Source organism: Microbacterium sp. LRZ72, assembly GCF_033792225.1.
GTDB lineage: Bacteria > Actinomycetota > Actinomycetes > Actinomycetales > Microbacteriaceae > Microbacterium.
On sequence record NZ_JANGEX010000005.1, the window covers coordinates 1 to 57,434 of the forward strand.

A 57,434-nucleotide genomic window follows, 5' to 3' on the forward strand; every position below is an offset into this window, starting at 1 on the left:
GAACTACATCGCCCGCTCGCTACTCGAAGCCGGAGGCTTCAGACCCGCACTACACCCTCGTTCGTGAAGAGCCCCATACGCGGGTGCCCGGCTCCGGGGCGGCCCGGGCACCCGCTCAGGTGATCAGGAGCCGATGGCCGGAGCCGACGTGCCACCCGTCTTCAACGCCGCGAGCCGCGCCTCGACCTCGGTGAGCTCGCCGATGTCCTCGAGGCTCTCGAACTGCGCGTCGACGCTCGACGCCGCCAGCTCGGCCTTGCCCTGCGCGAGGGCCTCCTGCCGGCGCACCTTGTCCTCGAACCGTCCGATCTCGCTGGTCGGGTCGAGCACGTCGATCGAGCGGACCGCGTCGTGCACCTTGGTCTGCGCCTCCGCGACCTTGGCACGCGCGAGCAGTTCGGAGCGCTTGGTCTTCAGCTGCTCGAGCTTCTGCTTCATGCCGTTCAGGCCGTCCTTGAGGCGATCGACGACCTCGGTCTGCGTCGCGATCTGCGGTTCGGCCGAACGTGCTTCGTTCTCTTCGCCGATCTGGCGCTGCAGGGCGATCTTGGCCAGGTTGTCGAACTTGTCGGCATCCGCGGTGTGCCCCGAAGTCCGCAGCTCGTCGGCCTTGCGACTGGCGGCGAGCGCCTTGTTGCCCCATTCGGTGGCGGCCTGCACGTCCTCCTGGTGATCACGCTCGAGCAGCCGCAGGTTGCCGATCGTCTCGGCGATCGCCGCCTCGGCGTCGGCGATGTTGTTGGTGTAGTCGCGCACGAGCTGGTCGAGCATCTTCTGCGGGTCTTCGGCCTGGTCGATCAACGCGTTGACGTTCGCCTTCACGAGTGTCGAGATGCGGCCGAAGATGGACTGCTTTGCCATCTGTTCTTCCTTCCGTTGGAGTGTTCAGGGTCGTGAGGGGCGAGGGGATGCCGCTTCAGAAGCGGCCGCCTCCGCGTCGTCCGCGTGAGGTGCGAAGGCCGCCGAAGCCGCCGCCGCCGCGACGCGAACGCGACGAGCCGCGCGCGCCGCCTCCCCCGCCGAAGAGGCCGCCGGGGATCGCCCCGCCGAAACCGCCGCGGCGCGATGCTCCGCCGAGCATGGAGGACAGGACGACACCGCCGATCAGGGCACCGAGCGCCGATCCGCCGGCGCCGCCGCCGTGATCGGCGGTGAAGCCGCGCAGGTCGTGCTGCGCCTGCTGCAGGGCCGCCGCCGCGAGTTCCGCCGCACGCTGCGCACCTGCCGTGGCGGCGGCGGGACCGGCGGCGCCGCTGCGGGCCGACGCCAGCACCGTATCGGCCTCGGCCAGGCGCGTGCGCGCGGTCGCTCCGACGGCGCCTCGGCGCGCGGCGATGAAGTTCGATGCCGCATCGATCTGCGCCTGCGCGCCCGCGAACGCGGCGTCGCGCGCGCGTTCGGTGCGCCGGGCTCGTTCGAGGGCATCCCGTGCATGGGCCAGGGCCTCGTCCAGCCGGGCATCCGCGGACCGCAGGACGTCGAGGGCGGCCAGGGGTCGGCGGGGCGGCTGCAGCAGCCGGCGGGCCTCGCCGATGCCGGCCTCGGCGTACGAGAGCGCGCCCGCCACGCGGCCGTCCGCGTCGGGCAGGACGCGCGCCGCCGCCGCGTCGGCGACGACCTCGGCGAGCAGTTCCGCTCCGCGCCGCTCGGCCGCGGAGAGGTCGTCGCCGCGTGCGGCGATCGCGGCTTCGAGACGGCCCGCCTGCGCGATCGCATCCTCGGCCGCCGTGATCTCGAGGGCGGCGTCGGCGGCGCGGCCCGACTCGACCGCCCGCGTCGCCTCGTCGAGCCGCTCCGCCGCCCAGTCGAGGCGATCGCGCGCCTGGGCCGGATTGTCGACGACGGGCGAGAGCTCCTCGGGCGCGAAGCGTCCCTGCAGCTCTGCGAGTGCGGCGGCGGCCGCATCCAGACCCGACTCACGGGCGGCGTGTGCACCGCGAGCCGCTTCGATCGCGGCAGGAGCCGTGCGCTCCAGTTCGCGCAGCTCGTCGAAGGCCGCGGTCTTCGCGTCGAGCGACGCGCTCGCGCGTTCGCAGAGTTCGAGGATGCGCGAGCGCCATGCCCGCACATCCGCCGCGGCGTCGGGTTCGTCGTCGTCGAGGCGCTGCTGCAGTGAGAACGCCTCCGCCAGATCTGTTCGCGCCCGCGCGAGCGTGGCCGCGAAATCGGCCGTCGCGGCGTCGCCGAACTGGGCGCGCGCAAAGTCCACCTCCTGCGCGCTCGTGCGCACGGCGTCGTCGGTGGCGATCAGCGCCGACGCCGTGCGCCGGGCGAGTTCCTCGTCGGTGACGGGGGCGTTCATGCCGACGGTCGGCGCCTTCGCCCCGGGCGGTGTCGTCCTGCCTCCGGCCTGCGCCGTCGCACCCCGCCGCGTGCGGCGCGCCAGCACGATCGCGACGATGACACCGGCGAGCACGAGCAGACCGAGGACCACGACGAGTGCGGTCGGGAACGAACCCGCCTCGTCGTCGGGGTCGACGGCAGCGGCGACGCCGTCGACCGCGGCGTTCACGGCGCCGACCCACTCACCGGCTGCGAGCGCAGGCTGGATGTCGTTCTGCTCTATCTCGCCCAGCCGGTCGAAGGGCACGGGTCCGGCGGCATCCCCCGAGACATAGAACTGCCTGGTCTGCACCGCCACCGCCAGCAGGTACTGGTGCGGTCCGAGACCGTTGAGCTCGGCCGTCGCGTTTGCCCACGCCTCGGGGCTCGCCGGGTCGGCGAAGGCGTCCACGAACACCACCCACAGGTCGATGCCCGTCCGCTCCTGCAGCCGCTGGAGGGCCGCCTGGGCATCTGCTTCCTCCGCGGCGGTCAGGACACCGGCCTCATCGACGACATAGCCGGCGCCGAGGGTGACCGGGGCCGCCGCGGACGCGGCCCACGCCGGAGCAAGCACCAGCAGCATCCCGAGCGCGAGCATCAGCGGGACGTTGGCCCGGAAGAGCCCGGGCCGTGTGCGTCCGCCCATCACGCCACCGCCCTCGAGGGTCCTCGGTATCCCCACGACGCCCCAGTCTATGCGGGCCGCGGCATGGGCGGAACGGGCTACGCCGCGTGCGTCCCCGCTCGGGTGTCGCACCGCCGCGCTGCCGTGTGATCGCCATAGGCTGGCGCGGTTCGGGAGGATGCATGGACGACAGATACGGCGCTGATGTGCTCGCGGCGGGCTGGCGCGAGCGACGCAGCACGCCCGTGCCGCGTGTGCCCGTCGAACTCGGAATGGTCGTCGAGCTGGCGGGCGACGACTGGTGCGGCGCCGTCACCGATGTGCGCTCCGGCACCGTGGAGCTCGAAGACCGACACGGCCGCCGGCGCCAGTTCCCGCTCGGGCCCGGATTCATGATCGACGGGGCGCTCGTGCAGCTCGACCCTCCGGCGCGCGAGAAGCCGGGCGCGCCGGGGCGCACGGCATCCGGCTCTTTCGCGGTCGCCGACGCCCCCGCCCGCACGGCGCGCGCCAGCAGGATCCTCGTCGAAGGCCGCCATGACGCCGAGCTCGTCGAGAAGGTCTGGGGGGACGATCTGCGCGTCGAGGGCGTCGTCGTGGAGTACCTCGAGGGGATCGACCACCTGCCCGCGCTGCTCGAGAGCGAACCGCCCACGGCGCGCCGCCGGTACGGCGTGCTCGTCGATCACCTCGTCCCCGGGTCCAAGGAGACGCGCGCGGCCGAGGCGCTCGCGCGGTCCCGCCACGGAGCGTACCTGCTCATCGTCGGCCACCCGTGGGTGGACGTCTGGCAGTGCGTCACGCCCCGAGCGCTCGGCATCACCGCGTGGCCGGACGTGCCCCGCGGCCAGGACTGGAAGACGGGGGTCTGCCGCGCGCTCGGGTGGCCGTCGGAGACCCCCGCCGACCGGGCGCGTGCGTGGCGCCGCGTGCTGGGCGCGGTGTCGTCGTATCGCGATCTCGAGCCCGCGCTCCTCGGTCGCGTCGAGGAGCTGATCGATTTCGTGACGGCCGAATGAGCCGGCGCCGCGGCGGCCGGTCGGTAGCCTGGGGAGGTGCCCGACTTCGACATCGACCAGCCCCGGCGTGGATTCCGCGATCGACCCCTGTCGTTCGTGCGCCGCAGCGGACGGATGTCGGAGGCGCAGGATCGCGCGTGGCGCGAGCTCTCGCCGCGCTATCTGCTCGACATCCCCCGCGACGAGGGGGCGACGTCGGTGCACCCCGACGCCCGGCTCGAGCCGGAGCGGGAGTTCGGTCGCCGGGCCCGGCTGATCGTCGAGATCGGGTCCGGCCAGGGTCACGCGATCGTGCACGCCGCGGCGCAGCATCCGCACGATGATTTCCTCGCGATCGAGGTCTTCCAGGCCGGTCTGGCACGCACGATGCTGGATGCCGATCGGGCAGGGGTGACCAACCTGCGGCTGATCGAGGCGAACGCTCCCGAAGTGCTCGCCTCGCTGCTTCCGGAAGGGGCAGCCGACGAGGTCTGGGTGTTCTTCCCTGACCCCTGGCACAAGCAGCGTCACACCAAGCGTCGCCTCGTCCAACCCGATTTCGCGCCGGTGCTCGCACGTGCCCTCGCCGACGGCGGGATGCTGCGGGTCGCCACGGACTGGCAGGCGTACGCGGTGCAGATGCGCGACGTGTGGGACGCGTCGCCCGAGCTCGATCGCGCTTTCGAGGGCGACTGGGCGCCGCGCTTCGAGGGGCGCACGATGACCGCGTTCGAACGCAAGGGGCTTCGCGTCGGCCGTCACATCCGCGACCTGCGTTACCGCCGGCGGGACCGGCCGTGACGGCGCACGGAACCCCCGTCGCCGCGACCCGGCCGCGGCTGCAGATCGGGCTGCTGCCCGCTGTCGTCGTCTGCCTCGCCGCACCGGCCTTCTTCGTCGCCCGCATCACGTGGCTCGGCTGGGTGCTGCTCGCCGTGGGGGTGGCGCTCGCCTGGGTGCTCGCCGGCCGGATGCCGGATCGCGCGGGCGCTGCGATCGAACAGGGGGACGCGCGGTCTTCTCGCGCCCCGAGCCTGTTCCGCGACCTCGCTCTGATCGCGGTGGGCATGCTCATCGTGAGCGTCATCCCGCTCAAGGCCGAGCTCGACAACGTCGCCATGGTGCGGTTCGGACTGGCGCTCGGCGGAGCCGTGGCGGTGCCGTACCTGCTTTCGCGCTTCGCCTTCGGCGATTACGCCATCCGATTCCCCTGGCGCGGCGGCGGCCGATGGTCGTGGTTCCAATGGTCGTGGCTCGTGCTCGTGCTCGTGCTCGGCTGGCTGATCCTGCCGTACTACTTCATCACGTCGGGCGTCTACGCGAACTGGCCCGTCGTCGACACGCCGTCGCTCATCGCGCGGCTGTTCGTCGGCGTCGGCGCGGTGGGGATCTGGGACGAGCTGTTCTTCATCTGCACCGTGTTCGCGTTGCTGCGGCGACATTTTCCGGACTGGCAGGCCAACCTGCTGCAGGCCGTCGTCTTCGTCTCGTTCCTCTGGGAGCTGGGGTACCAGGCCTGGGGGCCGGCGCTGACGATCCCGTTCGCCCTGCTGCAGGGATTCATCTTCATGCGCACCCGGTCGCTCGCGTACGTGGTGACCGTCCACCTTCTCTTCGACGCGGTGGTCTTCCTGGTGCTGGTCCACGCCCACAACCCCGGCGTGCTCGACGGGATCTTCCTCCTATGAGCCTGGCAGGTCGTCTTCGGGAGGGAGTCGCGGGGGGGGGGGGGGGCCCCCCCCCCCCCCCCCCCCCCCCCCCGGGGGGGGGGGGGGCGGCGGGGGCCCCCCCCCCCCGGGGGCGGGGGGGGGGCGGGGGGGCCCGCGGGGCGCCGGGGGGCGCCCCGCGACCGGTCAGTGGGAGAGGGTCTGGAAGAGGTCGAACGCCTCGTCCGGTGTGAGAGCGTCGTGGACGACGCCGCGCACGGCCGACAGCATCGCCTCGGGGTGCTCGGACTGGAACACGTTGCGCCCCATGTCGACTCCGGCGGCGCCCTCCTGGATGGCGCGGTACGCAACGCGCAGAGCTTCCTTCTCCTCGACCTTCTTGCCCCCTGCGATGACGATCGGCACCGGGCAGGCACTCGTGATGGTCTCGAAGCCCTCCTCCACGTAGTACGTCTTGACGAACGCCGCCCCCAGCTCCGCGCTGATGCGCGTTGCGAGACGGAAGTAGCGGGCGTCTCGCACCATGTCACGGCCCACGGCGGTCACCGCGAGTACGGGAATGCCCGCGGCCTGGCCCTGGTCGACGAGCGTCGTCATGTTCTTGATCGACTTGGTCTCGTTCTCGCCTCCGACGAAGACCTGGACGGCGAGGGCAGCGGCATCCAGACGCACCGCGTCGTCGATCGACACGGCGAGCTCCTCGTTCGAGAGCTCCTTCAGCACGCTGGGTCCGCCCGATGCCCGCAGCACAACGCCCTTGCCGTTGTCGGCGGGGATCGTCGTGCGCAGGGCGCCGCGTGTGCACATGAGCGCGTCCGCCTGCGGGACGAGCGGGAGGATCGAGCGATCGAGACGCTCGAGACCCGATGTCGGACCCTGGAAGTACCCGTGGTCGAACGCCAGCATGACGGTCTTGCCATCGGCGGGGCTGAACACGCGCGACATGCGGGCCCGCAGGCCCCAGTCCTGGCCGGACATCCCCTTCAGCTGCGAGCCGGTCTCTCGGGCGTCCGCTCCGGTGTAATCGGTGCCTTCGCGGATGTCGTCGAGGTCAGCCATGGATGGTCTCCTTCTGTGTCGATGGGGAAGGCGTCGCCGTCGGCGAGCCGGAGGAAAACGAGTGGCGGAGGCGTCGCAGCGTGTTGCGGCCGGTTCCGGTGGTCGCGGAGGCGACGACCACGACCAGCACGACAAGAACGCCCTTGAGCACGTTCTGTGCGCCGACGGACCACCCGACGAGGTTGAGTAGGCCCGAAAGCAACACGAAGAAGAGCGCTCCCGTCCAGACTCCGACGGGCACGGGACGCCCACCCGCGATGAGGGTGCCGCCGATCACGACGACGGCGATCGAATCGAGCATGTAAGAGGTGCCGAGCACGGTGCTGGGCGAGATGTACGCAGCGAGCAACCCGCCGACGAGGCCGGCGAAACCGGCGCTCAGCAGGTAGGCCGTGGCGGTGACAGCGGCGACGCGGATGCCTGCGCGCTCGGCGGCCCGCGAGCTCTGGCCCACCGCGATGATCGACAAGCCGAGATGGGTGCGGCGCAGCATGAACCAGATCGCCAGGGTGATGAGCGCGACCACCAGCGCGATCACCGGCACGCCGAGGAGCTTGGCGTTGACGAAAGCGCGCAGCGCAGGGTCGGCACCCCCACGCGCCTCACCGGCGAGCAGCAGCGTCGCGCTGGTGACGATCAAGCTCGTCGCAAGCGTGGCGATGATGGGCGGCACGCGAAGCAGCAGGATCGCCAGAACGCTGATTCCGCCGGCTGCGAGTCCCGCCCCGAAACCGGCAGCGAGACCGGCGACGGGGCCGGCTGCCGCCCCCACGGCGACCGAGACGTACGAGCTCATCGAGATCACGGTGCCGACCGAGACGTCGATGTTGCCCGGCCCGAGGGTGATGACCAGCATCTGTCCCAGCGCAACGAGAGCGAGGAACGGCGCGAGCGAGAACGCCTGCCCGAGGGGATCGAGCGGGGCCCCCGGGCGCACGATGATCGTGACGATCCAGACCACCGCGACTCCGAGGAGCGACCAGCCCCACGGGGGCCACGGAAGAGCGCGACGGGCAGAAGCGGAAGGTGAGGCAGAGGTGTTCATCGCGCGAGCTTCTCCGTGACGATGCGGCCGGCGAGGACCGCGAGGACGATGACGCCCTGTGCCGCGGACTGCCAGCTCGAAGGAAGGTTGATCAGGCTGAGCAGCACCGTGATGAGGCCCAGGGTCACCGCGCCGAGCGTGGTGCCGATCGGGAGCGCGCGGCCTCCCGAGAACGTTCCGCCGCCGAGGATCACCGCGGCGATGGTCATGAGCGTGAACTCCCCCGCCGAGTTGATGTCGCCCGACCAGGTCTGCGACGCCAGGAGCAGGCCGGCGAGCACCATCAGGACGGCGGCGATCGCGTAGGCGGCGATACGGGTGCCGAGCAACGACACGCCGGCCTTCTCGAGCGTCGCGGGCTGCGAGCCGAGTGCCCGCATCCGCGTGCCGATCAGGGCGCGCCGAGTGACGTACCAGCCGACGAGTGTCGCGAGGACGATGAAGACCAGTGGCGCCGGGAACCATGTCGGACGCCACTGCGACAGTGCCGACAACCACAGCGGCGTCTGACCGCCCGGGGTGGGAAGGATCTGCAGCCCGAGGCCCAGCCAGACGAACGACATCCCGAGCGTGACGATGATCGATGGCGCCGACCACTTCTGCACGGTGACGGCGATGAGCCCGTAGACGCAGACGATGCCGAGGATCATCGCGACGGCGAGCAGGGGCGTCTCCGCCAGCACGGTCGCTGCGATGACGGTGATCAGGCCGACGAGAAATCCGACGCTCAAATCGATGTCGCCGACGCTCATGATGACCATCTGTGCCTGCGCCGCGAGCACGAGCGGCACCGACGACATCAGCATCAGAGTCAGGCCCGGCACGCTCAGGATGCCGGGCTGGAGCGTCGCGGTGATCACGAAGATCACCACGAGGGCACCGAGTGCCAGCAGTGCGGGCGAGCCGTTGACCGCGCTGGAGCGCAATCGCTGGGGCGAGGTGGGAGTGGAGGCGGGGGCGGTGGTCGTCATCGGACCGGCTCCTCGGTTCGGGACTCGCCGAAAGAGTCGGCGATGATGCGGTCTTCGGTGATCTCGTCGCCCGACAGCTCGCTCACGATGCGTCCCGAGCGGAAGACATAGACGCGATCGCAGTGCGCCATCTCGCTGTTCTCCGTCGAATACCAGACGATCGAGCGCCCCCGTGAGGCTTCGACTCGCATGAGGGCGTACAGCTCGTTCTTGGTGCTGACATCGACACCGCGGAACGGGTCGTCCAGGAGCACCAGCGCGGCATCGGCGGCGAAACCGCGAGCGACGAGAACTTTCTGCTGGTTGCCACCCGAAAGCGACGTGATGGGGGCTCTGGCGCCGCCCTTGACCTTCAGGCGGTCGACCCATTCAGCTGCGAGCCTGCGCTTGGGGGCCGAGCGGATGACTCCGGCCACGGACAGACGCCGTGTTGCCGAGACTGTGAGGTTCTCAGCCACACTCCAGAGCGGAAAGATGCCGCTGGTCTGTCGGTCGCCGGGAACGTATGCCCGCCTCTTGGTGACCGTCGCCCCGCGGGCGTTCGCCCACAGCCGGCGCAGCAGGGCATCCTGGCCGTGTCCGGCCAGGCCTGCGAGCCCGACGATCTCGCCCGCTCCCACGACGAAGGGTCGCGACCCCGCCTCGGCCACGCGGGCGACGACCCCTTCCGACCGAGCGCCCTTGTCGCCGGCGTCGGACGTCACGCGACGGAACGTCGCCGTGTCGGCGCGCACCTCTCCGCCCATGGCGGCGAGGAGAGCGTCCTCATCGGTGGAAGCGGTGGCCACCACCTCGACGACGCGGCCGTCCTTCATGACAGCGATGCGGTCGGCGGCGGCGAGCACCTCCTGCATGCGATGCGAGATCAGCACCATGCTGATGCCCTGCTCGGTGAGCCGGCGTAGGTGTGTGTACAGCTGACGGGTCGCATCGACGCTCAGCGACTCGGTGGGCTCGTCGAGGATCAGCATCGACAGACGCGGGGTGCACAGTGCCCGCGCGATCTCGACCATCTGCCGTTGCGCCATCGACAGGTCGCTCGTGCGGCGTACGATGCTGATCCCATGGCCGGGAAAGACGGTGTCCAGGGCATCGGCGATGTCGCGCTCGGCGCGACGCCGCCACGTCCATCCGCGAGCCGCCCGGTCCGACAGCGCGATGTTCTCGGCGACCGTCAGGTCCGGGCAGAGCGCGAGTTCCTGATAGATCATCCGGACGCCCGCGTCCGCTGCGCTCTTCTGCGTCCACTCGCCGCCGGCATGCCAGGTGACGCGACCGTCATCCGGCCGCTCCCGCCCGGCGAGTACGCGCATCAGGGTGCTCTTGCCGGCACCGTTGTGGCCGACCAGTCCGAGGATCTCCCCTCGCCCGACCGCGAGGTCGATGTCGGCGAGGGCTGTCGTGCTGCCGTAGCGCTTGGTCACGCCGACGGCGGTGAGCACGGCGTCACTCACTTCAGCGGTGAGGGCGCCCGGGTTCTCCGGTGCAGCTGTCATGGGGTTCTCCTTCGAACTGGTCGGCCGGGTCGCTACTCGACGACCGGAGCCTGGACCTCTTCGCCGTTGAGCAGCGCTTCGATGGCCGCCTGAGTCGATTCGGCATCCCAGGCGTTCGCCGCGTACTCATCGGTGCTCAGTTCGGCAACCCAGGTGTCAAGGTTGTCCTGCGAGATCTGGACGAGAGGCAGAACGACCTCTTCGGGGACCTCTTCACCGCTCTCCTTCGCGATCGCGACGTGGAGCGCCGCGATGACCTGGCCCGGGTCGGTGAGCGTCGCGAACGAGCCGTTGTCGATACCGCTCTCCTGCCAGAACTCGAGGGATTTGCCGTCCGTGTCGAACACCACGACCGGGGCCTCCCGGTCCGCCGACTCGAAGGCCTGCACGATGCCCATGCCGCCGATGCAACCCGGCACCGCGTCGATCTCGGGCAGTGACCCGAGGATCGCGACGATCTCCTTCTGCGCCGTGGCGGAGTCGCAGTATCCGTTGACCTCGGCGCTGACCTCGACGTCGGGGTAGTCCTCGAGGATCTCGAGTTGACGCGCGTGGAAGGCCTCCTCCGGCTGAGAGCCGATGACACCGCGATTCAGGACGATGTTCCCCTCGCCTTCGATCGCCTCGAGGGCGGGCATGAGGGAGTCCTCGCCCCACTGGGCGTAGTCGTTGCGCACGACGGTGCCACAGCTGGTCTCCATGTCGGCGTCGAGGATGATGACGTTGATGTCTGCGGCGCACGCCTCTTCGATCACGGGCACGAGGGCCGAAGAGGAGGCCGGGATGACCATCAGCACGTCGGGGTTCTCGAGCATGAGGCTGCGGATCTGCGACGCCTGTTCGGTGGCGCTGTTCTCCCCCGGGGCGTTCACGACCGAGTAATCCGCGATGATCCCCTCGTCCTTGAGCGCTTCGGCCTCGGTCTCGAACTTGTCGATCAGGGTGAGCCGCCACCCGTTGACAAACCCGTTCGAGAGCGCGACGTTCAGCCCTTCCGGTTCGCCGCCGGCGTCGGCATCCCCGCCGCCCGAGCCGCCGGCACAGCCGACGAACATCGCCGTGGCCGCGGTGATCGCGAGTGCTGCGCCGAACGCGCGGCGCGTCTGTGAAAACTTCATCGTCCTGGTTCTCCTGTTTCGCTTCGTTGCGTGTGTCGGGCCGCCGCGGTGTCGTTCGTGCTGTGTCCTGCCGACCCATCTGAAACGCGGCAACTTGTCATGATGAGTATGACATGATGAGTTGGTGATGATCACAGTAGAGAGCACCGGCCGCACTGTCAAGCACGCCGTTGGTACGCTGTGACCGCCATGAGCCAGGCGAGGGAGGGGAGCGCGATGCCGGCGACGTCACCGCCCGCAGTGTTGGATCGGAACGCCGATACCCCCCTGTGGCAGCAGTTGGCACGCGTGCTGCGCGAAGACATCCAGAGTGGTCGCCTGGGCCCCGACCAGGCCCTGCCCTCGGAGTCCGAGCTCATCGACCGCTTCGGCGTCTCTCGCACGGTCGTACGGGAGGCGCTCGCCGAACTCGTTCGTGCCGGCCTGATCTACAAAGTGCGGGCACGCGGGTCCTTCGTCTCACCGCAGCGACCCGATCTGAAGTTCATCGGCTCGATGACCGGTTCCTCCGACGATCTCGCCGCCGCCGGACGATCGATGACGACGCGGGTGCTCTCCTTCGATGTCGGGATCGCCGACGCCGACGACGCGAGTGCGCTGCGGATAGAGATCGATGATCCCGTCGTCCGGTTGCGGCGCCTCCGGCACGTCGATGGCATCCCCTGGCTGCTGGTCGACACCACCCTGCCCGCGCACCGCTTTCCGACGCTCGTGCGAGCAAACCTGGTGAACCGGTCTCTGTACGAGCACCTGCGCCGCAACTTCGGCGTGCAGCCGAGCGGAGCCGACCGGTGGATCAGCGCCGTGGTGCCATCCGCCGAGGACGCCGAGCTGCTCGAGTTGGACCAGGGCCAGCCTGTCTTGGCGATCGAGTCGATCGCATGGGACGCCGACGGGGTGCCATTCGAGCGGTACCACGCGCTGCACCGCAGCGACGAGGTTCGATTCCACGTCGGCATCCGCTGAGGCGGGCGTCGGCAGCTGGACGGCCGGTGAACCGTCGCGCGGGCCGGGACTAGGGCGACAGCTCGGCCTCGAGCCGCGCGACATCCTCGGCGCGGCAGAGCTGCGTGCCGGGCATCATCGCGGTGGCGCTGCCGGCGGCGACGGCCGTCGTGAACGCCTCGTCGAGCGGCCTGCCCTCGGCCAGGCGCAGCACCAGGGCGGCGAGAAACGCATCGCCCGCCCCCACCGGGCTGGCGACCTTCACCTTCGGCGTCGGCAGCCGCAGGGAACGGTCAGCCGAGACGAGGAGGGCGCCCGCCGACCCCAGGGTGAGGGCGACCACCTGCGTGCGCCCCGCGCTGATCAGGTCGTGCGCGGCCGAGAGCTGCTCGTCGGGGCGCAGCTCGCGGTCCACGCCGACCAGTTCGGCGAGCTCGTCCCGGCTCGGCTTGATCAGGAAGACACCCTCGGCGAGCGCATCGCGCAGGGGGCGACCCGACGCATCCACCACGAGGCGCACGTCGTGCGCGGCGACCGCGCGAGCGATCATCGCGTAGAAGTCCGTGGGCGCACCGGGTGGCAGGCTGCCGCTCGCAACGAGATACCCGCCGTGCGGGAGCCGCTCGACGACGACCTCGAGACACGCGCGCCACTCATCCTCGCTCAGCGTCGGCCCCGGCAGCACGAAGCGGTACTGGTCGCCGGTCGCGGTCTCGTCGACGGTGAAGCTCTCGCGCGTCTCACCACTGATCTGAACCACGTGCCCGGCCACGCCGGCATCCGCGGCGAACCCCTGATACGCGGCCCCGATCGTTCCACCCAGCGGATAGACCGTGACGGGGCTGCCACCCAGATTCTGCATCGCACGGGAGACGTTCACCCCGCCGCCCCCGGGGTCGGAGCGTGCCGGCCCGCAGCGCATCTTGTGCTCGGGGCGCACCCGCTCGACCGAGCTCGAGATGTCGAGGGCGGGATTCATCGTCAGCGTGACGATCGGTGCGTGCATGCGTCGCTCCCTGGCAGCCGTCGTGCGCCGCGCGAGGCGGACACGGCGCTGTGCGATCGACGATAACCGACCTACCGCCCGCGCGCGCCGCCGCTTACTGTGAGAAGGGCAGCGGAGTACGAGCAGTGCTGCGAACACGAAGGGACCACTCACGTGAGCGAGAACACGGATGCCAGGCCGATCATCGTCGGAGTCGACGGGTCGCCGCCCTCGATCGATGCCCTGCGAAAGGCGGCGCAGCTCGCCGATGCGCTCGACGCGCCGATCGAGGCCATCACCGCCTGGCAGTTCCCGATGATGTACAACGCCTCGTTCGCGTTGGAATCCTGGTCTCCCGAGGAGGATGCGACGGCGACGCTCGCGGACGCGATCGACGCGGCCTTCCCGTCCGGGCCACCCGAACGCCTCACCCGCTCGATCGCCGCGGGTCCGGCCGCGGGCGCCCTGGTGGCCAGGAGCGACGGCGCCGAGATGCTCGTGCTCGGCAGCCGGGGCCGCGGCGGGTTCGCCGGCATGCTGCTCGGCTCCGTCAGCGCCGCGTGCGCGCAGCACGCCCGCTGCCCGGTGCTCATCATGCACGGCCCGGGCCAGCGGACGAGCAGCACCGTCACGGGGTGAGTCGACGTGCCGCCTGCACGCCCACCCCGCCCGCCCGAAGACCTCACCCACCATCCCGCCGCCGCAGCGGGCTCCCCCAACCGGCCCCACGGGCACCCCGCCGGCGAGGTTCTCGAGGGCCTCGACACCGCTCACGCCGGGCTCGAATGGCACGAGGCCGACCGGCGCCACGAGCACTTCGGACCCAACAGCCTTCCCGAGCCGACGCGCACGCACCCCGTCGTGCGGTTCCTCGCCAAGTTCAACAACGCCATCATCTATGTGCTCCTCGCCGCAGCCGTGATCAAGCTCATCTCGGGCGATTACATCGACGCGTCGGTGATCCTCGCGGTCGCCGTGATCAACGCCATCATCGGCTTCGTACAGGAGGGGCAGGCCGAGAAGGCGCTGCGCGGCATCCGGCGCATGCTCTCACCGCACGCGACGGTCAGACGCGGCGGCGACTGGCACGATACCGAGGCTGTGGCGCTCGTGCCCGGCGACATCATCCGCGTGCACGCGGGCGACCGCTCCCCCGCCGATGCGCGGCTGGTCGAGGCGCGCGACGTGCGGGCGGATGAGGCCCCGCTGACCGGCGAGGCCGTGCCCACCGCCAAGCACACCGACACCGTGGAGCACGATGCGCCGCTCGGCGATCGCCACAACATGCTGCACGCCGGGTCCGTCATCGTCGCGGGACGGGCGATCGCGGTCGTCACGGCAACGGGGGTGCGCACCGAGCTCGGGCGCATCCAGCAGCTGGTACGCGACGTGGAGCGCGCCGACACCCCGCTCATCCGCTCGATCAACCGGCTCGGGCGCCAGCTGACGGCATCCGTTCTCGTTCTGACGGTCGTGATGATCGGGCTCGGATTCGTTCTGCACGCCGACCCGCTCGAGACCCTGCTGTCGTCGGCCATCGCCTTCGCCGTGGCGGCCGTGCCCGAGGGCCTGCCGGCGGTCGTGACGATAACACTGGCACTCGGGGTGCGGCAGATGGCCGCGCAACGGGCGATCACCCGCCGCCTCGCGGCCGTCGAGACGCTGGGCTCGGTCACGGTGATCTGCACCGACAAGACCGGCACCCTGACCAAGAACGAGATGACCGTGCGGGCGGCGGCGACCGCGACGGCGCGGTACACGGTCACGGGCGAGGGATACGAGCCCCACGGGGCCGTGCGACGCGACGACGACGGACCGGCGCCGGGCGAGGCGGGGGAGCCGTCGGAGCCGTCGGAGGTGCGCGAGATCGCACGCATCCTGGCGCTGTGCAACGACGCTCAACTCGAGCACACCGCGACGGGCGAGTGGCGCGTCGTCGGCGACCCCACCGAGGGTGCGCTGGTCACCCTCGGTCGCAAGGCGGGCATCGACCTGACCGGTTTCACCCGGCGGGATGAGATCCCCTTCGATTCCGACGCCAAGTACATGGCCACCCTCGATCGATCGGCAGAGGGAGCGGCATCCGTCTCGGTCAAGGGCGCCCCCGACCGCCTGCTGACGCTGTGCACGCACCAGCTCAGCGCCGAAGGGGGCCACGAGCCGATCGACCGCGACCGGTGGCAGTCGCTCGTCGATGCGTATACGGCGCAGGGCATGCGGGTGCTCGCGGCCGCGCGTCGAGACATGCCCCCGGATGCCGCGAGCGTCGAGCCCGCGGATCTTCGCGACCTGGTGATGGTGGGCATCGTCGCCATCGCCGACCCGCCGAGGCCCGAGGCGACGGCCGCGATCCGGGAGTGTCGGGAGGCCGGGGTGCGGGTGAAGATGATCACCGGCGACCACGGCCTCACCGCGCGCGCGATCGCGAGCGAGATGGGGCTCGGAGGGACGAAGAGCGAGCCGGCCGGCACGGACGTGCTCACCGGCACGGACCTCGACGGGATCGACGACGAGCAGCTACGGGCGCGGGTGCCGCACGTCGACGTCTACGCGCGCACCAGCCCGGAGCACAAGCTGCGCATCGTCGGAGCGCTGCAGTCGCTCGGCGAGGTCGTGGCCATGACCGGCGACGGGGTGAACGACGCGCCGGCCCTGACCCGCGCCGACGTCGGGGTGGCGATGGGCATGAAGGGGACGGAGGCCGCGAAAGACGCCTCCGACGTCGTGCTCGCCGACGACAACTTCGCCACGATCGAGCGGGCCGTGCGCGAGGGCCGGCGCGTGTACGCCAACCTGCAGAAGGCGATCGTCTTCATCCTCGCGGCGACCCTCGGCCAGTCGCTCGTCGTCTTCACCGCGGTCGTGGCCGGTTTCGCCGACCCCCTGCAGCCCACGCAGATCCTCTGGGTCAACCTCGTCACCGCCGTCACCCTGTCGCTGGCCTTCGCCTACGAACCGGTCGAGCCGGGCACGATGCAGCGCCCTCCGCGCGCACCGGGCGAGTCGATCCTGTCGGGCAATCTCGTGGCCATCACCGGGATCGGCATCGTCGTGGCCGCCGCGACGACGACCGCGTTCTTCGCCGCGCTGGCCTCCGGTGCCGAGCTCGATGCCGCGCGCGCCGCAGCCGTCACAGTGCTGGTGGTCGTGCAGGCCACGACCCTGTTCAACGTGCGCCTGCTGCACCGGTCCGGCTTCACCCGGCAGGTCCTCACCGGCAATCGGATCATCTGGGTCTCGCTGGCCGCCCTCGCGGTGCTGCAGACGGCCTACACCTACCTGCCGCCCTTCCACGTGTGGTTCGGCTCGGCACCGCTCACCGCGGGGCAGTGGGCGGTCGCCCTGGCCTACGGGCTCGTCTGCTTCGTCGTCATCGAGGCGATCAAGGCGGCGGGGCGGATGCGGGGCGCGCGGCGGCGCAGTGCGGGTGCTTCCGTTCCCTGACTGAGCCGCCGGCGGGCGGATGCGGGGATGCGGGGCCGCGGCCGAGCACAACTGCGGCTGCGGGCGACGACGCGCCGCGGCATCCGTCACTTCGCCGGGGTGTCGGCCGGGCGCCCCGCAGTTGTGCACGCCCGCCCGTCCGGCTCGGGCCACAGCCCGCACCCGGTAGTTTTGACCCGTGGGAAACACGCGGCCACACAACCGAGGTTCGGGGGGACATCGATGAAGGGCATCATCCTGGCCGGGGGCTCCGGCACCCGGCTGCATCCGATCACCCTCGGGGTGTCGAAGCAGCTGGTGCCGGTGTACGACAAGCCGATGATCTACTACCCGCTGTCGACCCTGATGCTCGCCGGCATCCGCGACATCCTGGTGATCACCACCCCTCACGACGCGGCGCACTTCCGGCGACTGCTCGGGGACGGGTCGCAGTTCGGGGTGTCGATCACGTTCGCCGAGCAGCCCTCCCCCGACGGGCTCGCGCAGGCGTTCACGATCGGCGCGGACTTCATCGGCGACGACTCCGTCGCCCTCGTGCTGGGTGACAACCTGCTCTACGGGCCGGGCCTGGGCACCCAGCTCAAGCGCTACCGCGACGTCTCGGGCGGCGCGATCTTCGCCTACTGGGTCGCCGAGCCCTCCGCCTACGGCGTGGTCGAGTTCGACGGCGACGGCCGGGCGCTCACGCTCGAGGAGAAGCCGGCCGCTCCTCGCAGCAACTACGCCATCCCCGGGCTCTACTTCTACGACAACGACGTCGTCGAGATCGCCCGCGGTCTGAAGCCCAGCGCACGCGGCGAGTACGAGATCACGGATGTGAACCGCGCCTACCTCGACCGCGGCGACCTGCAGGTGCAGGTGCTGCCGCGCGGAACGGCATGGCTCGACACCGGGACGTTCGACCAGATGACCGACGCGAGCGACTACGTGCGCACCATCGAGCGCCGCACCGGCATGAAGATCGGCGCCCCCGAAGAGGTCGGCTGGCGGCAGGGGTTCCTCAGCGACGACCAGCTGCGCGAGCGCGCCGAGAAGCTCGTCAAGTCCGGCTACGGCGGCTACCTGCTCGAGATCCTGGAACGGGGCCTTCAATGACACGTCTTCTCGTGACCGGCGGCGCCGGCTTCATCGGCTCGAACTTCGTGCACCACGTCGTCGCCCACACCGACCACCACGTCACCGTGCTCGACAAGCTGACGTACGCCGGCAACCGCGCCTCGCTCGCGGGGGTACCCGAGAGCCGCGTCGCCTTCGTGCAGGGCGACATCGCCGACGCGGAGCTGGTCGACCGGCTGATGGGCGAGGCGGATGCCGTCGTGCACTACGCCGCGGAATCCCACAACGACAACTCGCTGCACGACCCGCGGCCGTTCCTCGACACCAACATCATCGGCACGTACACGCTGCTCGAGGCCGCGCGCCGCCACGGCACGCGGTTCCACCACATCTCGACCGACGAGGTCTACGGCGACCTCGAGCTCGACGACCCCCAGCGGTTCACCGAGGCGACCCCCTACAACCCCTCCTCCCCCTACTCGTCGACCAAGGCGGGCAGCGATCTTCTGGTGCGCGCCTGGGTGCGCTCGTTCGGGGTGCAGGCGACGATCTCGAACTGCTCGAACAACTACGGCCCCTTCCAGCACATCGAGAAGTTCATCCCCCGGCAGATCACGAACGTGCTGCGCGGCATCCGCCCCAAGCTCTACGGCGCGGGCGAGAACGTGCGCGATTGGATCCACGCCGACGACCACTCCTCTGCCGTGCTCACGATCCTCGACCGGGGCGAGATCGGCGAGACCTACCTGATCGGCGCCGACGGCGAGAAGAACAACAGGGACGTCGTCGAGCTGATCCTCACCCTCATGGGCGAGCCCGCCGACGCGTACGACCACGTCACCGACCGCGCCGGTCACGACATGCGATACGCGATCGACTCCACGCGGCTGCGCACCGAACTGGGCTGGGAGCCCCGATTCCGCGACTTCGAGGCGGGGCTGGCCGCCACCATCGAGTGGTACCGCGAGAACGAGGCGTGGTGGGCCGGCGCCAAAGACGCGACCGAGGCGTTCTACGCCGCGAAGGGGCAGTGATTTTGACGGAGTTCGGCAAGGACCTGCGCCGCACCGAGACCACCATCCCGGGCCTGACGCTCTGGGACCTTCCCGTGCACGGCGACGCGCGCGGCTGGTTCAAGGAGAACTGGCAGCGCCAGAAGATGGTGGATGCCGGGCTGCCCGACTTCGGGCCCGTGCAGAACAACGTGTCGTTCAACGACGCGGTCGGCACGACCCGCGGCATCCACGCCGAGCCGTGGGACAAGTGGGTCTCGGTCGCCACGGGACGCGTGTTCGGCGCGTGGGTGGACCTGCGCGAGGGACCCACGTTCGGCGCCGTGTTCACCGCCGAGATCGACCCGTCGCGCGCGATCTTCGTGCCCCGCGGCGTCGGCAACGCCTACCAGACGCTCGAGGCCGACACCGCCTACAGCTACCTCGTCAACGAGCACTGGTCGCCGGATGCCGCCTACACGTTCCTGAACCTCGCCGACGAGACGGCCGGCATCCCCTGGCCGATTCCGCTCGATGAGGTCGAGGTGTCGGCGAAGGACCGCGCGCACCCCCGGCTCGCGGATGTCGCCCCCGTGCCGCCGCGCAAGACGCTGGTGATCGGGGCGGACGGGCAGCTCGGGTCGGCCCTGCGGGCGCAGTTCGCGGATGCGGGCCACGTGGAGTTCGCCGACCGGACGACGTTCGACCTGACCGGCGACGCCGGTTCTGCGCGGCAGTGGAGTGAATACGACACGATCATCAACGCGGCCGCGCACACGGCGGTGGATGCCGCGGAGACCGCCGAAGGCCGCGAGCAGGCGTGGGCGGTCAACGCGACCGCCGTGGCCGGGCTTGCCCGGGTGGCCGCCGCGCACCGCCTGACGCTGGTGCACGTGTCGACCGACTACGTCTTCGACGGCACCCTCGACCGGCCCTACCGCGAGGACGACCCCGTGCGCCCGCTGGGCGTCTACGGCCAGTCGAAGGCGGCGGGCGAGCTGGCGGCATCCGTCGTGCCCGCTCACTACGTGCTGCGCACGTCGTGGGTGATCGGCGAGGGGAAGAACTTCGTGCGGACCATGGTGTCGCTGGCCGAACGCGGCGTCGACCCTCGCGTCGTCGACGACCAGGTCGGGCGGCTGACGTTCGCGGGCGAGCTGGCGCGGGCGATCACGCACCTCCTGCGGGAGCGGCCGGCGGCGGGGGTCTACCACGTCACGGGCGGCGGCGAGCCGATGTCGTGGGCGGATGTCGCTCGCGCCGTGTTCGCGGCGGGTGGCCACGACCCGGCCCGGGTGACGGGGGTGTCGACGGAGGAGTATTTCGCGGCGGCGACCGACCCGGTGGCGCCGCGCCCCCGCAACAGCGTGCTGGACCTGTCGAAGATCGAGTCGACCGGCTTCGTATGCCCCGATGCCGCGGCCGGGCTGCGAGAGTACCTCGCAGGCTGAGCCGTCGGGGTGGGGAGCCTCCTCCCGACCTTCCCGTCCGCACGCTCCCGGCGGCACCCGCGCACTGTGTGAAAGACCGGGCCGAGCACCGACACACGGCACCGTCGGCCCCGGCGCGCGGCGAGTCACCTCCAGCGCCGGTCTTTCGTCCGAGACCGCGGCCGGGGGTCGGCCGGCCCCGGCGGCCGAGTGCTCTCGCGCCACCGGATGTCGGCAGGCACGTCTCCGACCGCTGCTGGCGGGGCGGTACCCGCGATGCGAGCCTCCAGCAGCGCGAAGAGCTGCACGCCGAGGGCCGCGGGCTGCAGGTCGACGGCCGAGACCGGCGGCTGCGCCAGCTGCGCCCGGGTGCTGTCGGTCGTCGCGATGATCTGCACGTCCGCAGGGATCCGGCGACCCGTGGTCGCGATCGCTTCGAGCACGGCGGGCAACGCGGCCTCGACAGCCAGGTAGATCGTGTCGACGCCCTCGCGGCACGCTCTGCGCACGCGCTCGAGCGCATCGCGTGGGTCGAACGGCAGCGGCAGCACGGCGACGTCGGCCCTGACGTCTGCACGATCGGCGGCCCATTCCTCCACTGCGTCCGCCACGTCCGTCATATAGCTCTGCCCCGCGTCGGCGGTCACGAGCAGCACATCGCGCATGCCGCGCTCGTACAGGCCATCGAGCGCCGCGCGGGTGATCGCACGCTTGTCGTTGTCGACCACCCAGTCGGGCGGCTCGGCCCGCGAGATATCGCGGCCCAGCGTCACGTGCGGCACCCCTCGCTCCTCGAGCAGCCGCAGCAGCGGATCATCCGGGGCCGGGTCGATCACGGCGACGCCGTCGACCGGCAGCGTTCCCACGGCCCCGGCGACCGACGGCCCTGACAACAGCACGGGATATCGCCGCTCACCCAGTGCCGCGTCGCAGAAAGCGCGCTCGCACCGCACCAGAAAATCGAGATCGCTGACCCCCCACGATGTCGCATCCGGCACCTCGGCGACGAGCCCCACCAGCCCCGTGCGCGCGCCGCGCATGTGCAGCGCACTGATGTTCGCCCGGTAGGACAGGCGGTCGGATGCTTCGCGCACGCGTTCGCGCGTCGCCTCGCTGATGCGGCCGGCACCTCGCAGCGCCTGCGACACCGCGCTCATCGACAGCCCGGTATCCGCCGCGATGTCCTTCAGCGTCGAGCGGTCGCGCAGCGTCGGCTCATCCACACCGCGATCCTATGCCGCCAACCCCGGCCCTCCGGCATCCGCGACGGCCCTCAACCACACCCACGCTGAAACAGAGATGTAACGAAACATCGCCGCCCGCGAAACACGAATGGTGCAACCTTGCATCACCACCGGCGCTCGCGCCGAAGCTCCACGAAGATTGGCACCACATGACCGACGCCCCCGTCGTCGCGGTCCTCGGACCCTCCAACATCGCTCGCACGGCCGGCGCCGCCGGCATCGACCCCGCGCGGCTCGTCGCCGCCGCAGAGACGGTGGGTGCAGCACTCGCCCGGCGCGGGTGGGGCATGATCGTCGTGCCCGACCGCGGCATCGCGGTCGCAGCGATGGACGGCTACCTCACCGATGGCGGAACACGACTGATCGGCCTGTGTCCTGCGTCCGGGGTCTGCGAGCCCGCTGCCACCGCGTCGATCCAGGCGCAGCAGGATCGCTGCCACCACCTCGTCGACGACCTCACATGGTACGAACAGCACCATCGCATCGGCGTCCTGGCCGACGCGATGGTCACCATCGGACTCAGCTGCGGCACCATCGCCGAGCTGGCATGGACCAAGTGGAACCCCACTGCCCCTCCCGTCGCGTTCATCGCCGGCACGGCGAGCGGCCTGCCGGTCGAGCTCGCCGCCGAACTGCGCGTCGACGAGACCCCCCTCGAGGGGGTCGACGCGTGGCTGGATGCAGCCCTCCCGGCCGCCGTGCGCTCCACGATGCCGGCGGGGGTGTGACGTGGCCGACGTCTTCGCCGCACAGATCGGCTCACAGCGCGTCGACCTTCCGGTCGTCGAACTCGCGCCAGGCTTTCGCGCCGCGCTGCTCATGACCATCGACCTTCGCATCTCGGTGCTCGAGCGCGCCAGTACCGAGCTCGCCGCGCTGCTCGAATCCCGCAGCGTCGAGACCGTCGTCACGGCCGCAACCCTCGGCATCCCGATCGCGACCCCGCTGGCGAAGGCGCTCGGCCTCGACCGCTACATCGTGCTGCAGAAGAGCCGCAAGTGGCACCTGCGTGACAGTCCGTTCGCCGAGCTGACGTCATCGACCACCATGGATGCGCAGCGTCTCACGCTCGATGCCGACCGCATCCCTGAGGTCGCCGGCGCGCGGGTCGCATTCGTCGACGACGTCATCGCAACCGGCAGTTCGGCCCGCGCCGCCCTCGATCTGCTCACGGAGCACGGGGCCGAGATCGTCTCTGTCGCGGCCCTCATGACCGAGGGCGATGAATGGCGCGAGCGCCTCGGCCCCTACGCCGATCTGGTGCAATCGCTCGGACACCTGCCGTCAGGTGCCGAGCTGCCCGGTTGAAGCGCACCGCAACCGACCACCCATCCGCACCGCACCCGACACCCCGAGGAAGAGCGACATGACCGCACACCGCACCGCCACCGGCATCCTGGGCACCGCCCTGCTCGCCACCACCGTCCTGCTCTCTGGCTGCGCTACGGCCGACGCCGAACCGGGCGCCTCAGAGGACACAGAGGCCGCCTCGCTCGGCGACCTGACTCTGCAGCTGCCCTGGATCCTCAACTCTCAGTTCATCGGCGAGTACCTTGCGGTCGACGAGGGCTACTTCGCCGAGGCCGGGCTCGACAGCGTCAATCTGGTCCCCGGCCCGTCCTCGGCCGTCAGCGAGGTGCTGAGCGGCGCCGCCGACATCGGCATGGCCGACGCCATGACGATCGGCTCGATCATCGCGAACGAATCCGCGCCCGTGAAGATCATCGCCAGTACCTACCAGAAGAACCCCTACAGCGTGCTCTCGCTCGACACGGAGGACGCGATCCGCACGCCCGAGGACATGATCGGCAAGAAGATCGGCGTGCAGGACGTCAACACCGTGCTGTTCAACGCCCTTCTCAGCGCCAACGACATCGCGCCCGACGAGGTCGAGATCGTACCCGTGAGCTACGACCCGTCCCCGCTCATCCTGGGCGAGGTCGACGGTTACATGTCGTTCCTCACCAACGAGTCGATCCTGGTGCGCGCCGAGGGCCACGATGCCGTCGACATGGCCTTCGCCGACAACGGGCTGCCGTTCGTCGCCGACGCCATCATCGCCACCGACGAGATGATCGAGGCCGAACCCGAGAAGCTGAAGGCGTTCCTCGAGGGTGAGATCCGCGGCTACACCGAGGCGCTGCGCGACCCGCAGAAGGGCATCGACCTGATGATGGCCCAGACCGGCACCGACCTGGGGCTGGATGCTGCGAACGAGCTGCTCTGCGCCGAAGCGGCGAACGAGCTGTTGATCGTCACCGACGAGACGGCCGAGAACGGCCTGTTCACGACATCCGAGACGCTGCAGGAGCAGACCGTCGGCACGCTCGAGACCGCGGGGATGACGGTGGCCGCAGAAGACATGTTCGACATGAGCCTGCTCGCCGAGGTCTACGCCGAGCACCCCGAGCTCATCGACTACGCGGGCTGACCCGGCACGACCCGCCAAACCCTCGCGGCGGCGGCACTTTTCGGCGGCGGCGCCACGAACAAGCGCAGCCGACGCCGAAAAGTGCCGCCGCGGCGCACGTCACCCGAGCGCGACGATCAGCGACAGCACGGCGAGGAGCGCGACGATCGGCGTCATCGTGAAGCGCTCCTTGCGGCTGCGCGAGATCGCGTTCATGAGGATGCCGAGCGCGAAGTAGGCCGTGACGACCCAGGCGGCGACGACGATGACCGCATCGGGCACCGGGGCGGGCGCGGCTCCCGCCCGGGCGAGCATGATCCAGGCGATCAGCGCGTACAGCACGATCGAGACCGCGCTGCCGATGCGCTTGCCCCGGGGCAGCACCCGGTCGGCGCCGCCCCAGGCGAACTCTCCGAGCGGGGCGCCCGCGACGAGCGCGAGTTGGAACACGGCGAGCGCGCCGAGGATGACGCAGAGGACGACGACGGCGATCACGAGCCGAACAGTAGCAGGGGCCTGCCGCCGGCCGAGGGAATACCTCCCCCGGCCGGCCCGTTGGTCGTCCATGGAACAGCGTCGTCCCGAACATCGCCCCTCACCGACATCCGGGAGACACCATGACCGCCACCGCCTACCGTCGCACCGCGCCCACCGACGTCCCGATCCTCGACGTCCTCGCCGAGCGTTGGAGCACGCGCGTCTTCGACTCCGAGGCCGCGATCGACGAGCAGGCCCTGGCCAGCGCCCTCGAGGCGGCCCGGTGGTCGCCGTCGGCGAGCAACACGCAGCCATGGCGGTTCATCGTCGCACGTCGCGGCTCTGACGCATTCGAGGCCGTCCACCGTGCTCTCCGCGGCTTCAACAAGGAGTGGACCGGCGCTGCGTCGGCACTCATCGTCTCCGTCGCCGAGACGGTGGACGACCAGGGCCGGCCGCGCAATTCCGCCGTCTACGACGTCGGCCAGGCGGCGGCGCACTTCACCGTGCAGGCGCACGCCGAGGGACTGCACACGCACCAGATGGGCGGATTCGACGCCGCGATCATCTCCGAGGCCTTCACTCTCGACGCACGCTTCGTGCCCCTCACGGTCATGGCCGTCGGCACGCTCGGCGACATCGACGCCGTCTCGGACGAGCTGCGCGATCGCGAGCTCACCCCGCGAGCGCGCCGCCCCCTAGTGGACTCGCTCCTCGTCGACGCATAGCGGAGGGCCGCGAGGGCGCCCCGTTCCTGACGCTCATCCCCCGTGCACAACTGCGGGCGCCGCGGCCGACACGCCTCGGCATCCGCTCACCGCCCGGGGTGTCGGGCCCGCCGCCCGCAGTTGTGCGCGGAACACGGCACCGGCCGGGACGCGCAGCACCCTTTAGGCTCGTGACATGGCAGCGATCCCGGGCGACGAGAGCGACGCCCGGATGACCGCCGAACTGGGGCGTCGAATCAGTGCGCTCCGCAAGGACAAGGGGCTGACCCTCGTCGCTCTCGCGGCGCGTACCGATCTCTCGCAGCCATTCCTCAGTCAGATCGAACGCGGCCGAGCCCGCCCCAGCATGCCGTCGCTGCATCGACTGGCATCCGCCCTCGGCACGACGACACCCGCCCTTCTCTCGGGCGGTGTGCGCGGGAACGGATCGGCCGCCGAGGTCGACAGCGCCACGGTGAGTCTTGTGCGAGTGGACCAGGGGTCGATGGCGGCCCAGTCGAACGGACAGGTCAAGTCGCTCGTCGTCGGCGAGCGGTCCATGTACCCACTCGAATTCGTCACCAGCGTCACGGAGTTCGAGGACTACTACGAGCACCCCGGCGCCGAGTTCATCTACGTCATCTCCGGCCACCTCGAAGTCGACCTTGCCGACGACGGCATCCATCTCATCGGCGCCGGCGACACGCTCTACTTCGCCGGTGGAGTGCGCCACCGATGGCGCATCGTCGGCGTCTGGCCGGCGCGACTGCTCGTGACCCAGCTCGGCACGGACGACGCGAGCCAGAATATTGCCAGCGAGCATATGTAGGAGATCACGAGACTTTCACGGCACGGCAATTCAGGGGAAATACACCTGAAACATCTTCAGCGGATATTGATGTTGTCAATATTTAGTCTGGAGAGCAGATGCCCGGTGCCACACTCGACTTCCGCGACGTCGAGATGCGATTCCCCAATGGGACCGTCGCTCTCAATGACGTCAGCCTGTCGGTCCGGCCCGGCGAATTCGTGGCACTCCTCGGCCCGTCGGGCTGCGGCAAGTCCACCCTGCTGCGGCTGGCGTCCGGCCTCGACACCGCGACCGCTGGGCGCACCGAGACCGGAACCGATCGCATCGGCTATGTGTTCCAGGACGCGACCCTGCTCCCGTGGCTGAGCGTCGAGCGCAACGTCGCCCTGTTCGGCGAACTCGACCACCTGCCCCGCAAGGAGGTGTCGCGGCGCGTCGCCGACTGCCTCGCGCTGGTCGGTCTCACGCGCTTCGCGAAGCACCTCCCTCACCAGCTCTCGGGCGGCATGCGGATGCGGTGCTCTCTGGCCAGGTCGCTCGTCAACAACCCCGCGCTCTTCCTCTTCGACGAGCCGTTCGGAGCTCTTGATGAGTTCACCCGGGAGAAGCTGAACGACGACGTGAGAGGCCTGTGGCGGGACGAGCGTTTCACCGGCGTCTTCGTCACCCACTCCATCAGCGAGGCCGTCTACATGGCGACGCGCGTCGTGGTCATGGGGGCCGCGCCCGGGCGGATCATCGGCGAGTTCGATGTGCCGTTCGGCGACGACCGCGACGAGCACACGCGGTACTCGCCCGAGTTCGCCCAGATCTCGGGGCAGATCTCCGACCTGCTGAAGGCGGCGATGGCATGACCCGCACTCCGTGGAAGTCCATCCTGCTCCCCCTCGCGTTCGCCACCGGGGTGCTCGCGCTCTGGTACATCACGAGCGCCTTCCTGCTCTCGCCGTCGCGGCAGTTCATCCTGCCGATGCCCCACGAAGTGCTCGTCGTCGCTTTCCTCGACGTCGAGAACCTGGGCGACCTCCTCACCCAGCTGGGCACCTCCGCCGTCGTTGCGATGACGGGTCTCGCGATCGCGGCGGCGATCGGAATCGGCACCGCGATCCTGATGAGTCAGGCCAAGTGGGTCGAAACGACCCTCTACCCCTACGCGGTCGCGCTGCAGAGCGTCCCGATCCTCGCCCTGGTACCGCTGATCGCTTTCGCCCTCGGCTACGGCTTCGGTAGCCGCATCCTCGTCGTCATCCTCATCTCGCTGTTCCCGATCATCACGAACACCCTCTTCGGACTTCACTCCGCGAGCGCGCAGATGAGAGACCTGTTCCGCCTCAAGAGGGCGAGCAGGTGGACGATCCTCTGGCGTCTGCAGTTCCCCGCCGCACTCCCGGCCCTGTTCACGGGCCTGCGCATCTCGGCGGGAATGGCCGTCGTCGGAGCAATCGTCGCGGACTTCTTCTTCCGCCAGGGCAACTCCGGCATCGGCCTGGCCATCGACACCTACCGCAACCTGCTCGACGGCGAGATGCTCTACGGCGCCATCATCCTGGCGTCCGCCTTCGGCCTCACCGTCTTCTGGCTCTTCGGCCTGCTCTCGCGCCTCGTGATCGGCAAGTGGTACCAGCCCGACCATCGCTGATGCGCCCGCACTCCTCCCCCCCGCACCGCACCCTCATCCGCACCGCGCCCTGATCCGCACCGCATCCTGATCCGCACCGCGCACCACCTCGACACCCCTAGGAGAGACCACATGACCCGAACACGCCTTCTCATGTCCGCCGTCGGAGCCGGAGCGGCCCTCACGGTCGCCCTGGCCGGTTGCAGCACCCCCGAGACCACCGCCGAGGATGCCGAAGCCGCGGGTGGCGCGGGGGCTCTCGGAGCCTGCCCCGAAACCGTCGTGCTGCAGACGAACTGGTTCCCCGAGCCCGAGCACTCTGCCGCGTACGCCCTGATCGACCCGGACGAGGCGACGACCGATCCGGATGCCGGCATCTACTCCGGACCGGCGATCGCCGACCCGAGCATCAACATCGAGGTGAGATCCGGCGGGCCCTTCATCGGATTCCAGCAGTCCACGGCCCTGCTCTACTCCGACGACTCGATCATGCTGGCGATGATCGACACCGACGAATCGGTGAAGCTCTCGGCCGACCAGCCGACGACCGCGGTGTACACCCCGCTGCAGGTCAATCCGCAGATCTTGCTGTGGGATCCCGAGCGGTACTCCTTCGATGAGATCTCCGACATCGGCGAGAGCGATGCGACGGTGCTCTACTTCCAGGGCGCCACGTACATGGACTACCTCATCGCTCAGGGCGACGTGCAGGAGGACCAGGTCGATGGGTCCTTCGACGGGTCGGTCACCCGCCTCGTCGCCGACGAGCCGGTGGTCATGCAGGGCTACATCACTCAGGAGCCCTACCGGCTCATGGTGGACTACCCGGAGTATGGGCGCGAGGTGGACTCCTTCCTCATCGCCGACTCGGGCTACGACATCTACCCCGCCGCGTGGTCGGGCAAGCCCGAGGTCGTCGAGGCGCAGTCCGACTGCCTCGCGCAGCTGGTGCCCGCCATGCAGCAGGCGCAGATCGACTACATGAACGACCCCGAGCCGGTGAACCAGGCGATCTCTGACTACCTGGTCGAGATCGACCAGTTCTTCCAGGTGACGCCCGAGCTGGGGGCTGAGATCCACCGGGTGATGCAGGACGAGGGCATCGTCGCCGACGGGACCGACGGCGTGTTCGGCTCGTTCGACGCCGAGCGCATGGAGCGCATGACCGGCATCCTGTCGGACATCTACGCCGAGACCGGCGTCGAGATCGCCGACGACCTGACCGCCGACGACATCTACACCAACGAATTCCTCGACCCGAGCATCAGCTACGGCGGATGACTCCGCTGGTGGGTGGCGTCGAGCTCCGGCGCCACCCACCACACCCCACCGCCCCTGCACCGCGCCCTTCCCCGGCCTCGTGACCGAAAGCAGCATCCATGACCATCGCCTCCATCACCCCGTATCCCGTGCGGATGCAGACCGACTACGCCGACATGACGCTCTTCTTCGTGCGTGTCGAGACCACCGACGGCGTCGTCGGCTGGGGCGAGAGCTGCGACAGCTTCGGCATCTCGTATCCGACGGTGCTCGCCCGCATCGTTGACGACGTATGGGGGCCCGCCGCAACCGGCCGGCGATTCCCCGAAGCCCTCGACGCCCTCGACGCGAAGCGCCGGAGCGTGGCCCGAACGCTCGGGTTCAGCCATTCCGCCGCCCAGTCGCTGAGCGCCGTCGACATCGCCATCCGTGATGCCCAAGCGCGAAGCGCCGGTCAGTCTCTGTCCGCAGCCCTCGGGCGCGTGAGCGAGCGCTTGCGCGTCTATGCCGGCAACAGCCACTTCCTCGAATCCCGCGGTGCTGCCGGGCACATCGCGTTGCTCACGCCCCTGCTCGAGCGCGGCGTATCGACCGTGAAGATGCGCATCGGCCCCGACTGGCGTACGGCCATGCGCGTGCTCTCCGACCTGCGCACCGACCTGCCCGCGATCGACATCATGGTCGACGGCAGCGAGCTGTTCTCGGTCGCCGAATCCCTTGAGATGGCAGAGCGACTCGCGGACCTGCGCGTCAGCTGGTTCGAGGAGCCCGTGCCGGCGAGTCGGATCCCCGCGATATCCCGCATCGCGGTCGCGTCACGGGTGCCGCTGGCCTACGGCGAGCATCTCTTCAGCACCGAGCACATGCTCGACACGATGGATGCCGCCGCCATCTCGGTCGTGCAGCCCGATGCCTCGATCTGCGGCGGCATCGCCGAGGCCCAGCTGATGGCCCGTACCGCGCTGGGACGGGGCGCGCGCGTCGTGATGCACCTGCACGGCAGCCCCATCACGATCGCGGCGAACGCACTCGTCGCGGCGGGCACGCCTGGCGTGGACCTCATCGAGTACCCCTTCCATCTCTCCCCCATGCTCAAGCGCGTCGCCCCGGAGGCGGGCTTCGACGTCGCCTCGATCGAGGACGGGTGCATCTCCGTCCCGACGGGCCCGGGACTGGGCATCGAGGTCGACACCGATGTGATCGAGGCGGGCCGCCGAGCCTTCCTCGACTCCTGAGTACGGTGAGGCCGTGACCATGTCATCACCACAGCGCGTGCTCGTCACCGGATCCCGCGGAAAGGTCGGCAGCCACGTCGTCGGCGCCCTCGTCGAGGCGGGATTCGACGTACGGGCCACCGACATCGCCCGGCCCGTCTACGACGCGCACGAGTCGAACGCCGTGCCCTACGTGCAGGCAGATCTGACGGAGCCCGGCGACGCGTACGCCGTCGTGCACGACGTCGACGCGGTCGTGCACACCGCGGGCATTCCCGAGCCGACGAAGAACGTCGCCCACACGGTCTTCTCCACCAACGTCGCATCGACCTTCAACGTCATCGAGGCGATGATCGCCAGCGGCATCCCGCGCCTGATCAACATGTCCAGCGACTCGGTGTCGGGCATGACGTGGGCCCACCGCCCGTTCCTCGCGCGCTTCTGCCCGATCGACGAGTCCCATCCCGATCTGGCACACGATGCGTACGGCATGTCCAAGCGCGTGTCCGAGATCCTGTGCGACGGGTTCGTGGCGCGCACCGACGCGAGCGCGGTGTCGATCCGCCCGACCTGGGTGCTCACCCCCGACACCTACGCGGCCAACCTCCGCCCGTTCTTCGAGGATCCCGATCTTCCGAGCGCGGTGTTCTGGTCGTACATCGACGTGCGCGACCTCGCCGATCTCGCCGTCGCAAGCCTGACCCACCCCACGCCCGGCCACGAGGTCGTCTACGCGGCCGCCGCCGACAACATCGGTGGCCGTGACCTGCTCGCCGACGTGGAGCGCCTGCATCCGACCGTCGAACGCCGCCCGGTGTCGCGGGTGGATGCGAGCGGGATCGATTCGTCCAAGGCCGCCCGGCTCTTCGGCTGGGTGGCGTCGCGATCGTGGCGCGATGAGCTGGGCACCGACGGCACACCCTTGAAAGACGCGCGTTCATGACCGATTACATCCACGCGGGGGGACTGCGCATCGCCCGTCCCCTCTTCGATTTCATCTCCGACGAGGCGCTCGACGCGGGAACGTCCCCGGGCGAGTTCTGGGCCGGTGTCGCGAGCGCCATCCGCGACCTCGCGCCACGACGTGCGTCGCTGCTCGCCGAACGAGACAGACTCCAGCAGTCCCTCGACGCGTGGCACCGCGCCCACCGCGACGAGACGCACGGCGGCGATCTGCAGGAGTACCGCGCGCATCTGTCGGACATCGGCTATCTCGTGCCGCACGACGACGCGCCCGCGCCGCTCACAACCACCCACGTGGCCGCCGAGCTCAGCACGATGGCCGGCCCCCAGCTGGTCGTGCCCGTCACCAATCCGCGTTACGCACTCAACGCCGTGAACGCGCGGTGGGGGTCGCTCTACGACGCCCTGTACGGCACGGATGCGATCCTCCCGCCCGATCCGACCGCGACGGGCTACGACGTCGCGCGTGGCGACGAGGTCGTGGCGCACGTGCGGGAGCTGCTCGACGAGGTCGTGCCCCTGGCCGAGGGCAGCCACGCGCGTTCCCGCGCCTACGCGGTCGCCGACGGCGCCCTCCGGGTCACACTCGACGACGGTCGCACGACGACCCTGGCGGATGCGGGGCAGCTCCGCGGATTCCGCGGACGTCCCGAGCAGCCGAGTGCGGTCCTGCTCGTACGCCACGGCCTGCATCTCGAGCTGCGGTTCGACGCGGATGCCGCTGTGGGGTCCCGCGACACGGCCTCGCTCGATGACGTGCACGTCGAATCCGCGCTGAGCACGATCGTCGATTTCGAGGACTCCGTCGCCGTCGTCGATGCCGAGGACAAGGTCGCCGCCTATCGCGTCTGGCTGGGCCTGAACCGCGGTGACCTCACCCACACGTTCGAGAAGCAGGGCCGCGTCGTCGAGCGCGCGCTCGCCGACGACCGCCACTACGTCGACCCGGCCGGCGAGCCGCTCGCCGTACCGGGCCGCGCCCTCATGCTGGTGCGCAACGTCGGTCTGCACATGAGCACGGATGCGATCCTGGATGCCGACGGCGAGCCCGTCAGCGAGACGATCCTCGATGCGGTGGTCACGACACTCTGCGCCCGGCAGCGCCTGCTTTCGTCCGTCGACGACACCGAGCCCTCAGCCGCACTCACGATCGTGATGCCCAAGCTGCACGGTCCGGTCGAGGTGTCGTTCATCGTCGACCTCCTCGGCCGTGTCGAGCAGCTCCTCGGGCTTCCGACCGAGACCCTCAAGCTGGGCCTGATGGACGAGGAGCGGCGCACATCGGCCAACCTCGCCGCCTGCCTGTCGCAGGCGTCCTCCCGCCTGGCCTTCATCAACACCGGCTTCCTCGACCGCTCGGGCGACGAGATCCACACCTCGATGCAGGCGGGTCCGTTCCTGCCGAAAGGGCAGCTGCGAGACCAGAGCTGGATGCGGGCGTACGAGCGCCGCAACGTCACGATCGGCCTTGCCGCGGGCTTCGCCGGCCGCGCTCAGATCGGCAAGGGGATGTGGGCGATGCCGGACCGCATGTCGGCAATGCTCACGGAGAAGATCACCCATCCGCTCGCCGGCGCGAGCACCGCGTGGGTTCCCTCCCCCACGGCGGCCACGCTTCATGCCCTGCACTACCTGCGGGTGGATGTCTTCGACCGACAGAGGGCGCTGCAGCACGAGGGGGTCGATCCCCTCGACGACCTGCTGACCATCCCGGTCGGCGATCCGGCGACGTGGACGGCCGACAGCATCCGCGGCGAACTCGAGAACAACCTGCAGTCCATCCTCGGCTACGTGGTGCGCTGGGTGGATCAGGGCGTCGGATGTTCGACCGTGCCCGACATCGACGGCGTGGGTCTCATGGAAGACCGCGCGACACTGCGCATCTCGAGTCAGCACATCGCGAACTGGCTCGTGCACGGTGTCGTGTCAGCCGAAGAGGTGCGCACCGCCATGGAGCGGATGGCCGCCGTCGTCGATGCCCAGAACGCGGGGCTCGCCGGCTACCGCCCGATGACCGCGGATCTCTCCGAGAGCGTGGCCTACCACGCGGCCCTGGCCCTGGTCTTCGGTGGGACGGCGCACTCGAACGGCTACACCGAGACGGTTCTGCACGGCTACCGCCGGGCGGCGAAGAAGCGGGACCGCGCCGGCGCCCCGGCGCCCCCCGCACATGGGTGACCCGAGGCCGATCGGCACGCCTCCGTAGTGCACCCGGTAGCGGCGAGCCAACACCACTGCCGATGTGCCAGGAATAGTCCGCTACCCGACCCCCGACGAATCGTTCGAGCGCCGCCCGCACAGCCGTGCACAACTGCGGATGCCGCGGGCGCCACGCCGCGGCATCCGCTCACCGCCCGGGGTGTCGGCGCCGCCGCCCGCAGTTGTGCACGCGACGCCGGTCGCTGCACGGTGTCTCGCCGGTCGCTACTCTCAGGAGCGTGGCCCGACCGAGGGCGCGCGAGACGAAGGATGCACGCATGATCGACGGCACGGGCGCGCTGACCTGGGTCTCGGCCTTCGAGACCCAGGTGCGGGCCGAGGGCGCCACGATCGCGGCGATGGGCGAGCGGCTCGGGTACCCCGGCCTCGACACCCGGCTCGGCGAGGTGTTCAGCTCCGGGCGCTCCTTCACTCCCCCGCGAGAGTCGGCGACATTCCACGACGTCTTCACGGCGCTGGCGCGGAGCTTCGTCGAGACCGACTCCCTGGCCGGAGCCGCCTTCGGCATCCTGTTCCACGCCCTGGCCCGCGAGGTGCGCGACGACGAAGCGGCGAACACGGCCACGCTCGCGAGCTCGGTGCGTACGGCCGAGAAGACCATCAGCCGACGTACGGGGGCGCGCCTGGGCGACAAGACCCTGCTCGACGCCCTCGCACCGACGGGCGCACGACTGGCGGATGCCGCGGCGGCGGGGGTCCGCGCGGTCCCCGCACTCGCGGTGGCCGGCGACGCGGCACGGGAGGGTGCCCGCGCCACCGAGGCCCTGCCCCCACGCTTCGCTGCCGCACCGGCGCCGCTCGACGCAGACGGCGGCCTCGGCGTCGCGGACCCGGGAGCGGTCGTCGTCGCTCTGTTCTTCGAAGCCGGGGGCGCGATGCACACACGTGCGCCGACCCCCGGGCGGTGACGACTTCGGGCAAAGATCGCCACCGCCCGAGAAGCCTCGCCGACGGGCGGTCCTGCCCCATCGACTCCCCCGTGCGCTCGGGTTCGGGTGTTGCGTCGCTCAACGTAGGCGTGCATGTGGCGGCCCCGCAATGGCGGGCCGCGCGCGTCACCCTCTTCTCACCCTTCCCCGGGCGGAATCGCCCCCATCCCCCAAGACGTCACCCGTTTGTTACCGCTGTGAAACGTGAGGAGTTGGCGAAACCTGCATGAATGCTGAATACTGACTGCGACGGGGGTGGTCACTGGGGGTCGCGCGACGGCTGGATCTTTTCCCCGGGCCTGCGGGGATGGGAGTCCCCTCGGCCCGACACACATGGCTGACATCGATCAGACGGAAAAGGGAAAACACCGATCATGAAGTTCTCACTCAAGAAGGCCGCGGCCGCCATCGTGCTCGCCGGCGCACTCGCCGTCGCCGCACCCGCCGCAGCCAGCGCCTACACCCCGAGCGGACCTGCAGACAACTCCACCAGCGCTGTCCCGGGGGGCACCGTGACGGTACCCTTCACTGGCTTCGCCGCCAACGAAGACGTGACCTTCACTCTCACGGGTGAGAATGCCAGCGCCGCCACGCTCGCGACGGTCGTCAAGACCGCGATCGAGACGAAGACCACCGTCAAGACCGCCGACGCCGACGGCAGCGCGTCCGTGAGCGTCACCCTCCCCGCCAACGCGACCGGCACCTACACGCTTGAGGCGTTCTCGGATTCGGCTTCCGCTGAGCCCTACACCATCACCATCGCCGCCAGCAGCGGCGGCACCGGGTCGCTCCCGAACACCGGCAGCGACGGCGCCCTCATGCTCGGCCTGTGGGTCGGCGGCGGCGCCCTGCTCCTGGCCGGCGGCGCGGTCGTCGTCGCGACGACGGTGCGCCGTCAGCGCCAGCACAGCTGATCATCAACGCCTGATCACAGCGCCCTCGGCGTCTCGACCACGAGGCACCGGGGGCGCTGTGTCTTGAACGGGCGGTCGCGCGATAGGTGGGGGACAGAACGAGATGGGGAGCACCTGGTCGGGGGTGGGCGGCGGATCGACCCCCGCGCACCTCGACCTCGACTCCCCCCACCTGCTCGACGACATGTGCGAGCGGCCGGTCGAGTACTGGTGCCTGATACCGCCTGACGAGCTGCACCGCGTGCTCTCCCGCATCGACCCCGAGGTGCGATGCGCCCGGGTCATCCCCTGCGCGCTGCACACCCTCGCCGGCGGCGACGGCACCGGGCCGTGGCCGGCCGCACGCCCGCCGCATCCCCCGCACGCGGTGGCGGCGCAGGGCATCTTCGACACGGTGGATGCCGCGCTCCTGCGAGCCGCCGGCCAGCCACGGGCGGCGCTGCGGCATGCGGCGCAGATCGCCGACGCACCGCTCAGCGCCGCGACGTCGCTGTTCGACAACACCCACGGGTGGCGCCCGTACCTCGCGCTGCAGCGGGGCGTGACCACGCTGCTCGCCGGCGACTTCGGTGACGCCGCCCTGCACCTGGGCCGGGCGACCTTCTGGCGCTCGCCCCGGCACCTCGGCAACATCGAGCGCGACGCGCACGCCAAGCTCGCCCTGCTGCATGCATTCGTCGGCGACGCCGGGGTCGCGCCCTGGCACCTGCGTGCCGTCGCCGCGACACCGCCGAGCCAGTCCTGGTCCGAGCCCGAGGTCGCCGCGACCGCCCGGCTCGCCCATCTCGCCCTCGACGACAGCCGCGGCGGCGCCCCCGACGGCACCGAGTCCGTGGGCGACGACGACGACGTGTTCACCTCGTCGCTGCGCGAGATGTGGCCGTTCGCGCTCTGGCTGCAGGCACGCCTGCTGCTGCAGCAGCGACGCTCGGAGGATGCGAGCGCTCTGCTCGACCACGTCGAGCGCGCGGCGCCCCCCGGCATCGCCGGCGACGGCATCGCCGCCTCGATCATCCCCGCGACGCGCACCCTGATCTGGCGGCAGCGCAACGAGTTCGCGCTCGCGCACGCGGCGCTCGATCGGGCGGATCCCGAGTGCGACCTGACCCTGCTGGCACGGGCGCACCTGACGCTCGCCGGCGGGGGCTACACCGAGGCGGCCGACCTCTCCCGGCGCCTCGCCGCGCGCACGCGTGACCTGCGCCGCATGCACCTCGCCGCGATCGGCATCGGCGCAGCGGCCGCCTTGCGACGGGGCGACACGGGCGGGGCGAGCGAGGCGCTGCGGCCCCTGATCGGCGACGGACGTCCGTTCACTCCGGCGGAGGCGGCGTGGCTGCCCCGCGACGCCCTCGCCCTCGCCCACGGGCTGCTGGTCGCCGCCTCACCCGAGGCGGCGAGCGAGAGCAGCAGCGGGGGGCGACGTTCCACCCCCGCACAGCCCGCGCTGACGCCCGGCGAACGGCAGATGCTGGCGCTGCTCGCCTCGCCCATGACGCGGCAGGAGATCGCGTCCGAGCTGTACCTGTCGATCAACACGATCAAGACCCGCATCCATCGCCTCTACCGCCGCCTGGGCGTGGATTCGCGGGCAGATGCGGTGTCGTACGGACGGCGCACGGGCCTGCTCTCCTGAGCGGCCCACGACGGGGTGAAGGGTGGGTGACCTGTGCGCCCTCCGCGCGACGGGACGAACGCGCGTTGTTAGCGTGACGGACGGGAGGATCTTCAGATCCGCCGGCGTCGTCCCCAGCGGCGTGCGGCGGGGCACTCCCCAATGCCCCGCAGCGAGGCGGCCCCTCTCACGGTCCCCTCGGGACGTTCGTTCCCCAAGAGCGCGCCCCGAGGGGATCTTTCTCGTTCACCGCCCTCAGGGTGCCCTGACTGGCGCGTCCGGTCGCCGACGTCCATGATGGGACGAGCGCGCCGAGCGACATCGCGCCAGGAGCACCCGCATGAGCACGATCGACGGCACCATCGACGGCAGGATCGACGCCGCAATGGCCAGGGGATGGGTGGCGGCATTCGATGCCGACCTCCTGGCCCACATCGACCGGCTGGATGCACTCGACACAGCCCTGGGGAACGGCCGACTCGCCGACCACATGCAGTTCGCGCTCACGAAGTCCCGAGCCTTTCTCCGAGAGCCCGACACGCACTCCTTCCGAGGCACCTTCATCGCCCTGGCCAGTGGCTTTCTCGAGACATCGAGCATGAGCGGCGCCATGCTCGGCATGTTCTTCCACCAGTTCGCCAAGTCCGCCAGGGGCGCGGAGCCGGTGACCGCTTCCGCGCTCGGGGGCGCCTCCCTCGCGGCGGCCGCACTCATCGGACGTCGCGGCGGGTCGACACCGGGTGACAAGACACTCCTCGACGCGCTCGTGCCCGCCGGCACCGCCATCATGCACGCCGGCCACGCGGGCACCGAGACCCGCGCGGCACTGGAACGAGCCGCGACGGCAGCCGAGGACGGCGCCCGCGCCACCATCGCCATGCCCTCTCGCCAGGGTCGCGCCGCGCGGATGGGCATCGCGGGCATCGGCACCGCCGACCCCGGGGCGGTCACGGTCGCCCTGTTCTATGCCGCCGGAGCGCGCACCCTCGCCGAACGAGAGTGACCCCCTCGCGAAGTCCTCTTGGGGGACGAGCTTCGCGAAGGGGCCACGGGGGAACCACACCACGCAACACCGGTACGTTGGGGACCGTTCGGGATACCGCCGCTGGGGACGACGGCGCGGATGTTGAGCGGCTCCGTGCTGACCATGCTAGACAAACGCCGCGGCCCCGCGCGGCCGGCACCGGCTCCCCACGACGGTCCGTCGCAAAATCCGCGCGACCCGTCGCGATTTCGCGCTCAGTCCGAAGAAGAGGGCGCGGCGTCCACGCGCAGCGCGGCGCGCAGGCGATGGGGCGTACCGAAGCCCGCCTCTTTCGCGATGCGCCGGCGCGGCCACGAGGCGGAGACGCCGCCGCTCATCAGACGTGCGGCGGTGCGCATGCGTCGCGTGCGCAGCTCGGTCGAGACGGTCGCCCCGTGCTGCGCGAACGCCCGCTGCAGGTGCCGCAGTGACACGTGCAGGCAGCGCGCGATCGACTCGGGGGTCAGCTCCGGATCGGTGTGCCGCTCGTCGATCAGCGCCCGCGCGCGCCGCACGAGAGCGCCGGCCGGCTCCCCCGCGGCATCCGCGGGCACGGAGGTGCGCAGCATCCCCGCCATCAGCGCCGCAAGCGCCGCTTCGGTGATCTCATCGGATGCCGCGTGCAACGGCGGTGTCGCGAGCGCCTGGTCCGCGAGCGCGAAGAACTGCCGCTGCAGATCGCCGGGATACCCGAGGATGTGCTCGGCGACGTGCGGGGCGCCCTCACGTGCCAGCCGGTCGCGCCGGCCGCTGATGTTCAGCACGCGCGTCCCGGGGGCCGCATGCAGGCGCACCCAGTCCCAGCGGGGAAAGAGGTAGGCCTCGCCGGGACCGTACACGTCCCGGCGCCGACGGGTGCGCAGTTCGATGCGACCCTGCTCGACCAGCCCGATGTGCATGTAGTTCACCCTCTCGGTCGGCGGCCAGCGCCGGATCAGCTCGGGCAGGTCGAGGCGGATGAGCGCCATCCCGGGCAGCGCGCGCCACGTGATGTCGGCGGCTCCTTCGGCTCCGTGCGGCACCCAGCAGTTCGTCGCGAACACGTGACCCGAGATCAAATGCGCGGCGCCCACGTCCGCCAGCAGGTCGTCGATCCGCTCCCCGAATTGCGTGCCGCGCGCCGTTCCCCGCAGATGACGCCACCGCGTCTCGTCCCGTTCCCTCACGCTCGCGGCGACCTCCGCGCGATCCAGCCGCGGCCCGCCCCCACGGCGAGCGCGGCGGCGAGCCCGAGCGCGGCGCCCGCGGTGTTCGCGATGACATCGAGCATGCTCGCGGTACGCCCCTCGCCCAGCGACTGCCAGCCCTCGATCCCCAGCGAGGCGGCGAGCCCGAGCGGCACGACGAGCGGACCCCACCGCGGCAGCGACAGCGCGAACAGGTAGCCGAACGGCACGAACAGCGCGATGTTCGCGGCGAACTCAAGTCGGCCGTAGGTCAGCAGCGGCACCGCATCCACCAGCGTCGTGATCACCCCGCTCGCGGGCTCGTCGACGTGGGTCGGCCAGAGGGCGATGCCGCCGAGGGCCACGGAGTAGAAGACGACCGCCACTGCGACGCGGGCACGCCGCACGCGCGCGTCGGCGGCAGTGGGCACGGGTCCTCCCCAGAGGGTCGATGCGCAGGCTGACCACGGTCGGACAGACCGCGGTTCCGGCGATCTTACCCTGCCGCCGCCGGCGCATCGTCCTCGGCCACGGCCTCCGGCTCGAACGGCACGCTGCCGGGCGACGCCGTCACGAGGATCGGCTTGTGATCCGACCGGCCCTGCGCCAGAGTGCGCACGCCCTCGATGTCGAATCCGACCGACGTCGCGAAGTCGTAGTGGCCGCGGAAGAACCGGTAGCGGGTGTAGGTTCGTGCGTCGCTCAGCGACAGCTCGTACCCCTGATCACGCACCTTCTGCCCGAGCGCCTCCTTGAAGACGGGGTAGTTGTAGTCGCCGACCATGAGGGCGGGCAGGCCCGGTCCCATCTTCTCGAGCTCCACGAGCGCGGTGCGGATCTGGTGCCGGCGCAGCGAGTTGAGGGCCGTCAGCGGTGCCGCGTGGAACGAGGCGAGGATCAGCTCCCGGCCCGCATCGATGTCGTGCAGGCGCACACCGAGAACGCGCTCCTCGGCGGGGCGCAGCACGCGATCGTGCAGCGACTTCTTCAGCCGGATGGCCTGCACCTGCTGGGCTCGAAAGCCGTTCTCACGGTAGTACACCGCCAGCCCCAGCCGGTTGCGCGTCGTCGCCTGGGCCAGACGCAGGCCGTGGATGCGGTGGGGGATGCCGGTCGTGTCGCACTCCTGCAGGCACAGCACGTCGGGGTCGTGCCGATCCGCGAGCGACAGCAGCTCACCGGCGGCCCGGTGCTTGCGCAGGTTGTACGAGATGACCTTCATGGCATGTTCGAGCGTAGCCCCGCGCGCCGCTCCCGCGGCGGTGTGATCCGCCGGCCACGCCGGTTCATCTGGAACTCCCAGCGAGTGAGCGCTTCCTCCCGGGCGGAAACTTTCCTCGCCCCGATCGGGAGTTCCGCGGACGCTGCCGCCGGTAAACTCAAGGGCAGAGAGTCATCCGTCGGTATGCGTCGTCCCCAGCGGCGCGCGGAGCTTAGGTCCCCCAGCCCCTCCGCCCGAATACGCTTTCCAGGCCCCCGCGAGCGCTCAGCGTGTCCCCCCCCCAGACACCACGCCCCTCGACGGGGGCCGCTTCGTGTGGCCCCCGTCGTCCCTGCCCTTCGCGGCGGCTACCCCCGTTGTGGCTGCACTTTTCGGCCGCGGCTGCGGCGATCGGCGCCGCCGCGGCCGAAAAGTGCAGCCGCAAAGTACAGCCCAAGCGGGCCGGGGTGGTCGGCCGGTGTGAGTCGGGCATGTAACGAATCGTCGTACGGCGGCGGGATGTCGCATGCTCCCGCTAAGGTTGGCTCCCTGTAGTGATTACGCAGTTGATGCCGGGGGGACGAAACTGTGACTGATTCCGCGCGCCCTGCCGTGCCCACCGGTCCACCGACCGGCCGAATGACGGCCGCGCGCCGGGGGCAGGCGACCTGGAGCACCGTCGGCTCCGGTCTGATCGTCGGCCAGGACGACCGCGGCCACCTGGGTCTCATCGAGCTGCGGGCCGGTGAGCACGTCGCCTTCAACGGCGGCGGCGCGCGCATCGGCGCGTTCACCACCGCTCGTGAGGCGCAGCGCGCGCTCGAACGCTGCCCGGAACTCGGCGGACGGCCCCGGGGCCGCACCCCGTGGCCGCGGGTGGTGCTCTTCGCGGGCGTCGCGGCCGCCCTCGGCGGCGCCGCCCTGTTCGCCTCGCACTGGTTCTGACGCCACGCCCGAACGGGCGAGCGCGGGCACACTCGACAGCAGCCACACCGGCCCCTAGGATTGAGGGCAGGGAGAGGAACATGCGGTCGGCGCTGTCCCCAGCAGCGTGCGCGTCAGCGGTCCCCAACGCGTCGCCATGGTCGCCCTCGCCCTTCTCATGGCCCCCTCGAGATGCCCGTTCCCCAAGAGTGCATCCCGAGGGGGCCATCTTCATGCGAGAACGGCCGACCGCGTCCGCCGCGGCCACTCGAACAGCCACGCCGCCGCAGCCCACCGCGTGCGAGCCCGGGAGAGGGCAGTCCCCACGGTGAGCGCGACCACCACACCGGCGCTCCAGACCGCCCATGACGCGGTCGCGCCGAGCACCCCGACCAGCACGACATCCAGCGCCCAGATGATCGTGTAGTGCGTCACGTAGTACACGAGCGAGTTGCGCCCGACGTACTCGATCGCGCGGGCGGCCGCCGGCATCCGCAGATGCGGCAGCACGATCGCGATCGCCACGACGGCGCCGATGGCGCCCCACGCGTATGCCGGCTCGTAGCGGGTGGCCGCTCCCCCGACGGTGGCGCCCGACACCACCACGCCCATCGCCAGGCCCGTCACCGCCACGAGCAGGCGCGCCTTGACCGACCCGCGCGAGCCGACGCCGCCGCGCTCCCACCACCAGCCGAGCAGGAAGAACGCCAGCAGAAAGGCGAAGCGCGAGAGCCGGTACGCGTCGGGGAGCAGACCGGCGGCGACCAGCGCGGCCGCGGCCACCGGCAGCGGCGGGATGCGCAGCCTTGCGAGCACCCACGCGAGGGCGTAGTAGGCGAAGAGGAACCACAGGAACCACAGGTAGGTCGGCGGGTACAGCAGCACGTTCGGCAGGAGCGACAGGGTGAGGGTGCCGGTGAGGGCCAGGAAGATCACTGACCACACCATGTAGGGCCAGGCGATCCCGCGCAGTTTGCCGGCGAAGTAGGCGCGCGTGGGTTTGGCCAGCGATCGCGTTACGAGCATGCCCGAGAGGAACATCAGCAGCGGCATCCGGAACGGCGAGACCAGGTCGTCGAAGACGAGCAGTGCCAGGGGCACGGCAAGCGAGAAGTCGTCGAGCCAGGTCATGGCGTGGTGGATGACGACCAGCACGATCGCGGCTCCCCGAGCCTGGTCCATCCAATGAAAACGCTCCCCAGCGGTCCCCATGCGCTCAGAGTAGGCACGGCGGACCGATCTGGAAAGGGGTTGCGGCGATGGATCAGGAGCTGTCCGGATCGCGCCGCGCGCGGGTGCGCTCCGAGCGCGCAGCCAGCAGCTCGTCGGCCGGGTAGCCCACCTCCGTCAGCGTCAGTCCGCGGGCCGCGAGCACCGGAAAGGCGCTGGTGCGCAGCCGCGCATCGCGCAGCGCGATCACGTCGGCGGGGGCGAGCCGCCCCTGCCCCACGGCCGCACAGGCGCCGACCAGCGCCCGCACCATGCTGTGGCAGAAGGCATCGGCCTTGACGTTCGCGACGAGCACCCCGCCGGCGTCGCGTCGCCAGTCGTACTCCAGCAGCGTGCGGATCGTGGTCGCCCCCTCGCGGGGCCGGCAGTAGGCCGCGAAGTCGTGCAGCCCGACCAGGCTGCGGGCCGCGACATCCATCGCCCCCTCGTCGAGCGCGGCCGTGACCCGGGCCGTGCGGTGCCGTTCGAGGGGATCGTAGCCGGCGGTGCGGTCGGCGAGGCGGTAGGAGTAGCGCCGCCACACGGGCGAGAAGCGGGCGTCGAATCCCGGCGGGGCCGGGGCGATGCCGGTGACCGTCACGTCGGCGTCGATGCCGAGCACGCCCCGCACCCGGTGCGCCAGCTGCCGGCATGCGTCGCCGTCCGCGGGACGCGCCCGCTCCAGCCGGCCCAGCGCATCGTCGTCGATGTCGGCGTGGGCGACCTGCCCGCTCGCATGCACCCCGGCATCCGTCCGTCCGGCCACGACCAGCCGCGGTGGGCGCTCGCCGCGCAGAACGCGGTGCAGCGCCGCTTCGATCACGCCCTGCACCGTGCGCAGGGCCGGCTGTGCGGCCCAGCCGCGAAAGTGGGTGCCGTCGTAGGCGATGTCGAGCCGGATGCGCACGGCGTCCACCTTAGAGGGCCTCGGCGGGCGGGTGCGGCACCGGGTATTCTTCGGCGCATGGGGGCCCGCCTGCTGTTCGTGTGCACCGGCAACGTCTGCCGGTCGCCCATCGCCCAGCACCTGCTCGCCGCGCGCCTGGAGCATCCGGCCTGGCTCGAGATCGCCAGCGCCGGAACTCACGCCCCGACGGGGCACGCGATGGCGGGCGAGGCGGCGATCCTCGCGCGGGAGTACGGGGCGCGCGAGGTCGACGGCGACCGCCATCGTGCACGCGCGATGGTCCCCGCACTGGTCGAGCAGGCGGACCTCGTCGTGACGATGACCCGCGCTCATCGCCGCGGCGCGGTCGAGGCGGCCCCGCGCCGACTGCGCCAGACCTTCACGCTGCGCGAATTCGCGCGCGTGGCCTGCTCCATCGACGCACAGGAGCTCGCCCGGGTGGCGGATGCGGCTGCCGATGCCTCGCCCGAGGAACGGCTGCGGGCCCTGGTCGCCCTGGTGGGCGAGAGGCGCCCGCAGACGCCCGCGCCGGCCGACCCCGACGACGACGACATCGTCGACCCGTTCGGTGAAGACGACGCCGTCTACCGGCGATGCGCGGATCAGCTGCTGCCGGCACTCGATCATGTCGAGCGCATCCTTCGGGTCGCGGCCGCGACCACCCCGCCCCTGGCACCGGAGCGGCGTGCGACACGCGCGCAGCGACGGCTTGCGCGCGATCGTGCGCGTGGGGCAGAGTGAACGCCCTGGGGTCGATGGGGGGATGGCCGTGCATTGCTCTGTGCATTGCGCCGCGTGCGCGCGCCTGACAGCGGCGGGGAATGAACGCTGATGGCGTTCCGGCGCATCTTCTACCTCGCCGCGTTCCTGCTCGTGCCGGCGCTGTCGGCGGTGACCCCCCTGATCGCGATCCCGGCCATCACGAGCACCGCGGGTGCCCGCGGGTGGGAGGCGTACGCCCTCGGGCTGTCGATCGGGTCGGCCGCGTGCGTCATCGTCGAGCTGGGGTGGCCGCTCACGGGCCCCCAGCGCGTGGCGGCCGAGGCGCCGGGCGATCGATGGCGCACGCTCGTGTCGTCCATCCGCACGCGGCTGCTGGTGCTGCTCATCCTCGGGCCGCTGGCCGTGCTCGTGGCCATCGCCCTCACCCGCATCACCGGGGCGGCCTACACCATCACGGCGGCGCTGATGGCGGCCGCCAGCGCCTCGACGGGGCTGTCGGGCAACTGGTACTTCACGGGCGTCGGCAAGCCGCTGCGCATCCTCACCTCCGACGCGATCCCCCGGGCGCTGCTGGTCTCCGCCGCATCCCTGGCGGTCGTGGGCGGCGCCCCCCTGCAGGTCATCCCCGCCGGCTTCCTCATCGCGGTGCTGTTCAGTCCGGTCGCCAGCCTGCTGCTGGCCCGGCACGAACGACGCGAGAAGGCGAGGTTCACGCTGCGCGACGACGTGCGCGTCATGCGACTGCAGTTCACGGCGATGAGCGGCCGATCGGTCGCCGCGCTGTATGCCGCACTGCCGATCACGCTCGTCGGCATCTTCGCCCCCGCCGCCGTCGCCACCTTCGCCGCCGCCGAGCGCCTGATGCGGATGTCGCTGACCGTGCTGCAGGCGGTGCCCAATGCGCTGCAGAACTGGCTGGGCTCCGCGCCGTCACGTGGCGAGATGCGACGGCGGGCGCGCATGGCGATCGCGCTCAACTCATCGGTCGGCGTCGTCGCCGGCACCGGGTTCGCCCTCATCGCGCCGTGGTTCGCGCCGATCCTGTTCACCGGCACCGTCGCGATCGATCCCCTTCTCGCCACGGCAGCGGGCATCGTGCTGGCGCTGGTCTGCGTCACCCGCGCGACCGGACCCCTGGCGCTCATCCGCTACGGCCGGGTGCACGCGGTGACGGCATCCGCCATCGCGGCGGCGATCGTGGGCGTGCCGGCGATCTGCATCCTCGCGGTGCTCTACGGGGCCGTCGGAGCCACGATGGGCGAGATCCTCGCCGAGGTCACCGCGGCGAGCGTGCAGATCGCGGTGCTGTGGCGGATTCTCCGGCGCCCGCCGAAGACGTAGGGGCGTCCTGGTTGGCGCGGCGCACCACGCGGCCGATCACGAGCGCGACGACGACCGCGAGCAGCAGCCACCCAGCCGCTACGGCGAAGATCACCACCGCGAGCTCCACGTACACCGTCCTCGAATCGACCCGATCCGTGCGGACCAGCGCCGCAATCCTATCCGCCCGCCCTGTGACCGCACGGCAGGCGCACGGGCGCTGCGACCAGGCCGCGACCCTCGCCATCCCCTCGCCCACGCCGTAGCATGGATGCTGCGGCCGCCTGGGGAGGGGCCGCGAGAAGACGGGGGACTTCGACGTGCGGGGGACGTTTCGATGACAGCTGGGGGCAACTGGCAGACCGGCGCGGTGCCGGGGCCGGACGAGAACGCGCAGCCCGCGAATGCGGAGCCGGCACGACCCGCCGGCCCTCCGCAGCCCGAGGTGACTGCGCCCGGGGCGCGCGAAGCACAGCCGGCGGCGCAGGCAGCGGTGGGAGCGCCATCCGGCCCGCCCCCGCCGCCGGTGCCCCCGGGCGGCGGCCGTCGCGGTCTGAGCCGCCGGGACGCCCTGCGCCTGGGTCTGATCGGCATCGGCGGCGTCGTCGTCGGCGGGCTCGGCGGCTTCGCGATCGGCCGGTCCACCGCGCCGGGCGTGGCGGTTCCGCATCCGCTGGCGGGCGCCCCCGAGGGCGACCCGCTCGCGAGCGGCGTGTTCCCGATCGGCATCGCCGACGACCAGCGCACCTTCGTCGATGCCGAGGGGCAGGCGTTCTTCTACCTGGCCGACACCCCGTGGAACGCGATCAGCCGCATGACCCGCGAGTCCTTCGACACGCTCGCCACGGCGCGGCGGGATGCCGGCTTCACCGCACTGCAGCTGTCGGTGCTCGACTTCGACACCGGGGCCGAGAACGCCTACGGTCACCGCCCCTTCGCTGTACAGGGCGCCCTCGATGACCCGGTCGTGAACGAGGGCGACGACTACTGGACCCACGTGGCGTGGTGCATCGACCGCTGCGCGGAGCTCGGCCTGGTGGCCGCCCTCGTGCCCTCCTGGTACGGCGGATGGGGCGACGCCTGGCGCGGCTACGTCACCGAGGACAACGCGGGCGCGTACGGCTCCTTCCTCGCCGAGAGATACGGCGACCGCGCCAACGTCTGGTGGCTGCTCGGCGGCGACAACGATCCGACGACCGAGGGCAACGAGACCGCGGGGGTGCCCGGCGGGCTCGACCGGGGTCCCCGCATCGCCGAGACGATCGCCATGGGACGGGCGCTGGCCGCGGGCATGACCCAGCCGCACCTGATGTCATACCACACGTCACGCGAAAGGTCCGTCGAGGAGTTCTTCGGCGACGAGGAGTGGTACACGATATCGGCGGCGTACAGCGGCGCCGATCCGGTGCCGTACGTCGCCGCGGAGTACGAGCGCGACACCGTGCGTCCCATCGTGCTGTGGGAGTCGTACTACGACGAGCGCACGCGCGACCCGATCCTCGACCGGCGCGACCTGCGGGCGCAGGCCTACCGCGCCATCCTCGCCGGAGCGGCCGGCTACGCGTACGGGCACGAGCAGGTCTGGCCCGTGCTCGAGGACTGGATCCCGGCGCTGGATGCGGACTCGGCGGGTGACATCACGGTGCTCTCGCGCGCACTGTCGACGTACGCGCAGACACCGCTCACCCCGATCACGGATGGCGCGCCCGCCGCGGGCCTGGTCGTCGACGGCTACGGCACGCCGGGCACGACATCCGAGGTCACCGCCGCGACTCTGCCCGACGGCGCGGGCGCGCTGGCCTACTTCGGCGAGCCGCGGACGGTGGTGACGATCGACACCACCGCGCTCGACCCCGAGGCGGCATACGACATCCGCTGGATCGACCCGGCCACGGGCGAGGAGTTCTTCTTCGCCGACGACCGGACCGGGGTCGACGTCTCGGTGGGGTGGCCTTCGACATGGAGCGACGCGCTGCTCGTGATCCGGCGCTGAGCGCCCAGCGCCGAGCGTGCGGCGCCCCACCATCGAGGGTGGGGACGCCGCCGACGGCGCAGGGGGAGGGGGCGCGCCGCCGGCGACGGGTCAGAGGACGAGGTCTGCGCTGCGCTGCTCGGCGAGACTCTCGTACACGGTCAGGGACGCCGCACCCAGCTCGGCATCCGACAGCCGCTCGCGCTGCACGGCGCGGGCCCGGGCCGCCATCGACGCCCGAGCGGTGGCGTCGTCGAGCAGGCCGGCCACGGCGGCGGTCAGGTCGGGCACGTCGGCGCAGACCAGGCCGGTCTCGCCGTGCAGCACGACGTCGCGGTTGCCGACGACGTCCGTCGTGACGGCGGGAAGACCCATCACCTGCGCCTCCATCAGCGAGATCGGCATGCCCTCCCACCGGGTCGGGAAGAGGAAGATGTCGGATGCCGCCAGCTGCGCGACGACGTCGGCGTGCGGCAGCCAGCCGGTCACGCGCACCGGGGCGTCGCCGATCCATCGCGCCCGCTCCTCGGGGGTGCCGTCGCCGATCCACACGAAATCGGCCCGGTCCGAGAGCGCGCGGGCGATCTGCGCGAAACGGTCGGGCGCCTTCTGCTCCATCAGCCGACCGGATGCCGTGACCACGGGCCGCTGCCGGCCGCTGCCGGTGGCCGCCGGCAGATGCGCGACCGGGATGCCGTTGCGCAGCACATGACAGGGCGCGGCGCCGAGGCGCGCCCTGGTGAGCTCGGCCTCGGAGTCGGAGACCAGCACGAGCCCGTCACACCGACCCGTCAGGGCGCGCTCGACGGCGAGCGCGAGGCGGTCGGCCGCTCCGGCCACGACTCCGCCGCCGGCGCCGCGCAGGAACGCCCAACCGTGCGGAGAATAGGCGATGACGTCGGCCTGGCGCCGGATGGCGGGTGAAAGCCGGCCCGCGAGGCCGGCGAAACTGGAGTGCAGGTGCACGACGTCCACACCATCGCGGGTCGCCCGCGCGACGGCGCGACGCAGGGCGTCGACGGCGGTCAGGCGCCCACGATAGGCGACCTCGGTGCGCGTCACCCGGGCGTCGACCCGACTGTCGAGCTCGGCGGCATCCGGCACCGTCGGCTTGCGCGCGTAGACGATGCGCACCTCGTGGCCGAGCGCGGCCTGCGCGTTGGCGAGGGCGGCGACGGCGGCGAGCACGCCGCCCACGAGCGTCTCAGTGACGTGCACGATCCTCATCTGAGCACCCCCTGCCCGGCGGGCGCCGGCGACGTCGCCACGGGCCGGTGTTCGTCGCGTCCGCGCCGCGCCGTCGCGGCGAACAGCGCGAGGAAGATGGGCAGCTGGGGCGTGATGTGACGCAGATACGACCCGTAGTCGGGTTCGAACGCCGTCTGCACCATCAGGAAGGCGATGAGGAACGCCAGCGGCAGCACGCCTGGGCCCGCACGCCCCACGACGAACCGCGCGCGGTCGATGACGAGCACCCAGCACACGGCCATGAACACGCCGGCCAGCAGCTGCACCAGGTCGCCCGAGAAGATCATCCAGACCGGGAAGGCCATCCACAGCATCACGAGCACGCCGTTGAGCCACTGCACCGGGATCGCGTCGCCCGGCAGCACGTCGTCGATCTGGGTCGAGCGATCGTACTCGAGGGCGTTGTTGATGTCGGTGCGGAAGAACGTCAGCGACGTGCCGAGGAACACCTCGAACACGATCACCATGACGAGGAACCCGACGAGCACGATCGGCACGAGCCACCATGCGGAACGCAGGGCCGGGATGACGAAGCGCAGCGCGAGGTAGATCGCGATGACGAGGAACCAGTACTGGCGCACGTGCGTGGCGTAGAGCAGCGCGAGCGCGAGCCACGCCACCTCGAGCTTCCACGACCGCCGGGCGAGCAGCAGCAGGATCGCCAGCGGCAGCACGAAGAACTCCTTCGAGTACTGCGACAGGTATACGCCCCCGAGCAGCAGCGAACCCGCCGTGAGCCCGATGGCCGGGAACGACATCCCGGCGATGTTGCGCCACCCGACGCCCACGACGATGGCCCCGGCGAAGACCAGGAAGGCCAGCAGCGGGAAGAGGTCGGGGATCGACCCGAGCCCCGTGACGCGGTAGAGCCAGCCCGTGGTGCCGTACGAGCTGGGCCCGTCGGACTGCAGCTCCCCCGAGATGAAGCGGCGGATGATGAACTCGTCGAGGAACAGCTTGGGTGGCAGGATCGCGTGGCTGCGCCAGGCGATGAAGGCCCCGGCCGTGAACGCGACCAGCACGAGCCAGTACTTGATCGCGTCGAGGTGCCCGCCGGGATCCGGCCGGGTCTCGTGGTCGCGTCGTCCGTCGATCAGCGTCACGCCACACGCTCCGTCGCACGCGTACGGCGCGGTGAACCGTCGGCGGCGGCGAGCACGATGCCGGCGAGCGTTCCCGCGTGCGCCGCCCAGTCGAAGGCCCGCACGCCGTCGCGCCCGGCCGACGCAAGCGCATCGCGCAGCTCCGCATCGCCGTGCAGTCGCGCGACCGCGGCGGCGAGCGCGGCGGGATCGCCGGGCGGGATCAGCAGCGAGCCGCCGATCGCCTGCGCGAGCTCGGTCTGCCCGGGCACGCGCGTGACGATGCTCGGGGTTCCGGCCGCCGCCGACTCGATGATCTTGAACGGCGATACACCCGTGGCGCTCGCGGCCACGTCGTGCCGGGTCGCCAGCGTCATCCGCGCCCGGGCGGCGGCGCGGGTGACCTCGCGCTTGGGGCGGCGGCCCAGGTAGTGCACGCGCGCGTCGCCGCACGATCGCACCGCCTCGGCGGCCTGCCCGTCGCCGATCACATGCAGATCGAGGTCGGCCGGCCACGCGGGCTCGCGCACCGCGGCGAGGATCGTGTCGACCCCCTGCCACGAGGCCAGATTGCCGAAGAAGAGGGCGTGCTCCGACGGCGTCGTGCCCGACGGGGGCGCTTCTTGCCCCGCCCGTTCGCGCTCGGCGTCGAAGGCTCCGACGTCGGCGCCGTTCGGGATGACGGTGACCCCGCGCCGCCCGTCCGCCCGCAGCGACCCGACCCACTCCGCGAGCCCCTCGCTCGGGGTGACGACCGCCGCCGCCTCGCGGATGGAGGCCAGCGCCCATTCGGTGATCCGCGGCACGCGCCGCGTCCAGGGATTCGAGTCGTACATGTCGTCGAGGTTGCCCTGCACGAACAGCACGAGCGGAAGCCCCCGGCGCCGCCAGCGCCCGCTCACGAGCGCCACGAAGGGGCTCCAGCGCGCGAGCAGCACACCGCGCGGCCGGCGCACACGGGCCCGGGCGACGACCGAGGCCAGGCGCCATGGTCTGCGCAGCAGCCGCGGCATCCACCGTGGGCCGTTCGCCCACTGCGTCACCACATTCACGTGCAGGCGCGGGTCGGTCAGCCGGGCGAGCGTTCCGCGCACGTGCGCACCCGCAGCCGTGTCGTCCGCCGCGAGTTCGGCGCAGAAGAGGGTGACCTCGAGGATGCCGTCGGCATTGCGGGCGCCGGTGGGGTCGCCGGTGGCGCGTTCTCGTGTCGTCCCTGCCGTGATCGTCCCCAGCGATCGCATGCCTCATCCCCCATCATGAGCGCTGCGTGCACCGGATCCCCACGATGGTGCGTCGCGCGTCCATCGTAGCCACGCCGCACCCCCATCGCGCAACACCCCGAGCGCGCGCAGTCCGGTGTGAACGCCACGTTACGCCCGCCGAACTTTCTCGGGCCCGGGGTGGTCAACGTCGCACGTTGCCGGTATACATGGTGGAGCGACGTCGTCGACGAGGGATCGACACCGGCACGAGGGGGACACGTAGCCGGCGCCGCGGATGAAGGACTCTCTGGGGGGCACGAGTGGGGACTCGAGACTACGCGCGGATCTTCCGTCGATCGTGGCTGCTGATCGTCATCTTCGCGATGGTCGGCGCGACGGCGGCCTGGGCCGTGACCGCGACGACCGAGGCGGAGTACTCGGCGACGAGCGCCGCCTTCGTGGCCAGCGAGTCGGGCGGCACCCTCAACGAGCTGACGCAAGGCAACGCCTTCACCGAACGCCGCGTGAACACCTATGCGCAGCTGCTGGTCGAGCCGATCGTGACCGAGAGCGTGATCGAGGACTTCGGCCTCGAGATCTCACCCGCCGCCTTCGCGGGGCAGATCGGGGTCTCGATCCCGGTCGACACGACGATGCTCGAGGTGACCGTCACCGACGCGTCGCCGAGCGTCGCCGCGAGTCTCGCCAATGCCCTGATCACGAGCTTGGCGACGGTCGTCGAAGAGATCGAGACGACAGCCGTCACCGGAACGCCCACGATCGACGCGAATGGCGACCCCGTCATCGTCGAGGCCGCCCCGCCCGTGCAGATCACGCAGGTGCGCTTCGCCGAGACGCCGACGTCGCCGGTCAGCCCGAGCCTGATGCTGAACCTTCTGATCGGCATCGCCGCGGGCTTCGCCCTCGGCGTGCTGGCGGCGATCCTGCGCGATCTGATCGACACGCGCGTGCGCACCCTCGAGGACGTCGAGGCGATCACCACCGCGCCGATCGTCGGCGCCATCCCGCAGGTCGGGCGCGGCCGTCAGAGCTCGATCCTGGCCGAGCACGACCCCGGCAGCCCGTCGGCCGAGTCGTTCCGCATCCTGCGCACCAACCTGCAGTTCCTCGACATCGACGGACCCGCCACCTTCGTGCTGACCTCCCCCTCGAGCGGGGAGGGCAAGTCGACGATCACGACCAACCTCGCGACATCCATCGCCGCAAACGGGGTTCGCGTGCTCGTCGTCGAAGCCGACCTGCGCCGCCCGCAGGTGCACAGCTACTTCGGTCTCGAGGGGGGCGCGGGGCTCACCGACATCCTGATCGGACGCGCCGAGCTCGCCGACGTGGTGCAGTCGTGGCGCTCGCCCAACCTGCACGTGCTGGCCTCGGGCCGCATCCCGCCCAACCCGAGCGAACTGCTCGGGTCGCAGCAGATGCGCGAGCTGATGGTGCAGCTGCAGGAGCGCTACGACGTCGTGCTCTACGACACGCCGCCCGTGCTGCCGGTGCCCGACGCGGCGATCCTCTCGCGCAACGTGGGAGGCGTGCTGCTCGTCGCCTCGATCGACCGCACCCGCCGCGACGAGATCCGCAGTGCCGTCGCGGCCCTGCAGAAGGTCAATGCCCACATCTCGGGCGTCGTCGTCAACCGGGTCGCGGGGCGCGGCACGACCTCGTATCTTGCCGAGCCGTACCACTCCCAGGCGCCCGCGCCGAAGGGCGCGGACGACGCATCGGCCGAGCGGTCGGCGCCGCCGCCCGCACCGACGTTCGACGACCTGGTGCGCACGCCCGGGGGCGCCGCGAGCGAAGATCTGCCGGACGGTCGAACCGACCGCGAGCGCACTCGCCGATCCGCACGCGCGTCGGCGCACGACACGTCGCCCTAGCGGGTACGGGCAGCAGCATCCGGCGGGGGCCGGTCACACCACGAGCACCATCACTGGGGAAAGATCACTGGGGAAAGATCAATGGTCACACAATCGCTGTCGCGATCCGCCGTACAGGCGCCCGCGACCGCCGACTGGCTCTCGCTCTACCGGCGCACGCTCTGGGTCTCGGACGCCATCGTCGTCATCGCGGTGATGTTCGCGACGCAGTACGCGTGGTTCACGCTCACCGGCGAACCCGTCTCGCGACCGGTCGACTCGATCGAGCCGATCACCTACACGTGGCTCTCGATGGCGCTGATCACGGGGTGGCTGGTGGCCCTGTCGATCTCGGGATCGCGCAGTGCGCGAACCGTCGGCATCGGAACGCTCGAGTACCGCAAGGTCATCTCTTCCACGGTCTACCTCTTCGCCGCGCTCGCCATCGTGTCCTACCTGCTGTCGGCACCCATCTCCCGCGGCTACCTGCTCCTGGCCTTCCCGCTCGGCACGGCCCTGCTGCTGGCCAACCGGGCTCTCTGGCGACGGCGCCTCTGGTCCGCACGCCGGGCCGGTCAGGCGATGTCGCGGGTGCTCGTGATCGGTGACGACGGCGAGAGCGCCCGCATCATCTCCGAGCTCGAGCGCACGCCTGAGGCGGGGTACCACGTGGTGGGCATCGCGGGGCCCGGCCGTCGTGCCGACTTCACCAGCGCCGGGCTCGACGTGCCCTTCCTCGGCCCCGTGCGCGACGTCGACCGGATGCTGGAGCGCACGGGCGCCGACACCGTCATCGTCGCCAGCGACGCAGCCCTCGGAGTCGAGCAGGTGCGCAAGATCAGCTGGCAGCTCGAGGCCGGCCGTCAGCACCTGATCATGGTGCCGAGCCTGACCGACATCGGCGGGCCGCGGATGCACACCCGCCCCGTCGCGGGGCTCCCGCTCATGCACGTCGAGACCCCGCGCTACTCGGGGCGCCAGCGGGTCGTCAAGCGCACGTTCGACATCCTCGGTTCGGCCGCCCTGCTGCTCGTGCTGGCGCCGCTGTTCGCGGTGCTCGCACTGCTGGTCAAGGCCTCCGGCCCCGGTGACGTGTTCTACCGCCAGGAGCGCATCGGCAAGGAGGGCGTCCCCTTCGGCATGATCAAGTTCCGCTCGATGATCCCGGATGCCGACGCACAGCTGGCCGGTCTGCTCGCCGGCCAGGGGACCGAGGGCACGCCGCTGTTCAAGGTCGAGAACGACCCGCGCATCACGCCGATCGGCCGCATCCTGCGCAAGTACTCGCTCGACGAGTTCCCGCAGCTGATCAACGTGCTGAAGGGCGACATGAGCCTCGTGGGCCCGCGGCCGCAGCGACGCGCGGAGGTGGAGTACTACGACTCCGCCGCCGAGCGGCGCCTGATCGTCAAGCCGGGCATGAGCGGACTGTGGCAGGTGAGCGGACGCTCCGCCCTCGGCTGGGACGAGGCGCTGCGCCTGGACCTGTACTACGTCGAGAACTGGACGCTGCTGGGGGACATCAGCATCCTGTTCCGCACCTTCAAGGCTGTGGTGGCGCCTGGCGAAACGGCCCACTGACGCCACCTCGGCACAACTGAACACTCCTAACAAGGTCGTCGCCTGGGGGCTCCGACCACCTTCAGAGAGGAACAACCACGTCATGTCCGACGTCTCCACCGTCGTGCCCGAGAAGGCCGACATCCCGGTCGTGATCCTGTGCGGGGGCATGGGCACACGCATCCGCGAGGCCAGCGAGAAGCTGCCCAAGCCGCTCATCGAGATCGGCGGCAAGCCGATCCTGTGGCACATCATGAAGATCTACGCCGCACACGGCTTTCGGCGGTTCGTGCTGCCGCTCGGGTACAAGGGCGACCAGATCCGCGACTTCTTCCTCACCTACGGCGACCAGGGCCGCGACGTGACGGTCAGCCTCGCCAGCGGCGGCTCGCCGCAATGGTACGGCGAGCCCCAGACCGAGGACTGGGAGGTCACGCTCGTCGAGACGGGCCTCGAGACCGGAACCGGGGCGCGCATCAAGCGGGTCGCCGAGTACCTCGACCAGCCCTACTTTCTGCAGACCTACGGCGACGGCATCGGCAACGTCGACATCGAGGGCATCTACCGGCAGCACGTCGCCAGCGGATTGATCTCGACCGTCACCGGGGTGCACCCCACGAGCCGTTTCGGCGAGATGCACGTGGCCGGCGAGCGCGTCACCGAGTTCAACGAGAAGCCCACGTCGGCCGACGGCTGGGTGTCGGGCGGGTTCTTCGCCCACAAGCGCGAGATGGTCGAGCGCTACCTCGACGACGACCCCGACCTGCTGCTGGAGAAGAAGCCGATGCAGACCCTCGCCGCCGACGGCGAACTGGGCGTGTTCACGCACGAGGGCTTCTGGATGGGTATGGACACCTACCGCGACTGGACCGAGCTGAACGGGCTCTGGGACTCCGGCGAGGCGGCCTGGAAGGTGTGGGCCTGACATGAAGGTGCTCGTCACCGGGACGGAAGGGTATCTCGGCTCCGTCCTCGCCCCCGAGCTGCTGCGCGACGGCCACGACCTGGTCGCCGTCGACACCGGCTACTACAAGGCCGGCTGGCTCTACAACACGCCCGGCACCACTCCCCGCACCCTCGCCAAGGACATCCGGCACATCGAGCCGGATGACCTCGACGGCGTCGAGGCGGTCGTGCACATGGCCGAGCTGTCGAACGACCCGCTCGGCCAGGTCAACCCCGGTCTGACGAAGGCGGTCAACCACGCCGGATCGGTGCGGCTGGCGACGATGGCGAAGGCCGCCGGGGTCTCGCGCTTCGTCTACATGTCGTCGTGCAGCGTCTACGGCGTCGCCGACGGCGTGGTCGACGAGCACTCCCCCGTCGACCCGCAGACCATCTACGCCGAATGCAAGGCGATGGTCGAGCGCGACGTCCGGCCCCTCGCCGACGACGGGTTCGCGCCGACCTTCCTGCGCAACGCGACCGCGTTCGGCGCCTCCCCCCGCATGCGCTTCGACATCGTGCTGAACAACCTCGCCGGGCTGGCGTGGACGACCAAGAAGATCGTCATGACCAGCGACGGCACACCGTGGCGTCCGCTCGTGCACGCACTCGACATCGCCAAAGCCATCCGCATGACGCTGGCGGCCCCCGCGGATGCCGTGCGCGGCCAGATCTTCAACGTCGGCTCGGACGAACAGAACTACCAGGTGCGCCAGATCGCCGAGATCGTCGGCGACGTCTTCCCGGACTGCGAGGTCTCGTTCGGCCCGCCCGGCGGTGACAACCGCAGCTACCGGGTCAACTTCGACCGCATCCGCGAGGTGCTGCCGGGCTACGAGTGCGACTGGAACGCGCGCCGCGGCGCGGAGCAGCTGCTGGCGATCTTCGCCTCGGTCGACCTCGACGAGGCGTCTTTCTCGGGACGCGGGTTCACGCGCCTCAAGCAGCTGGAGTACCTGATGCGCACCGGTCAGGTGGACGACGACCTGTTCTGGAGGCAGCCGTGATCTTCCATTCCACCCCCATCGCCGGGGTCGCCATCATCGACCTCGAGGAGCGCAGCGACGACCGCGGGTTCTTCGCCCGGTCCTTCGATCGCGCCGAGTTCGAGGCCGCGGGCCTCGACCCGCACATCGAGCAGAGCAACATCTCGTTCAACCACCGTGCCGGCACGCTGCGGGGCATGCACTTCCAGATCTCGCCGCATCCCGAGACCAAGCTCATCCGGTGCACCCGCGGCGCGATCGTCGACACCATCGTCGACATGCGGGGCGGCTCCCCCACGCGGTTCGAACACGTCTCGGTCGAGCTGACCGCCGAGAACCGCCGGGCGCTGTACGTGCCGGCCTACTTCGCGCACGGCTACCAGACCCTCACCGACGCCACCGAGGTGACCTACATGGTCTCGGGCGGCTACGCTCCCGCGGCCGAGCGGGGGCTGCGTCACGACGACCCGGACCTGGGACTGTCCTGGCCGCTTCCGGTCGCCGACGTGTCGGCCAAGGACGCCTCGTGGCCGCTGCTGTCGGAGTGGAGCGACGAGCAGCTGGCCGCCGTGACGGGGCGGCTCCCGTGATCCTCATCGACAAGGCCCTCGCCGCCCGCGCGGCCGAATCGCGGCCGATCGGCGTCGGGCTGGTCGGGGCAGGGTTCATGGGGCGCGGTCTGATCAACCAGATCGTCAACAGCGTGCCCGGCATGCGCATCTCGGTCGTCGTCAACCGCACCCTCTCGAAGGCCGAGAACGCGCTGCGCGACGCCGGCGTCACCGACATCCGCGTGGTCGAGGATGCGGCGGGCGTCGATGCCGCGGTGGCGGCGGGAGCCGTCGCGATCACCACGGATCACCGCGCCGCGGTGGCCGCGGCATCCGTCGACGCCGTCATCGAGGCCACCGGCGCGGTCGAGTACGGCTGTCACGTGGTCGTCGACGCGATCGACGCCGGTACGCACGTCGTGCTCATGAACGCCGAGGTCGACGGCACCGTGGGGCCGATCCTCAGCGCCCGGGCGAAGGCCGCGGGCGTCGTGCTCACCGGCTGCGACGGCGATCAGCCGGGCGTCGAGATGAACCTCGTGCGCTTCGTGCGCGGACTGGGGCTGACGCCGCTGGTCTGCGGCAACATCAAGGGCCTGCAGGACGAGTACCGCACCCCGACGACCCAGGCCGCGTTCGCCGAGAAGTGGGGGCAGGACCCCTACATGGTCACGAGCTTCGCCGACGGCACCAAGGTGTCGTTCGAGCAGGCGATCGTCGCGAACGCCACGGGCATGACGGTCGAGCGCCGCGGCATGCGCGGCGCGGACCATGCCGGGCACGTCGACGAGCTGACGACGGCCTACGACGTCGAGGAGCTGCGCCGCGCCGGGGGCGTCGTGGACTACGTCGTGGGAGCACAGCCCGGCCCGGGCGTCTTCGTGCTCGCGACCCACGACGATCCGAAGCAGCGCCACTACCTCAACCTCTACAAGCTCGGCGAGGGACCGCTCTACAGCTTCTACACGCCGTACCACCTGTGCCACTTCGAGGTGCCGAACA

At 70.8% G+C, this 57,434-nt stretch carries 52 protein-coding genes (1 of these 52 running past the window's edge); 34 read left to right on the top strand and 18 right to left on the bottom strand.

Translation table 11 applies throughout. The annotated features are described in order from the left end of the window. Window positions 1-123 precede the first annotated feature (123 nt). Together M4I32_RS06995 and M4I32_RS07000 are read right to left on the bottom strand one after the other, a co-directional pair. Window positions 124-861 (bottom strand): PspA/IM30 family protein, encoded by a 738-nt coding sequence (locus M4I32_RS06995; RefSeq protein ID WP_319033764.1) that lies wholly within the window; start codon window positions 859-861, stop codon window positions 124-126. 55 nt (window positions 862-916) lie between these two features. Beyond that, window positions 917-3,007, bottom strand: a complete 2,091-nt coding sequence (locus tag M4I32_RS07000) for a TPM domain-containing protein (protein ID WP_319033765.1) — start codon at window positions 3,005-3,007, stop codon at window positions 917-919. Between the two features lie 125 nt (window positions 3,008-3,132). Here M4I32_RS07000 and M4I32_RS07005 point away from each other — a divergent pair, with 125 nt between their 5' ends. The 3 genes from M4I32_RS07005 to M4I32_RS07015 all read left to right on the top strand — a co-directional run bounded on the left by M4I32_RS07005 (window position 3,133) and on the right by M4I32_RS07015 (window position 5,636). Then, a complete protein-coding gene (locus M4I32_RS07005) occupies window positions 3,133-3,969 on the top strand; it encodes a DUF3097 domain-containing protein (RefSeq protein ID WP_319033766.1) in 837 nt (278 codons plus the stop codon). 114 nt (window positions 3,970-4,083) lie between these two features. Continuing rightward, window positions 4,084-4,749 carry a tRNA (guanosine(46)-N7)-methyltransferase TrmB gene (gene trmB / locus M4I32_RS07010; RefSeq protein ID WP_319033972.1) on the top strand — a complete coding sequence of 222 codons (666 nt, stop codon included), beginning with the start codon at window positions 4,084-4,086 and terminating at the stop codon, window positions 4,747-4,749. Then, entirely contained in the window at window positions 4,746-5,636 is an 891-nt protein-coding gene (locus M4I32_RS07015; protein ID WP_319033767.1) for a CPBP family intramembrane glutamic endopeptidase, read from the top strand. Before trmB ends, M4I32_RS07015 begins: the two co-directional genes overlap by 4 nt. Before the next feature lie 165 nt (window positions 5,637-5,801). On the opposite strand, the gene lsrF is transcribed toward M4I32_RS07015, so the two are convergent. From lsrF to M4I32_RS07040, 5 genes are read right to left on the bottom strand one after another with little or no spacing between them, the layout of a single operon-like run. Then, complete coding sequence (gene lsrF / locus M4I32_RS07020) at window positions 5,802-6,674, bottom strand: 3-hydroxy-5-phosphonooxypentane-2,4-dione thiolase (protein ID WP_319033768.1); 873 nt, start codon at window positions 6,672-6,674, stop codon at window positions 5,802-5,804. Then, window positions 6,667-7,719, bottom strand: a complete 1,053-nt coding sequence (locus M4I32_RS07025) for an ABC transporter permease (RefSeq protein ID WP_319033769.1) — start codon at window positions 7,717-7,719, stop codon at window positions 6,667-6,669. The genes lsrF and M4I32_RS07025 overlap by 8 nt, the downstream gene beginning before the upstream one ends. Further along, window positions 7,716-8,690 carry an ABC transporter permease gene (locus tag M4I32_RS07030; RefSeq protein WP_319033770.1) on the bottom strand — a complete coding sequence of 325 codons (975 nt, stop codon included), beginning with the start codon at window positions 8,688-8,690 and terminating at the stop codon, window positions 7,716-7,718. The genes M4I32_RS07025 and M4I32_RS07030 overlap by 4 nt, the downstream gene beginning before the upstream one ends. Then, on the bottom strand, window positions 8,687-10,186 hold the full coding sequence (locus M4I32_RS07035) for a sugar ABC transporter ATP-binding protein (RefSeq protein WP_319033771.1): 1,500 nt from the start codon (window positions 10,184-10,186) through the stop codon (window positions 8,687-8,689). The genes M4I32_RS07030 and M4I32_RS07035 overlap by 4 nt, the downstream gene beginning before the upstream one ends. Before the next feature lie 32 nt (window positions 10,187-10,218). Beyond that, window positions 10,219-11,304, bottom strand: a complete 1,086-nt coding sequence (locus M4I32_RS07040) for a substrate-binding domain-containing protein (RefSeq protein WP_319033772.1) — start codon at window positions 11,302-11,304, stop codon at window positions 10,219-10,221. Window positions 11,305-11,520: 216 nt separating this feature from the next. Between M4I32_RS07040 and M4I32_RS07045 the strand changes: the two genes are divergently transcribed. Continuing rightward, window positions 11,521-12,270, top strand: a complete 750-nt coding sequence (locus M4I32_RS07045; protein WP_319033773.1) for a GntR family transcriptional regulator — start codon at window positions 11,521-11,523, stop codon at window positions 12,268-12,270. A gap of 49 nt (window positions 12,271-12,319) precedes the next feature. Here the strand turns inward: M4I32_RS07045 and M4I32_RS07050 are convergent, their stop codons facing one another. Beyond that, window positions 12,320-13,255: a 1-phosphofructokinase family hexose kinase gene (locus M4I32_RS07050; RefSeq protein ID WP_319033774.1), complete on the bottom strand. Its 936-nt coding sequence runs from the start codon at window positions 13,253-13,255 to the stop codon at window positions 12,320-12,322. Between the two features lie 153 nt (window positions 13,256-13,408). Between M4I32_RS07050 and M4I32_RS07055 the strand changes: the two genes are divergently transcribed. The 5 genes from M4I32_RS07055 (at window position 13,409) to rfbD (ending at window position 20,177) form a co-directional block, all read left to right on the top strand. Next, entirely contained in the window at window positions 13,409-13,873 is a 465-nt protein-coding gene (locus M4I32_RS07055; RefSeq protein WP_319033775.1) for a universal stress protein, read from the top strand. Between the two features lie 6 nt (window positions 13,874-13,879). Then, window positions 13,880-16,678, top strand: coding sequence for an HAD-IC family P-type ATPase (locus M4I32_RS07060; protein WP_319033776.1), 2,799 nt, complete (start codon window positions 13,880-13,882; stop codon window positions 16,676-16,678). A 222-nt stretch (window positions 16,679-16,900) separates the two neighbouring features. Continuing rightward, complete coding sequence (gene rfbA, locus M4I32_RS07065) at window positions 16,901-17,773, top strand: glucose-1-phosphate thymidylyltransferase RfbA (protein ID WP_319033777.1); 873 nt, start codon at window positions 16,901-16,903, stop codon at window positions 17,771-17,773. Next, window positions 17,770-18,768 carry a dTDP-glucose 4,6-dehydratase gene (rfbB, locus tag M4I32_RS07070; RefSeq protein ID WP_319033778.1) on the top strand — a complete coding sequence of 333 codons (999 nt, stop codon included), beginning with the start codon at window positions 17,770-17,772 and terminating at the stop codon, window positions 18,766-18,768. Before rfbA ends, rfbB begins: the two co-directional genes overlap by 4 nt. Then, window positions 18,768-20,177: a dTDP-4-dehydrorhamnose reductase gene (gene rfbD, locus M4I32_RS07075; protein WP_413466799.1), complete on the top strand. Its 1,410-nt coding sequence runs from the start codon at window positions 18,768-18,770 to the stop codon at window positions 20,175-20,177. Before rfbB ends, rfbD begins: the two co-directional genes overlap by 1 nt. 125 nt (window positions 20,178-20,302) lie before the next feature. Here rfbD and M4I32_RS07080 read toward each other — a convergent pair whose 3' ends face one another. After that, window positions 20,303-21,379, bottom strand: coding sequence for a LacI family DNA-binding transcriptional regulator (locus M4I32_RS07080; protein WP_319033780.1), 1,077 nt, complete (start codon window positions 21,377-21,379; stop codon window positions 20,303-20,305). Window positions 21,380-21,549: 170 nt separating this feature from the next. On the opposite strand from M4I32_RS07080, the gene M4I32_RS07085 reads away from it, so the two are divergent. From M4I32_RS07085 to M4I32_RS07095, 3 genes are read left to right on the top strand one after another with little or no spacing between them, the layout of a single operon-like run. Continuing rightward, window positions 21,550-22,128: a hypothetical protein gene (locus tag M4I32_RS07085; RefSeq protein ID WP_319033781.1), complete on the top strand. Its 579-nt coding sequence runs from the start codon at window positions 21,550-21,552 to the stop codon at window positions 22,126-22,128. A gap of 1 nt (window position 22,129) precedes the next feature. Beyond that, complete coding sequence (locus tag M4I32_RS07090) at window positions 22,130-22,708, top strand: phosphoribosyltransferase family protein (RefSeq protein ID WP_319033782.1); 579 nt, start codon at window positions 22,130-22,132, stop codon at window positions 22,706-22,708. 58 nt (window positions 22,709-22,766) lie between these two features. Further along, the gene (locus tag M4I32_RS07095) at window positions 22,767-23,831 is read left to right on the top strand and encodes an ABC transporter substrate-binding protein (protein WP_319033783.1); all 1,065 of its coding nucleotides are present in this window, start codon (window positions 22,767-22,769) and stop codon (window positions 23,829-23,831) included. A 99-nt stretch (window positions 23,832-23,930) separates the two neighbouring features. Here the strand turns inward: M4I32_RS07095 and M4I32_RS07100 are convergent, their stop codons facing one another. Beyond that, window positions 23,931-24,305, bottom strand: coding sequence for a hypothetical protein (locus tag M4I32_RS07100; RefSeq protein WP_319033784.1), 375 nt, complete (start codon window positions 24,303-24,305; stop codon window positions 23,931-23,933). 122 nt (window positions 24,306-24,427) lie between these two features. Here M4I32_RS07100 and M4I32_RS07105 point away from each other — a divergent pair, with 122 nt between their 5' ends. The 12 genes from M4I32_RS07105 to M4I32_RS07160 all read left to right on the top strand — a co-directional run bounded on the left by M4I32_RS07105 (window position 24,428) and on the right by M4I32_RS07160 (window position 37,541). Next, window positions 24,428-25,015: a nitroreductase family protein gene (locus M4I32_RS07105; RefSeq protein ID WP_319033785.1), complete on the top strand. Its 588-nt coding sequence runs from the start codon at window positions 24,428-24,430 to the stop codon at window positions 25,013-25,015. Between the two features lie 175 nt (window positions 25,016-25,190). Next, window positions 25,191-25,823, top strand: coding sequence for an XRE family transcriptional regulator (locus tag M4I32_RS07110; RefSeq protein ID WP_319033786.1), 633 nt, complete (start codon window positions 25,191-25,193; stop codon window positions 25,821-25,823). A gap of 98 nt (window positions 25,824-25,921) precedes the next feature. Then, a complete protein-coding gene (locus M4I32_RS07115) occupies window positions 25,922-26,659 on the top strand; it encodes an ABC transporter ATP-binding protein (RefSeq protein ID WP_319033787.1) in 738 nt (245 codons plus the stop codon). Further along, a complete protein-coding gene (locus M4I32_RS07120; protein WP_319033788.1) occupies window positions 26,656-27,444 on the top strand; it encodes an ABC transporter permease in 789 nt (262 codons plus the stop codon). The genes M4I32_RS07115 and M4I32_RS07120 overlap by 4 nt, the downstream gene beginning before the upstream one ends. Before the next feature lie 111 nt (window positions 27,445-27,555). After that, window positions 27,556-28,704: a hypothetical protein gene (locus tag M4I32_RS07125; RefSeq protein ID WP_319033789.1), complete on the top strand. Its 1,149-nt coding sequence runs from the start codon at window positions 27,556-27,558 to the stop codon at window positions 28,702-28,704. Window positions 28,705-28,802: 98 nt separating this feature from the next. Next, window positions 28,803-29,918: a mandelate racemase/muconate lactonizing enzyme family protein gene (locus M4I32_RS07130; RefSeq protein ID WP_319033790.1), complete on the top strand. Its 1,116-nt coding sequence runs from the start codon at window positions 28,803-28,805 to the stop codon at window positions 29,916-29,918. Window positions 29,919-29,937: 19 nt separating this feature from the next. After that, on the top strand, window positions 29,938-30,840 hold the full coding sequence (locus M4I32_RS07135; RefSeq protein WP_319033791.1) for an NAD(P)-dependent oxidoreductase: 903 nt from the start codon (window positions 29,938-29,940) through the stop codon (window positions 30,838-30,840). After that, the gene (locus tag M4I32_RS07140; RefSeq protein ID WP_319033792.1) at window positions 30,837-33,038 is read left to right on the top strand and encodes a malate synthase G; all 2,202 of its coding nucleotides are present in this window, start codon (window positions 30,837-30,839) and stop codon (window positions 33,036-33,038) included. Before M4I32_RS07135 ends, M4I32_RS07140 begins: the two co-directional genes overlap by 4 nt. A gap of 299 nt (window positions 33,039-33,337) precedes the next feature. Beyond that, on the top strand, window positions 33,338-33,988 hold the full coding sequence (locus M4I32_RS07145) for a DAK2 domain-containing protein (protein WP_319033793.1): 651 nt from the start codon (window positions 33,338-33,340) through the stop codon (window positions 33,986-33,988). A gap of 395 nt (window positions 33,989-34,383) precedes the next feature. After that, entirely contained in the window at window positions 34,384-34,923 is a 540-nt protein-coding gene (locus M4I32_RS07150) for a hypothetical protein (RefSeq protein ID WP_319033794.1), read from the top strand. 103 nt (window positions 34,924-35,026) lie between these two features. Beyond that, window positions 35,027-36,559, top strand: a complete 1,533-nt coding sequence (locus M4I32_RS07155; protein ID WP_319033795.1) for a helix-turn-helix transcriptional regulator — start codon at window positions 35,027-35,029, stop codon at window positions 36,557-36,559. A 319-nt stretch (window positions 36,560-36,878) separates the two neighbouring features. Then, entirely contained in the window at window positions 36,879-37,541 is a 663-nt protein-coding gene (locus tag M4I32_RS07160; RefSeq protein ID WP_319033796.1) for a DAK2 domain-containing protein, read from the top strand. Between the two features lie 236 nt (window positions 37,542-37,777). On the opposite strand, the gene M4I32_RS07165 is transcribed toward M4I32_RS07160, so the two are convergent. The 3 genes from M4I32_RS07165 to M4I32_RS07175 form a co-directional block, all read right to left on the bottom strand. Then, on the bottom strand, window positions 37,778-38,728 hold the full coding sequence (locus M4I32_RS07165) for an AraC family ligand binding domain-containing protein (RefSeq protein WP_319033797.1): 951 nt from the start codon (window positions 38,726-38,728) through the stop codon (window positions 37,778-37,780). Continuing rightward, entirely contained in the window at window positions 38,725-39,159 is a 435-nt protein-coding gene (locus M4I32_RS07170; RefSeq protein ID WP_319033798.1) for a VanZ family protein, read from the bottom strand. The genes M4I32_RS07165 and M4I32_RS07170 overlap by 4 nt, the downstream gene beginning before the upstream one ends. Window positions 39,160-39,224: 65 nt before the next feature. Beyond that, complete coding sequence (locus tag M4I32_RS07175; RefSeq protein ID WP_319033799.1) at window positions 39,225-39,950, bottom strand: endonuclease/exonuclease/phosphatase family protein; 726 nt, start codon at window positions 39,948-39,950, stop codon at window positions 39,225-39,227. 567 nt (window positions 39,951-40,517) lie between these two features. Between M4I32_RS07175 and M4I32_RS07180 the strand changes: the two genes are divergently transcribed. Next, a complete protein-coding gene (locus tag M4I32_RS07180) occupies window positions 40,518-40,874 on the top strand; it encodes a hypothetical protein (RefSeq protein ID WP_319033800.1) in 357 nt (118 codons plus the stop codon). Between the two features lie 210 nt (window positions 40,875-41,084). Here M4I32_RS07180 and M4I32_RS07185 read toward each other — a convergent pair whose 3' ends face one another. Both M4I32_RS07185 and M4I32_RS07190 read right to left on the bottom strand, forming a co-directional pair. Further along, window positions 41,085-42,065, bottom strand: a complete 981-nt coding sequence (locus tag M4I32_RS07185) for an acyltransferase (RefSeq protein ID WP_319033801.1) — start codon at window positions 42,063-42,065, stop codon at window positions 41,085-41,087. A 52-nt stretch (window positions 42,066-42,117) separates the two neighbouring features. Then, on the bottom strand, window positions 42,118-42,969 hold the full coding sequence (locus M4I32_RS07190; protein ID WP_319033802.1) for a tRNA pseudouridine synthase A: 852 nt from the start codon (window positions 42,967-42,969) through the stop codon (window positions 42,118-42,120). A gap of 57 nt (window positions 42,970-43,026) precedes the next feature. On the opposite strand from M4I32_RS07190, the gene M4I32_RS07195 reads away from it, so the two are divergent. The 3 genes from M4I32_RS07195 to M4I32_RS07205 all read left to right on the top strand — a co-directional run bounded on the left by M4I32_RS07195 (window position 43,027) and on the right by M4I32_RS07205 (window position 47,005). Further along, on the top strand, window positions 43,027-43,710 hold the full coding sequence (locus tag M4I32_RS07195) for a low molecular weight phosphatase family protein (protein WP_319033803.1): 684 nt from the start codon (window positions 43,027-43,029) through the stop codon (window positions 43,708-43,710). 90 nt (window positions 43,711-43,800) lie between these two features. Further along, window positions 43,801-45,033 carry a hypothetical protein gene (locus M4I32_RS07200; protein WP_319033804.1) on the top strand — a complete coding sequence of 411 codons (1,233 nt, stop codon included), beginning with the start codon at window positions 43,801-43,803 and terminating at the stop codon, window positions 45,031-45,033. A gap of 316 nt (window positions 45,034-45,349) precedes the next feature. Continuing rightward, entirely contained in the window at window positions 45,350-47,005 is a 1,656-nt protein-coding gene (locus M4I32_RS07205; RefSeq protein WP_319033805.1) for a DUF4038 domain-containing protein, read from the top strand. 90 nt (window positions 47,006-47,095) lie between these two features. Here the strand turns inward: M4I32_RS07205 and M4I32_RS07210 are convergent, their stop codons facing one another. The 3 genes from M4I32_RS07210 to M4I32_RS07220 are packed head-to-tail and all read right to left on the bottom strand — an operon-like array spanning window position 47,096 to window position 50,555. Further along, the gene (locus M4I32_RS07210; RefSeq protein WP_319033806.1) at window positions 47,096-48,211 is read right to left on the bottom strand and encodes a glycosyltransferase; all 1,116 of its coding nucleotides are present in this window, start codon (window positions 48,209-48,211) and stop codon (window positions 47,096-47,098) included. After that, window positions 48,208-49,335 (bottom strand): hypothetical protein, encoded by a 1,128-nt coding sequence (locus M4I32_RS07215; protein ID WP_319033807.1) that lies wholly within the window; start codon window positions 49,333-49,335, stop codon window positions 48,208-48,210. Before M4I32_RS07215 ends, M4I32_RS07210 begins: the two co-directional genes overlap by 4 nt. Further along, complete coding sequence (locus M4I32_RS07220) at window positions 49,332-50,555, bottom strand: glycosyltransferase (RefSeq protein ID WP_319033808.1); 1,224 nt, start codon at window positions 50,553-50,555, stop codon at window positions 49,332-49,334. Before M4I32_RS07220 ends, M4I32_RS07215 begins: the two co-directional genes overlap by 4 nt. Before the next feature lie 281 nt (window positions 50,556-50,836). Between M4I32_RS07220 and M4I32_RS07225 the strand changes: the two genes are divergently transcribed. From M4I32_RS07225 to M4I32_RS07250, 6 genes are all read left to right on the top strand, one after another. Continuing rightward, on the top strand, window positions 50,837-52,411 hold the full coding sequence (locus M4I32_RS07225) for a polysaccharide biosynthesis tyrosine autokinase (protein ID WP_319033809.1): 1,575 nt from the start codon (window positions 50,837-50,839) through the stop codon (window positions 52,409-52,411). An 81-nt stretch (window positions 52,412-52,492) separates the two neighbouring features. Beyond that, a complete protein-coding gene (locus M4I32_RS07230) occupies window positions 52,493-53,971 on the top strand; it encodes a sugar transferase (RefSeq protein ID WP_319033810.1) in 1,479 nt (492 codons plus the stop codon). 82 nt (window positions 53,972-54,053) lie between these two features. Further along, on the top strand, window positions 54,054-54,875 hold the full coding sequence (locus tag M4I32_RS07235) for a sugar phosphate nucleotidyltransferase (RefSeq protein ID WP_319033811.1): 822 nt from the start codon (window positions 54,054-54,056) through the stop codon (window positions 54,873-54,875). 1 nt (window position 54,876) lies between these two features. Then, window positions 54,877-55,902, top strand: a complete 1,026-nt coding sequence (locus M4I32_RS07240; protein WP_319033812.1) for an SDR family oxidoreductase — start codon at window positions 54,877-54,879, stop codon at window positions 55,900-55,902. After that, complete coding sequence (gene rfbC / locus M4I32_RS07245; RefSeq protein ID WP_319033813.1) at window positions 55,899-56,471, top strand: dTDP-4-dehydrorhamnose 3,5-epimerase; 573 nt, start codon at window positions 55,899-55,901, stop codon at window positions 56,469-56,471. Before M4I32_RS07240 ends, rfbC begins: the two co-directional genes overlap by 4 nt. Next, on the top strand, window positions 56,468-57,434 hold the 5' portion of the coding sequence (locus tag M4I32_RS07250) for an NAD(P)H-dependent oxidoreductase (RefSeq protein ID WP_319033814.1). Its footprint extends 338 nt past the window's final position; 967 of the gene's 1,305 nt are visible here — the first part of the coding sequence; its start codon is at window positions 56,468-56,470; the stop codon falls past the right edge of the window. The genes rfbC and M4I32_RS07250 overlap by 4 nt, the downstream gene beginning before the upstream one ends.

Bases quoted from the DNA above. Each gene is read 5' to 3' on its own strand.
- M4I32_RS06995 (WP_319033764.1), bottom strand. From the start codon at position 861: ATGGCAAAGCAGTCCATCTTCGGCCGCATCTCGACACTCGTGAAGGCG.
- M4I32_RS07005 (WP_319033766.1), top strand. From the start codon at position 3,133: ATGGACGACAGATACGGCGCTGATGTGCTCGCGGCGGGCTGGCGCGAG.
- trmB (WP_319033972.1), top strand. From the start codon at position 4,084: ATGTCGGAGGCGCAGGATCGCGCGTGGCGCGAGCTCTCGCCGCGCTAT.
- lsrF (WP_319033768.1), bottom strand. From the start codon at position 6,674: ATGGCTGACCTCGACGACATCCGCGAAGGCACCGATTACACCGGAGCG.
- M4I32_RS07025 (WP_319033769.1), bottom strand. From the start codon at position 7,719: ATGAACACCTCTGCCTCACCTTCCGCTTCTGCCCGTCGCGCTCTTCCG.
- M4I32_RS07030 (WP_319033770.1), bottom strand. From the start codon at position 8,690: ATGACGACCACCGCCCCCGCCTCCACTCCCACCTCGCCCCAGCGATTG.
- M4I32_RS07035 (WP_319033771.1), bottom strand. From the start codon at position 10,186: ATGACAGCTGCACCGGAGAACCCGGGCGCCCTCACCGCTGAAGTGAGT.
- M4I32_RS07040 (WP_319033772.1), bottom strand. From the start codon at position 11,304: ATGAAGTTTTCACAGACGCGCCGCGCGTTCGGCGCAGCACTCGCGATC.
- M4I32_RS07045 (WP_319033773.1), top strand. From the start codon at position 11,521: ATGCCGGCGACGTCACCGCCCGCAGTGTTGGATCGGAACGCCGATACC.
- M4I32_RS07050 (WP_319033774.1), bottom strand. From the start codon at position 13,255: ATGCACGCACCGATCGTCACGCTGACGATGAATCCCGCCCTCGACATC.
- rfbA (WP_319033777.1), top strand. From the start codon at position 16,901: ATGAAGGGCATCATCCTGGCCGGGGGCTCCGGCACCCGGCTGCATCCG.
- rfbB (WP_319033778.1), top strand. From the start codon at position 17,770: ATGACACGTCTTCTCGTGACCGGCGGCGCCGGCTTCATCGGCTCGAAC.
- M4I32_RS07085 (WP_319033781.1), top strand. From the start codon at position 21,550: ATGACCGACGCCCCCGTCGTCGCGGTCCTCGGACCCTCCAACATCGCT.
- M4I32_RS07095 (WP_319033783.1), top strand. From the start codon at position 22,767: ATGACCGCACACCGCACCGCCACCGGCATCCTGGGCACCGCCCTGCTC.
- M4I32_RS07105 (WP_319033785.1), top strand. From the start codon at position 24,428: ATGACCGCCACCGCCTACCGTCGCACCGCGCCCACCGACGTCCCGATC.
- M4I32_RS07110 (WP_319033786.1), top strand. From the start codon at position 25,191: ATGGCAGCGATCCCGGGCGACGAGAGCGACGCCCGGATGACCGCCGAA.
- M4I32_RS07115 (WP_319033787.1), top strand. From the start codon at position 25,922: ATGCCCGGTGCCACACTCGACTTCCGCGACGTCGAGATGCGATTCCCC.
- M4I32_RS07120 (WP_319033788.1), top strand. From the start codon at position 26,656: ATGACCCGCACTCCGTGGAAGTCCATCCTGCTCCCCCTCGCGTTCGCC.
- M4I32_RS07125 (WP_319033789.1), top strand. From the start codon at position 27,556: ATGACCCGAACACGCCTTCTCATGTCCGCCGTCGGAGCCGGAGCGGCC.
- M4I32_RS07130 (WP_319033790.1), top strand. From the start codon at position 28,803: ATGACCATCGCCTCCATCACCCCGTATCCCGTGCGGATGCAGACCGAC.
- M4I32_RS07135 (WP_319033791.1), top strand. From the start codon at position 29,938: ATGTCATCACCACAGCGCGTGCTCGTCACCGGATCCCGCGGAAAGGTC.
- M4I32_RS07140 (WP_319033792.1), top strand. From the start codon at position 30,837: ATGACCGATTACATCCACGCGGGGGGACTGCGCATCGCCCGTCCCCTC.
- M4I32_RS07145 (WP_319033793.1), top strand. From the start codon at position 33,338: ATGATCGACGGCACGGGCGCGCTGACCTGGGTCTCGGCCTTCGAGACC.
- M4I32_RS07150 (WP_319033794.1), top strand. From the start codon at position 34,384: ATGAAGTTCTCACTCAAGAAGGCCGCGGCCGCCATCGTGCTCGCCGGC.
- M4I32_RS07155 (WP_319033795.1), top strand. From the start codon at position 35,027: ATGGGGAGCACCTGGTCGGGGGTGGGCGGCGGATCGACCCCCGCGCAC.
- M4I32_RS07160 (WP_319033796.1), top strand. From the start codon at position 36,879: ATGAGCACGATCGACGGCACCATCGACGGCAGGATCGACGCCGCAATG.
- M4I32_RS07175 (WP_319033799.1), bottom strand. From the start codon at position 39,950: ATGAAGGTCATCTCGTACAACCTGCGCAAGCACCGGGCCGCCGGTGAG.
- M4I32_RS07185 (WP_319033801.1), bottom strand. From the start codon at position 42,065: ATGGGGACCGCTGGGGAGCGTTTTCATTGGATGGACCAGGCTCGGGGA.
- M4I32_RS07195 (WP_319033803.1), top strand. From the start codon at position 43,027: ATGGGGGCCCGCCTGCTGTTCGTGTGCACCGGCAACGTCTGCCGGTCG.
- M4I32_RS07200 (WP_319033804.1), top strand. From the start codon at position 43,801: ATGGCGTTCCGGCGCATCTTCTACCTCGCCGCGTTCCTGCTCGTGCCG.
- M4I32_RS07205 (WP_319033805.1), top strand. From the start codon at position 45,350: ATGACAGCTGGGGGCAACTGGCAGACCGGCGCGGTGCCGGGGCCGGAC.
- M4I32_RS07210 (WP_319033806.1), bottom strand. From the start codon at position 48,211: ATGAGGATCGTGCACGTCACTGAGACGCTCGTGGGCGGCGTGCTCGCC.
- M4I32_RS07220 (WP_319033808.1), bottom strand. From the start codon at position 50,555: ATGCGATCGCTGGGGACGATCACGGCAGGGACGACACGAGAACGCGCC.
- M4I32_RS07230 (WP_319033810.1), top strand. From the start codon at position 52,493: ATGGTCACACAATCGCTGTCGCGATCCGCCGTACAGGCGCCCGCGACC.
- M4I32_RS07235 (WP_319033811.1), top strand. From the start codon at position 54,054: ATGTCCGACGTCTCCACCGTCGTGCCCGAGAAGGCCGACATCCCGGTC.
- M4I32_RS07240 (WP_319033812.1), top strand. From the start codon at position 54,877: ATGAAGGTGCTCGTCACCGGGACGGAAGGGTATCTCGGCTCCGTCCTC.